General features: G+C 71.9%; 49 protein-coding genes. 18 read left to right on the forward strand and 31 right to left on the reverse strand.

Features of this window, described 5'->3' with window-relative positions:
• Window positions 1-223: 223 nt before the first annotated feature.
• The 3 genes from AB0A90_RS25610 to lysS form a co-directional block, all read right to left on the reverse strand.
• A complete protein-coding gene (locus AB0A90_RS25610) occupies window positions 224-2767 on the reverse strand; it encodes an ATP-dependent Clp protease ATP-binding subunit (protein WP_357252797.1) in 2544 nt (847 codons plus the stop codon).
• A 510-nt stretch (window positions 2768-3277) separates the two neighbouring features.
• Complete coding sequence (locus AB0A90_RS25615) at window positions 3278-3622, reverse strand: Lsr2 family protein (RefSeq protein ID WP_110563841.1); 345 nt, start codon at window positions 3620-3622, stop codon at window positions 3278-3280.
• A gap of 112 nt (window positions 3623-3734) precedes the next feature.
• A complete protein-coding gene (lysS, locus tag AB0A90_RS25620; protein WP_357252800.1) occupies window positions 3735-5243 on the reverse strand; it encodes a lysine--tRNA ligase in 1509 nt (502 codons plus the stop codon).
• Window positions 5244-5331: 88 nt separating this feature from the next.
• Between lysS and AB0A90_RS25625 the strand changes: the two genes are divergently transcribed.
• On the forward strand, window positions 5332-6072 hold the full coding sequence (locus tag AB0A90_RS25625; protein WP_357252803.1) for a class I SAM-dependent methyltransferase: 741 nt from the start codon (window positions 5332-5334) through the stop codon (window positions 6070-6072).
• Window positions 6073-6087: 15 nt separating this feature from the next.
• On the opposite strand, the gene AB0A90_RS25630 is transcribed toward AB0A90_RS25625, so the two are convergent.
• From AB0A90_RS25630 to AB0A90_RS25665, 8 genes are all read right to left on the reverse strand, one after another.
• Complete coding sequence (locus AB0A90_RS25630; protein ID WP_357067967.1) at window positions 6088-6846, reverse strand: type III pantothenate kinase; 759 nt, start codon at window positions 6844-6846, stop codon at window positions 6088-6090.
• A gap of 17 nt (window positions 6847-6863) precedes the next feature.
• Window positions 6864-7760, reverse strand: a complete 897-nt coding sequence (gene nadC / locus AB0A90_RS25635) for a carboxylating nicotinate-nucleotide diphosphorylase (protein ID WP_357252806.1) — start codon at window positions 7758-7760, stop codon at window positions 6864-6866.
• Window positions 7757-9451, reverse strand: a complete 1695-nt coding sequence (locus tag AB0A90_RS25640; protein WP_357252809.1) for an L-aspartate oxidase — start codon at window positions 9449-9451, stop codon at window positions 7757-7759. The genes nadC and AB0A90_RS25640 overlap by 4 nt, the downstream gene beginning before the upstream one ends.
• Before the next feature lie 99 nt (window positions 9452-9550).
• Window positions 9551-10447, reverse strand: a complete 897-nt coding sequence (locus AB0A90_RS25645) for a septum formation family protein (protein ID WP_357252812.1) — start codon at window positions 10445-10447, stop codon at window positions 9551-9553.
• A gap of 96 nt (window positions 10448-10543) precedes the next feature.
• Complete coding sequence (gene panD, locus AB0A90_RS25650; protein ID WP_357252815.1) at window positions 10544-10972, reverse strand: aspartate 1-decarboxylase; 429 nt, start codon at window positions 10970-10972, stop codon at window positions 10544-10546.
• 43 nt (window positions 10973-11015) lie between these two features.
• Window positions 11016-11864 carry a pantoate--beta-alanine ligase gene (gene panC / locus AB0A90_RS25655; protein ID WP_357252818.1) on the reverse strand — a complete coding sequence of 283 codons (849 nt, stop codon included), beginning with the start codon at window positions 11862-11864 and terminating at the stop codon, window positions 11016-11018.
• Window positions 11861-12844: a Rossmann-like and DUF2520 domain-containing protein gene (locus AB0A90_RS25660; protein ID WP_357252821.1), complete on the reverse strand. Its 984-nt coding sequence runs from the start codon at window positions 12842-12844 to the stop codon at window positions 11861-11863. Before AB0A90_RS25660 ends, panC begins: the two co-directional genes overlap by 4 nt.
• 112 nt (window positions 12845-12956) lie before the next feature.
• A complete protein-coding gene (locus AB0A90_RS25665) occupies window positions 12957-13529 on the reverse strand; it encodes a TetR family transcriptional regulator (protein WP_357252824.1) in 573 nt (190 codons plus the stop codon).
• Window positions 13530-13648: 119 nt separating this feature from the next.
• On the opposite strand from AB0A90_RS25665, the gene AB0A90_RS25670 reads away from it, so the two are divergent.
• The 3 genes from AB0A90_RS25670 (at window position 13649) to AB0A90_RS25680 (ending at window position 17036) form a co-directional block, all read left to right on the forward strand.
• Window positions 13649-14560, forward strand: coding sequence for an SDR family oxidoreductase (locus AB0A90_RS25670; RefSeq protein ID WP_357252827.1), 912 nt, complete (start codon window positions 13649-13651; stop codon window positions 14558-14560).
• Between the two features lie 65 nt (window positions 14561-14625).
• Window positions 14626-15852: an SAM-dependent methyltransferase gene (locus tag AB0A90_RS25675; RefSeq protein WP_357252831.1), complete on the forward strand. Its 1227-nt coding sequence runs from the start codon at window positions 14626-14628 to the stop codon at window positions 15850-15852.
• Window positions 15849-17036, forward strand: coding sequence for an NADH-quinone oxidoreductase subunit D (locus AB0A90_RS25680; RefSeq protein ID WP_357252834.1), 1188 nt, complete (start codon window positions 15849-15851; stop codon window positions 17034-17036). Before AB0A90_RS25675 ends, AB0A90_RS25680 begins: the two co-directional genes overlap by 4 nt.
• A gap of 18 nt (window positions 17037-17054) precedes the next feature.
• On the opposite strand, the gene AB0A90_RS25685 is transcribed toward AB0A90_RS25680, so the two are convergent.
• The 4 genes from AB0A90_RS25685 to AB0A90_RS25700 all read right to left on the reverse strand — a co-directional run bounded on the left by AB0A90_RS25685 (window position 17055) and on the right by AB0A90_RS25700 (window position 21682).
• The gene (locus tag AB0A90_RS25685; protein ID WP_357252837.1) at window positions 17055-18944 is read right to left on the reverse strand and encodes a hypothetical protein; all 1890 of its coding nucleotides are present in this window, start codon (window positions 18942-18944) and stop codon (window positions 17055-17057) included.
• A 108-nt stretch (window positions 18945-19052) separates the two neighbouring features.
• On the reverse strand, window positions 19053-20057 hold the full coding sequence (locus AB0A90_RS25690; RefSeq protein WP_357252840.1) for a glycine betaine ABC transporter substrate-binding protein: 1005 nt from the start codon (window positions 20055-20057) through the stop codon (window positions 19053-19055).
• Between the two features lie 201 nt (window positions 20058-20258).
• Window positions 20259-20999, reverse strand: a complete 741-nt coding sequence (locus tag AB0A90_RS25695; RefSeq protein WP_357252843.1) for an ABC transporter permease — start codon at window positions 20997-20999, stop codon at window positions 20259-20261.
• Complete coding sequence (locus AB0A90_RS25700) at window positions 20996-21682, reverse strand: ABC transporter permease (RefSeq protein ID WP_357252846.1); 687 nt, start codon at window positions 21680-21682, stop codon at window positions 20996-20998. The genes AB0A90_RS25695 and AB0A90_RS25700 overlap by 4 nt, the downstream gene beginning before the upstream one ends.
• A gap of 2 nt (window positions 21683-21684) precedes the next feature.
• On the opposite strand from AB0A90_RS25700, the gene AB0A90_RS25705 reads away from it, so the two are divergent.
• A complete protein-coding gene (locus tag AB0A90_RS25705; RefSeq protein ID WP_357252848.1) occupies window positions 21685-22689 on the forward strand; it encodes an ATP-binding cassette domain-containing protein in 1005 nt (334 codons plus the stop codon).
• Window positions 22690-22783: 94 nt separating this feature from the next.
• On the opposite strand, the gene AB0A90_RS25710 is transcribed toward AB0A90_RS25705, so the two are convergent.
• The 7 genes from AB0A90_RS25710 to folP form a co-directional block, all read right to left on the reverse strand.
• Window positions 22784-23287: a hypothetical protein gene (locus AB0A90_RS25710; RefSeq protein WP_357252851.1), complete on the reverse strand. Its 504-nt coding sequence runs from the start codon at window positions 23285-23287 to the stop codon at window positions 22784-22786.
• Window positions 23288-23340: 53 nt separating this feature from the next.
• The gene (locus tag AB0A90_RS25715; protein WP_357252855.1) at window positions 23341-23649 is read right to left on the reverse strand and encodes a hypothetical protein; all 309 of its coding nucleotides are present in this window, start codon (window positions 23647-23649) and stop codon (window positions 23341-23343) included.
• 53 nt (window positions 23650-23702) lie between these two features.
• Window positions 23703-24935 carry an ABC transporter permease gene (locus AB0A90_RS25720; RefSeq protein ID WP_357252858.1) on the reverse strand — a complete coding sequence of 411 codons (1233 nt, stop codon included), beginning with the start codon at window positions 24933-24935 and terminating at the stop codon, window positions 23703-23705.
• A 119-nt stretch (window positions 24936-25054) separates the two neighbouring features.
• Entirely contained in the window at window positions 25055-25594 is a 540-nt protein-coding gene (locus tag AB0A90_RS25725) for a DUF3180 domain-containing protein (RefSeq protein ID WP_357252861.1), read from the reverse strand.
• Between the two features lie 19 nt (window positions 25595-25613).
• The gene (gene folK / locus AB0A90_RS25730; RefSeq protein WP_357252863.1) at window positions 25614-26141 is read right to left on the reverse strand and encodes a 2-amino-4-hydroxy-6-hydroxymethyldihydropteridine diphosphokinase; all 528 of its coding nucleotides are present in this window, start codon (window positions 26139-26141) and stop codon (window positions 25614-25616) included.
• Window positions 26138-26506, reverse strand: a complete 369-nt coding sequence (folB, locus tag AB0A90_RS25735; RefSeq protein WP_357252866.1) for a dihydroneopterin aldolase — start codon at window positions 26504-26506, stop codon at window positions 26138-26140. The genes folK and folB overlap by 4 nt, the downstream gene beginning before the upstream one ends.
• A complete protein-coding gene (folP, locus tag AB0A90_RS25740; RefSeq protein ID WP_357252869.1) occupies window positions 26503-27378 on the reverse strand; it encodes a dihydropteroate synthase in 876 nt (291 codons plus the stop codon). Before folP ends, folB begins: the two co-directional genes overlap by 4 nt.
• Window positions 27379-27733: 355 nt before the next feature.
• Here folP and AB0A90_RS25745 point away from each other — a divergent pair, with 355 nt between their 5' ends.
• From AB0A90_RS25745 to AB0A90_RS25775, 7 genes are all read left to right on the forward strand, one after another.
• Window positions 27734-28048, forward strand: coding sequence for a hypothetical protein (locus tag AB0A90_RS25745; RefSeq protein WP_074315118.1), 315 nt, complete (start codon window positions 27734-27736; stop codon window positions 28046-28048).
• Window positions 28049-28060: 12 nt separating this feature from the next.
• Window positions 28061-28423, forward strand: a complete 363-nt coding sequence (locus AB0A90_RS25750) for a hypothetical protein (RefSeq protein WP_357252872.1) — start codon at window positions 28061-28063, stop codon at window positions 28421-28423.
• A gap of 70 nt (window positions 28424-28493) precedes the next feature.
• Window positions 28494-31925: an ATP-binding protein gene (locus AB0A90_RS25755; RefSeq protein ID WP_357252874.1), complete on the forward strand. Its 3432-nt coding sequence runs from the start codon at window positions 28494-28496 to the stop codon at window positions 31923-31925.
• A gap of 1 nt (window position 31926) precedes the next feature.
• Entirely contained in the window at window positions 31927-33879 is a 1953-nt protein-coding gene (locus AB0A90_RS25760) for an MFS transporter (RefSeq protein WP_357252877.1), read from the forward strand.
• Complete coding sequence (locus AB0A90_RS25765) at window positions 33876-34433, forward strand: hypothetical protein (RefSeq protein WP_357252880.1); 558 nt, start codon at window positions 33876-33878, stop codon at window positions 34431-34433. Before AB0A90_RS25760 ends, AB0A90_RS25765 begins: the two co-directional genes overlap by 4 nt.
• Window positions 34430-35608: a M23 family metallopeptidase gene (locus AB0A90_RS25770; protein ID WP_357252883.1), complete on the forward strand. Its 1179-nt coding sequence runs from the start codon at window positions 34430-34432 to the stop codon at window positions 35606-35608. The genes AB0A90_RS25765 and AB0A90_RS25770 overlap by 4 nt, the downstream gene beginning before the upstream one ends.
• A gap of 13 nt (window positions 35609-35621) precedes the next feature.
• Window positions 35622-36221, forward strand: a complete 600-nt coding sequence (locus tag AB0A90_RS25775) for a hypothetical protein (RefSeq protein ID WP_357252886.1) — start codon at window positions 35622-35624, stop codon at window positions 36219-36221.
• A gap of 2 nt (window positions 36222-36223) precedes the next feature.
• On the opposite strand, the gene AB0A90_RS25780 is transcribed toward AB0A90_RS25775, so the two are convergent.
• Entirely contained in the window at window positions 36224-36787 is a 564-nt protein-coding gene (locus tag AB0A90_RS25780) for a hypothetical protein (RefSeq protein WP_357253053.1), read from the reverse strand.
• A gap of 194 nt (window positions 36788-36981) precedes the next feature.
• Here AB0A90_RS25780 and AB0A90_RS25785 point away from each other — a divergent pair, with 194 nt between their 5' ends.
• Both AB0A90_RS25785 and AB0A90_RS25790 read left to right on the forward strand, forming a co-directional pair.
• Window positions 36982-39579 carry an FtsK/SpoIIIE domain-containing protein gene (locus AB0A90_RS25785; protein ID WP_357252889.1) on the forward strand — a complete coding sequence of 866 codons (2598 nt, stop codon included), beginning with the start codon at window positions 36982-36984 and terminating at the stop codon, window positions 39577-39579.
• A 28-nt stretch (window positions 39580-39607) separates the two neighbouring features.
• Window positions 39608-40327, forward strand: coding sequence for a hypothetical protein (locus AB0A90_RS25790; RefSeq protein ID WP_357252892.1), 720 nt, complete (start codon window positions 39608-39610; stop codon window positions 40325-40327).
• A gap of 99 nt (window positions 40328-40426) precedes the next feature.
• Here AB0A90_RS25790 and folE read toward each other — a convergent pair whose 3' ends face one another.
• The 4 genes from folE to AB0A90_RS25810 form a co-directional block, all read right to left on the reverse strand.
• Window positions 40427-41092 (reverse strand): GTP cyclohydrolase I FolE, encoded by a 666-nt coding sequence (folE, locus tag AB0A90_RS25795; protein ID WP_357253056.1) that lies wholly within the window; start codon window positions 41090-41092, stop codon window positions 40427-40429.
• A gap of 35 nt (window positions 41093-41127) precedes the next feature.
• Complete coding sequence (gene ftsH, locus AB0A90_RS25800) at window positions 41128-43146, reverse strand: ATP-dependent zinc metalloprotease FtsH (protein ID WP_357252895.1); 2019 nt, start codon at window positions 43144-43146, stop codon at window positions 41128-41130.
• 475 nt (window positions 43147-43621) lie between these two features.
• Entirely contained in the window at window positions 43622-44197 is a 576-nt protein-coding gene (hpt, locus tag AB0A90_RS25805; RefSeq protein ID WP_357252898.1) for a hypoxanthine phosphoribosyltransferase, read from the reverse strand.
• Between the two features lie 100 nt (window positions 44198-44297).
• Complete coding sequence (locus AB0A90_RS25810; RefSeq protein WP_357253067.1) at window positions 44298-44486, reverse strand: hypothetical protein; 189 nt, start codon at window positions 44484-44486, stop codon at window positions 44298-44300.
• Window positions 44487-44585: 99 nt separating this feature from the next.
• On the opposite strand from AB0A90_RS25810, the gene AB0A90_RS25815 reads away from it, so the two are divergent.
• Window positions 44586-45548 (forward strand): helix-turn-helix domain-containing protein, encoded by a 963-nt coding sequence (locus AB0A90_RS25815; protein WP_357252900.1) that lies wholly within the window; start codon window positions 44586-44588, stop codon window positions 45546-45548.
• Between the two features lie 94 nt (window positions 45549-45642).
• On the opposite strand, the gene tilS is transcribed toward AB0A90_RS25815, so the two are convergent.
• From tilS to dacB, 3 genes are all read right to left on the reverse strand, one after another.
• Entirely contained in the window at window positions 45643-46635 is a 993-nt protein-coding gene (tilS, locus tag AB0A90_RS25820) for a tRNA lysidine(34) synthetase TilS (protein ID WP_357252903.1), read from the reverse strand.
• A 10-nt stretch (window positions 46636-46645) separates the two neighbouring features.
• The gene (locus AB0A90_RS25825; RefSeq protein ID WP_357252906.1) at window positions 46646-47716 is read right to left on the reverse strand and encodes a zinc-dependent metalloprotease; all 1071 of its coding nucleotides are present in this window, start codon (window positions 47714-47716) and stop codon (window positions 46646-46648) included.
• Window positions 47717-47807: 91 nt separating this feature from the next.
• Entirely contained in the window at window positions 47808-49286 is a 1479-nt protein-coding gene (gene dacB / locus AB0A90_RS25830) for a D-alanyl-D-alanine carboxypeptidase/D-alanyl-D-alanine-endopeptidase (RefSeq protein ID WP_357253059.1), read from the reverse strand.
• A 627-nt stretch (window positions 49287-49913) separates the two neighbouring features.
• Between dacB and AB0A90_RS25835 the strand changes: the two genes are divergently transcribed.
• Entirely contained in the window at window positions 49914-50420 is a 507-nt protein-coding gene (locus AB0A90_RS25835) for an inorganic diphosphatase (RefSeq protein ID WP_091403280.1), read from the forward strand.
• Window positions 50421-50452: 32 nt separating this feature from the next.
• Here the strand turns inward: AB0A90_RS25835 and eccD are convergent, their stop codons facing one another.
• Window positions 50453-51856 (reverse strand): type VII secretion integral membrane protein EccD, encoded by a 1404-nt coding sequence (gene eccD / locus AB0A90_RS25840; RefSeq protein WP_357252910.1) that lies wholly within the window; start codon window positions 51854-51856, stop codon window positions 50453-50455.
• A 101-nt stretch (window positions 51857-51957) separates the two neighbouring features.
• Here eccD and eccCa point away from each other — a divergent pair, with 101 nt between their 5' ends.
• Together eccCa and mycP are read left to right on the forward strand one after the other, a co-directional pair.
• On the forward strand, window positions 51958-55938 hold the full coding sequence (gene eccCa, locus AB0A90_RS25845) for a type VII secretion protein EccCa (protein WP_357252913.1): 3981 nt from the start codon (window positions 51958-51960) through the stop codon (window positions 55936-55938).
• Between the two features lie 86 nt (window positions 55939-56024).
• The gene (gene mycP / locus AB0A90_RS25850) at window positions 56025-57347 is read left to right on the forward strand and encodes a type VII secretion-associated serine protease mycosin (protein WP_357253061.1); all 1323 of its coding nucleotides are present in this window, start codon (window positions 56025-56027) and stop codon (window positions 57345-57347) included.
• The last annotated feature ends 53 nt before the right edge of the window (window positions 57348-57400 follow it).

The following is a 57400-nucleotide window of genomic DNA, read 5'->3' on the forward strand; positions in this document are numbered from 1 at the left end:
CACGCACGGGCGCGACACAGGCACGGGCGCGACACAGGCACGGGCGCGACACAGGCACGGGCGCGACACAGGCACGGGCGCGACACAGGCACGGGCGCGACACAGGCACGGGCGCTGGCGCGGCACCGGCGGTGCGGTGTGGGTGACCTTCGGGGTAGCGCAACGAGGGGCGGGGCCCCGATGGCTCACGCCATCGAGACCCCGCCCCGTACTGCTGGTTGTGCTACTCGTCCGTGGCCGCTGCGGCGGTGCCAGCGGCAGTGCCACCGAGGTCGGCCGGCACGGCGTCCGGAACTTCGACCGGCTTGTCCGCGCCCCGGAAGACGAGCTTGGACTTGTCGATGTCGTTCGGGTCGCCCTCGCAGTCCACCACGACGATCTGACCCGGGGTCAGCTCGTTGAACAGGATCCGCTCGGAGAGGTTGTCCTCGATGTCGCGCTGGATCGTGCGACGAAGCGGACGGGCACCGAGCACCGGGTCGAAGCCCTTCGCCGCCAGGTACTTCTTGGCGTTGTCGGTCAGCTCCAGACCCATGTCCTTGTTGCGCAGCTGGCCCTCGATCCGCTGGATCATGATGTCCACGATCGAGAGGATCTCGGTCTGACGCAGCTGGTGGAAGACGATGGTGTCGTCGATCCGGTTGAGGAACTCAGGCCGGAAGTGCTGCTTGAGCTCGTCGTTGACCTTCTGCTTCATCCGGTCGTAGTTGGACTCGGAGTCCTCCGACGCCTGGAAGCCCAGCGACACCGCCTTGGCGACGTCACGGGTGCCCAGGTTGGTGGTCAGGATGATGACCGTGTTCTTGAAGTCCACGATCCGACCCTGACCGTCGGTGAGCCGACCGTCCTCGAGGATCTGGAGCAGCGTGTTGAACACGTCCGGGTGGGCCTTCTCGATCTCGTCGAAGAGGACCACCGAGAACGGCCGACGCCGCACCTTCTCGGTCAGCTGCCCGCCCTCGTCGTAGCCGACGTAGCCGGGAGGGGCACCCACGAGCCGGGAGACCGTGTAACGGTCGTGGAACTCGGACATGTCCAGCTGGATGAGGGCATCCTCGCTGCCGAAGAGGAACTCGGCGAGCGCCTTGGACAGCTCGGTCTTACCGACACCGGACGGGCCGGCGAAGATGAACGAGCCCGACGGGCGCTTCGGGTCCTTCAGGCCGGCCCGGGTACGCCGGATCGCCTTCGAGACCGCCTTGACCGCATCCTCCTGGCCGATGACGCGCTTGTGCAGCTCGTCCTCCATGCGCAGCAGGCGAGAGGTCTCCTCCTCGGTCAGCTTGTAGACCGGGATGCCGGTCCAGTTGCCGAGCACCTCGGCGATCTGCTCGTCGTCAACCTCGCTGACGACGTCCAGGTCACCGGCCTTCCACTCCTTCTCCCGCTGGGCCTTCTGGCCGAGCAGCTGCTTCTCCTTGTCGCGCAGCTGGGCGGCACGCTCGAAGTCCTGCGCGTCGATCGCGGACTCCTTGTCGCGACGCACCTGGGCGATGCGCTCGTCGAAGTCACGCAGGTCTGGCGGCGCGGTCATCCGACGGATCCGCATCCGGGCACCGGCCTCGTCGATCAGGTCGATCGCCTTGTCCGGCAGGAAGCGGTCGGAGATGTACCGGTCGGCCAGCGTCGCGGCGGCCACCAGGGCGGCATCGGTGATCGAGACCCGGTGGTGCGCCTCGTACCGGTCGCGCAGGCCCTTGAGGATCTCGATGGTGTGCGCCAGCGACGGCTCACCCACCTGGATCGGCTGGAACCGGCGCTCGAGAGCGGCGTCCTTCTCCAGGTGCTTGCGGTATTCGTCGAGCGTGGTGGCGCCGATGGTCTGCAGCTCACCACGGGCCAGCATCGGCTTGAGGATGCTCGCGGCGTCGATCGCGCCCTCGGCGGCACCCGCACCCACCAGGGTGTGGATCTCGTCGATGAACAGGATGATGTCGCCGCGGGTGCGGATCTCCTTGAGCACCTTCTTGAGGCGCTCCTCGAAGTCACCGCGGTAACGGGAACCGGCGACGAGCGCACCCAGGTCGAGCGTGTAGAGCTGCTTGTCCTTGAGAGTCTCGGGCACCTCGCCCTTGATGATCTTCTGGGAAAGCCCCTCCACCACGGCGGTCTTACCGACGCCGGGCTCACCGATCAGGACCGGGTTGTTCTTGGTACGGCGGGAGAGCACCTGCATGACCCGCTCGATTTCCTTCTCGCGCCCGATGACCGGGTCGAGCTTGCCCTCGCGGGCGGCCTGGGTCAGGTTGCGGCCGAACTGGTCCAGCACCAGGCTGGTCGACGGCGCGGCCTCACCCGGCGCGGCGCCCGCCGCGGCAGGCTCCTTGCCCTGGTAGCCGGAGAGCAGCTGGATCACCTGCTGGCGGACCCGGTTGAGGTCGGCGCCGAGCTTGACCAGCACCTGGGCGGCGACGCCCTCGCCCTCGCGGATCAGCCCGAGCAGGATGTGCTCGGTGCCGATGTAGTTGTGGCCGAGCTGCAGCGCCTCGCGCAGCGACAGCTCCAGCACCTTCTTGGCCCGCGGCGTGAACGGGATGTGCCCGCTCGGCGCCTGCTGGCCCTGGCCGATGATCTCCTCGACCTGCTGGCGGACGCCCTCCAGGGAGATGCCGAGGCTCTCCAGGGCCTTTGCCGCGACGCCTTCACCTTCGTGGATCAGGCCCAGCAGGATGTGTTCCGTACCGATGTAGTTGTGGTTGAGCATCCGGGCCTCTTCTTGGGCCAGGACGACAACCCGTCGCGCTCGGTCGGTGAACCGCTCGAACATGCCCTCGTGCTCCTCACGTGCCGTGCGCCTTGATGGTCAAGATCTTGGCGGGGCCGGTGCACGAACGTCCGGGACGGGCGTCCGTGCCTCCTTACTCTATCGTCGCTGACCGACTCAGCTGAGGTCGTGTGTCTCCGGTCTGGGTCGGTTGCACGTCGTTTTGGACAACCGTCCGCGCTCAGGAGGTGTTCCGGTAGTCCTGTCGCTACGCGCAGAGCGAAATCCGACTGGCACGACCGGAGCCCGATCCGGGCCTCGGAAGCGCTCCGGAAGCCCCCGGAGGGGGTAAACCGGGCTTGCGACGACCGCTGCGCCCAACCCTGGGGAGGGTTGTCCACAGGCTGTGGATAGTTGCTCCACTGGTTGTGGACAACGTCGGTGGAGGCGGAATGCTTCCCGCACCGCGGACCCCTTACCGCGGACCCGGAGACGGCGACGCCGGCCCGGAGAACCACTCCGGCCCGGCGTCGGTGTCGCCTGTGGGGGCGACTGGCACCCACCGCTGATGGATCAGCGCTTCGCGTGGTACTCGTCAACGATCTCCTGCGGGATACGACCCCGGTCCGAGATGTCCTTGCCGGCCTTCTTGGCCCACTCCCGGATCGCCTTGTTCTGTTCCCGATCGGCGGTCGCGCCGCCCCGACCGCGAGCAGCACGCCCACCGATCACCACGCCGCCCCGGCCGACCTTGGTGCCGGCGCCCACGTACGAGGCAAAAGCGTCGCGCAATTTAGCAGCGTTGGCACTCGACAGGTCGATCTCGTACTGAACGCCGTCGAGGGCGAACTTGACGGTCTCGTCCGCGTCCCCGCCGTCCAGGTCATCGACCAGCTTGTGAATGATCTGCTTGGCCACGTCCCACATTCCTTTCGAGCAGGGCACTCCTGCTAACGAGAGCACAATAACCCCCGCAGTACTTGCCACGTCAATAGGATGCCGTTACGGCGTGGGGTGAGCCGGGCGCGCCCTACTCGGGGCGGACCAACGGGAAGAGGATCGTTTCCCGAATTCCGAGGCCGGTCAGGGCCATCAACATCCGGTCGATTCCCATTCCCATACCGCCGGACGGTGGCATTCCGTACTCCATCGCCCGCAGAAAGTCCTCGTCGAGGCGCATCGCCTCGTCGTCGCCACGGGCCGCGAGCTGCGCCTGGGCCACCAGCCGCTCCCGCTGGACGACCGGGTCGACCAGCTCGGAGTATCCGGTGCCCAGCTCGAATCCGAGCACGTAGAGGTCCCACTTCTCGGCCAGCCCCGGCTCACTGCGGTGGCCCCGGGTGAGCGGGCTGGTCTCCTCCGGGTAGTCCCGCACGAAGGTGGGAGCCACCAGGCTGGGGACGACCAACTCCTCGAACAGTTCCTCGGCCAGCTTGCCCGGCCCCCACTTCGGGTCGACCGCCAATCCCACCTTGTCCGCGTACTCCACCAGGCGGGATCGGTCGGTGCGGACCGTGACCTCCTCGCCGAGCGCTTCGGAAAGCACGCCGAAGAGTGTCACCGACCGCCACTCGCCGCCCAGGTCGAACTCGCGTCCGTCGGCGTGGGTCACCACCATCGAACCGCTGACCGCGATCGCCGCCTGTTGCACAAGATTACGGGTCAGCTCGCCGATCGTGTCGTAGTCGCCGTACGCCTGGTACGTCTCCAGCATCGCGAACTCCGGCGAGTGCGAAGAGTCGACACCCTCATTACGGAAGTTGCGGTTGATCTCGAAGACGCGGTCGACGCCGCCAACCACAGCGCGCTTGAGAAACAGTTCCGGAGCGATTCGCAGATACAGATCGGTGCTCAACGCATTGCTGTGGGTCACGAACGGTCGGGCCGTCGCACCACCATGCAGCAGTTGCAGCATCGGCGTTTCCACCTCGATGAAGCCCTGCCCGTGCAGTGAATCGCGCAGACTGCGCACGGCGGCGGCTCGGGTACGGACCATGTCCCGTGCCTGCGGCCGGACGATCAGGTCGACATAACGCTGCCGGACTCGGGCTTCCTCGGAGAGCGGCTTGTGCGCCACCGGCAACGGTCGCAGCGCCTTGGCGGTCATGTCCCACTGCTGCGCCAGCACCGACAACTCACCCCGACGACTGGTGATCACCTCACCGGTGACGCCGACCTGGTCGCCGAGGTCGACCAGGCGCTTCCACGCCTCCAACCGCTCCGGGCCGACCCGGTCCAGCGAGAGCATCGCCTGCAACTCGGTGCCGTCGCCGTCGCGCAGGGTCGCGAAGCACAGCTTCCCGGTGTTGCGTACGAAGATCACCCGGCCGGTGACCGCGACCTGGTCGCCGGTCGCGGTGTCGGTCGGCAGGTCGGCGTAGCGGGTCCGGATCTGCGCCAGGGTGGTCGTCCGGGCAAAGCCGACCGGGTAGGGCTCGATGCCCTCGGCGAGCATCCGGTCCCGCTTCTCCCGGCGGACCTTCATCTGCTCGGGAAGGTCGTCGGCGGGGTCCACTGGCACGGCGTTCTGCTCGCTCACGGCACGCTTCCTCAGGGAGTTTTCGGCGGGGTCAGCCCCTGAGCGTACTCATGCCGCCAGGGGGTCGTTACCGGATAACCTGCCCGTCATGGCGAATCACACTCAGGCCCTGTCGTTCGGTGCGGCGGCAGCGGAGTACGACCGGCTTCGACCCCGTTACCCGCAGGCCGCGGTCCGCTGGGCGCTGGAGGGACTGGGCGACGCCGCCCGGGTCGTCGACCTGGGCGCGGGCACCGGCATCCTCACCCGCGAGGTGCTCGCGCTCGGGCACGAGGTGACGCCGGTGGAACCCGATCCGGGCATGCGCGCCCAACTGGCGGTGGCCACCCCGGGCGTCGACTCCCTGGCTGGTGGAGCGGAGTCCGTTCCCCTGCCGGACGGGGCGGCGGACGCGGTGTTGGTCGGACAGGCCTACCACTGGTTCGACCGGGAGCGGGCACATGCGGAGATCGCCCGCGTGCTCCGGACCGACGGCACGTTCGCCCCGATCTGGAACATCCGGGACGATCGGGTCGAGTGGGTGGCCGAGCTGGGTCGAATCGCCCACATGGGCAGCAACGCCGACAACCTCATCGAGTCGGTGACCACGTTCGGCCCGGCGTTCGGCGACGTGGAGCTCGGTGAGTTCAGCCAGCGCACCGCCCTCACCGTGGACGAGGTCGTCGGCATGATGCGCACCCGCTCGTACTACCTCACCGCCGACCAATCGAGCCAGGAGGCCGTGGAGCGGGAGTTGCGCGACCTCCTCGCCACCCATCCGGACCTGGCCGGACGGGACCGCGTGGAGCTGCCGTACCGGACGCTTGTCTTCCGAGCCCGCCGGCGCTGACGGTCCACTGCGGCGTCAGAGGTTGCGCTCGTAGACCATCCGGAGGCCGATCAGCGTGATCATCGGCTCGTGGTGGGTGATGGTGCGACACTCGTTGATCACCAGGGAGGCCAGCCCGCCGGTGGCGATCACGGCCTTCACCTCGCCCAGCTCCTCGGTCATCCGCTCCACGATGCGGTCCACCTGCCCGGCGAAGCCGAAGTACAGGCCGGCCTGGAGGCACTCCACGGTGTTCTTGCCGATCACCGAGCGGGGCTTGGTGGCCTCGACCTTGCGCAGCTGGGCCGCCCGGGCGGCCAGCGCGTCGAAGGAGATCTCGATGCCCGGGGCGAACGCCCCGCCGAGGAACTCGCCGCGACCGCTGATCACATCGAAGTTGGTGGTGGTACCGAAGTCCACCACGATCGACGGCCCGCCGTAGAGGGAGTACGCGGCCAGCGTGTTCACCACCCGGTCGGCGCCCACCTCCTTCGGATTGTCGATCGCCAACTGCACCCCGGTCCGCACGCCCGGCTCGACGATCACGCTCGGCAGGTCGGCGTAGTAGCGGCCGAGCATGGTGCGCAGCGAGCGCAGCGCGGCCGGCACGGTCGAGCAGGCGGCCACGCCGGTGATCTCGACGTTGTCCCCGGCGAGCAGCCCGCGGAACATGAGGCCCAACTCGTCCGCCGTCGAGCGGGCATCGGTCTTGATCCGCCAGGAGTGCACCAGCTTGTCGCCGTCGAAGGTCGCCAGCACGGTGTTGGTGTTTCCGATGTCGATGCAGAGCAGCACGCACGCAGCCTAGACAACTAGTCGGTGCGCAGGTCCAGCGCGATGTCCAGGATCGGCGACGAGTGGGTCAACGCGCCCACCGAGAGGAAGTCGACGCCGGTCGCCGCGTACCGGCCCGCCACCTCCAGGGTCAACCCGCCGGTCGCCTCCAACTCCGCCCGGTCGCCCACCGCGGCCACCGCCTCGGCCAGCACCTCGGGCGTCATGTTGTCGCAGAGCAGGAAATCCGCCCCGGCCTCCACCGCCTCGACCGCCTCGTCGACAGTGGTCACCTCGACCTGCACCGGCACCTCCGGGAACGCCTCCCGGACCCGCCGGTACGCCGGCGTGATGCCCCCGGCTGCCAGCTTGTGGTTGTCCTTGATCATGGCCACGTCGTAGAGGCCCATCCGCTTGTTGGTGCCCCCACCGGCCCGCACCGCGTACTTCTCCAGCGCCCGCAGGCCCGGCGTCGTCTTGCGGGTGTCCAGCACCATCGCCTTCGTGCCGGCCAGGGCGTCGGCCCAGGCACGGGTGTGGGTGGCCACCCCGGACATCCGGCAGAGCAGGTTCAGCGCCGTCCGCTCGGCTGTCAGCAGCAGCCGGGTCGGGCCGGTCACCGTCGCCAGCACCGCGCCGCGGGCCACCCGCTCACCGTCGTGGGCCAACACCGACACCTCGACGGTACGACCGAAGCCGGTCACCTCGCCCACCAGCTCGAACACGGCGGCGGCCACCGCCATCCCGGCCAGCACCCCATCCGCGCGAGCCACCAGGTCGGCGGTGTCGGTCTGTTCCGCCGGAATGGTGGCCACGCTCGTGACGTCCAGGAAATCGGGACCCAGATCCTCGACCAGCGCGGTCTCGATCACCTGCCGCACCTGCGCCGGATCCAGCCCGCCCGCCCGCAACGCCGCCTCTGTCGATCCCGTCATGAGTTCGCCTCCCACTGTTGGCCCACCCGGCCCTCCGCCCCGACCGACCCGACCAGGTGACCCAGCCACCGTTCGTCGGCCGTCGGGAAGTCCTCCCGCCAGTGGCAGCCCCGGGTCTCGCCACGCGCGTACGCGGCGGCCACCAGCGTCGACGCCACCGTGAGCAGGTTGGTCGCCTCCCAGTCGGCGGTCCGGGGCCGGCCCCGGGCAACGCCCAACTCCCGCAGCGTTCCGGCGGTCCCCGCCAGCGTCGCCGCGGATCGGAGCACCCCGGCGCCCCGGGTCATCGCCCGTTGCAGGGTCGGCGTCGCCGCCGCGGGCAGCACCCAGCCCTCGCCTCCGCGCCAGGCGCCGGTGTCGGCCGGCTGAACCTGCTCGGGCAGGCCCGCCGCGATGTCCTCGGCGATCCGTCGGGAGAAGACCAGACCCTCCAGCAGCGAGTTGCTGGCCAACCGGTTCGCGCCGTGCACACCCGTGCAGGCCACCTCGCCGCAGGCGTACAGGCCCGGGATGGAGGTGCGGCCGCGCAGGTCGGTGCGGACACCGCCGGAGGCGTAGTGGGCGGCCGGCGCCACCGGGATCAGGTCGGTCGCCGGGTCCACGCCGATCGCCAGGCAGGACGCCACGATGGTGGGGAACCTGCCGGCCAGGAAGTCGCCGCCCAGGTGCCGTGCGTCGAGGAAGACGTGGTCATCGCCGGTGGCCAGCAACACCCGGTGGATGCCCTTGGCCACCACGTCCCGGGGTGCCAGCTCGGCCAACTCGTGCTGGCCCACCATGAACCGCTTGCCGTCGGCGTCCACCAGGTACGCGCCCTCACCGCGCAGCGCCTCGGAGACCAGCGGCTGCTGCGCGTGCCCGGCACCGGGCACTCCCGCGCCGGGCGGGGTGATCAGGGCGGTCGGGTGGAACTGGACGAACTCCACGTCGGTCACCGCCGCGCCGGCCCGCATCGCGAGCGCGACCCCGTCGCCGGTGGAGACCGCCGGGTTGGTGGTGGCCGCGAAGATCTGCCCCATCCCGCCGGTGGCGAGCACCACCGCGCGGGCCAGCAGCGCGCCGACGCCGTCCTCGCTGCCCTCACCGAGCACGTGCAGGGTGATCCCGCAGGCCGGGCCGAGCCCGTCCGGGCCGCCGCCCGGCGCTCGCAGCAGATCCAGGACCAGGGCGTGTTCGACAAGTCGGATCCACGGGTCGCGCTGCACCGCCGCGTGCAGCGCCCGCTGCACCTCCGCGCCGGTGGCGTCACCGCCGGCGTGCACGATCCGGTCCGCCCGGTGGCCGCCCTCGCGGGTCAACATCAACGATCCGTCCGGATGGCGATCGAACTCGGCGCCGATGCGCATCAGCTCCCGCAGCCGGGCCGGACCCTCCTCGACCAGCACCCGCACCGCCGCCGGGTCGCAGAGCCCGACCCCGGCGATCTGGGTGTCACGGGCGTGCGCCGCGGGGGTGTCCGTCGGGTCGAGCACGGCGGCGATGCCGCCCTGTGCCCACCGCGTCGAACCGTCGTCGATGTTGACCTTGGTGACCACCGTGACGTGCAGGCCCGCCTCCCGCAGGTGCAGCGCCGCGGTCAACCCGGCCACCCCGGAACCCACCACGATCACGTCGGTGGTCTCCACCCAGCCGGGCGCGGGCGCGGCCAGCAACGCGGGCAGGGCCGGCAGTTCGACGGTCGGAAGGTCCATCCCCCCAGTCAACCCGAACCATCCTCGCTCGGGGCGGCGGGGGCGGGACGAGTGTTTTGGACTACCCCGTCCGCCGCCGCGCCGGCCGTCAGCCGGTGGTCACTTCGTCCGGACCGGAAGGCCGGCCGGGCCGGTGCCCTTCAGCGAGGCGGTCACCGTACGGTCGCTGAGCCACAGGTAGCAGCGGACACCTCGGTCACCGACCCGCCAGCGCCCCGCACCCGGCGGACGGACCACCAACCCGCTGCGAAAGCGCAGGTCGACGTCGTCCGGCACACCCACGTACCGGCCGAGGACGCTGCGGCAGCCGGTGTAGAGCGGTTCCCAGTCGGCGTCGCGGGTCGGGTACGCCATCTCCGGTGCGCGCCACACCCCGACGAACTCGGCGTCGTGCCGTTGCGCGCACTCCACCGGAATCAGCGTGCGCACCCCCGCACCGGCCGCGGTGCGGGTCTGCTGGCAACCGAGGCGCAGCCCGGCAGGCCCCTTCAACGCGTCCCGCAGGCTGCCCGACCGGACCACAACGGTGGCCGCGGCCTCGACCGTGGTCAGCTCGGTCAGGTCACACCGGAACCACCGGGAACCGGCCGCCCAGCCCGGTCCCGAGGGCAACGCCACCGACAACCGCAGCCGGCCGGCCCGCCAGTCGTCGCCCACGTACCCGGTCGCCCGGGTGTCGCACTCGGTGAAGGCACCCCGCAACTCCGCCGAGCCACCCGCCGGCGCACTCGCCCGCTCGACCGGAAACGCCCCCACATGCACCGTTTCCAGCCGGTGCGGGCCCGCGCAGTCCACCGGCTCGTAGGCGGCCAGGGGGACCACATCGGTGAAGTCGGCGACCTGGCAGACACCGGCGGCCGGGGTGAACGCCGTCGCCGGCGGCAGCGCCGCCCAGTCGTCGGTCAGGTCACCGTCCAGGTCACCCGACCCGGCACACCCAGCGAGCAGCACCGCCGTCACGGCAGCGGCGAACACGGTCGTCCTGGCACTGCGCATAGCGGCCTCCCCCAGCCACCGACCGGCTTCCGCCAGCGCGCCAAGGGTAACCGGAAATGACCTTCCGGTAACAGACCGGAATCGCCTCGCGCGGGATCAGACTCCGGACACGGCCAACGGGCTGGGCACCGGGTGGCCGGCCGTGCCGGGCGCCACCGCGGCCGGGTCGGCACCCAACTCGAGAACCCGGTTGTCGGCGTCCACGTGCACCACCCGTGGGCGGTACGAGCGGGCCTCGGCGTTGTCCATCTGGGCGTACGAGATCAGGATGACCAGGTCACCGGGGTGCACCAGGTGCGCGGCGGCACCGTTGATGCCGATCACGCCGCTGCCCCGCACGCCGGGAATCACGTACGTCTCCAGCCGTGCGCCGTTGGTGATGTCCACGATCGCCACCTGCTCTCCGGGGAGCAGGTCGGCGGCGTCGAGCAGGTCCTCGTCCACCGTCACCGAACCGACGTAGTGCAGGTCGGCCTGGGTCACCGTGGCCCGGTGGATCTTCGACTTGAGCATGGTCCGCAGCATCGGGGTGGCCTTTCACGAAGTGGTGGAGGGTGGTGCGGCCCGGTCAGGGGCGGGGGGCGAGGTGGATCGCCGCGTTGTCGATCAAGCGGGTCGCGCCCACCCAGGCGGCGATCACCAGCCGCGCCGGCCCGGTGACCGGCCCCGGCTCCAACTCGGGGTCGGTGAGCACCAGGTAGTCGAGGCGGGCACCCGGCGTACCGGCACCGAACGCGGCGTGCGCGGCGGTCAGCACCGCACCCGCGTCCAGGCCGTCCTCGGCGGCCCGCGCACCGGCCCGCAACCCGGCGGACAGGCTCAGCGCCGCGGCCCGCTCCGACTCGCTCAGGTAGCGGTTGCGGCTGGACAGCGCCAACCCGTCCGGCTCCCGGACGGTCGGCACGCCGACCACCTCGACCGGCACGTCCAGGTCCCGGGTCATCCGCCGGACCAGGGTGAGCTGCTGGTAGTCCTTCTCGCCGAAGAACGTCAGGTCGGGTCGGGTGAGCTGGAGCAGCTTCAGCACCACAGTGAGCACCCCGTGGAAGAACCCGGGGCGGCTCGCGCCCTCCAACTCCGCGCCGAGCGGACCCGGGTCGAGGCGGACTTGGGGCTGGCCGTCCGGGTACATGTCCGCCACCGACGGGGCGAAGACGAGGTCAGCGCCCGCCCGCCGGCACACCTCCAGATCGGCGTCCAGGGTCCGTGGGTAGCGGTCGAAGTCCTCGTTCGGCCCGAACTGCAACGGGTTCACGAAGATCGTCACCAGCACGTGGTCGGCCTGTTCCCGGGCCGCGCGCAGCAACGTCTCGTGCCCCGAGTGCAGGGCACCCATCGTCATCACGACTCCGACCGTGCCCTTCAGAGCGGCCCGAGCCTCGGCCAGCTCCGCGCGCGAATGCACGAGCTGTGTCATAGTGCCCCCTCGGTTCGCGGGATCGGCTCACTCCTCGCGAGCACGCCGAGCAGCGACTGCGCGTCCACCGGCCGCAGTCGGCCGGCGGCGATCGCCCGGTCGGCGGTACGGCGGGCCAACGCGAGATAGGCGGGGACGGACTCCGGTGCGGTGGCGGCCAACCGGGCCAGGTGCCGCTGGACGGTGCCCGCGTCGCCCCGGGAGACCGGACCGGTCAACGCGTCGTCACCGAGGCGCAGCGCATTTTCCAGGGCGGCTCGTAGCAGCGGGGCCAGTACCTTCTCCGGTCGGGCCACCCCGGCGTCGCGCAGCCGGTCGGTTGCCTCGTTCACCAGGGTCACCAGGTGGTTCGCGCCGTGGGCCAACGCGGCGTGGTACAGCGGGCGGTCCGACTCGGCCACCCACTCGGGCACGCCGCCCAGGTCGGCGACCAGCCGGGCGGCGAGGGGGCGCAGCTCCGCCGGGGCGGTCACCCCGTACGAGATGCCCTCCAGCCGGGCCAGGTCGTCCGGCGTACCGGTGAAGGTCATCGCGGGGTGCAGAGCGAGTGGCCGGGCGCCGACCGCGGCGGCCGGCGACAGCACGGTCAGGCCGTGCGCGCCGGAGGTGTGCGCGACGATCTGACCCGGACGCAGCGCGCCCCGTTCGGCGAGGTCGGCCACCACACCGGCCAACGCGTCGTCCGGCACCGCGATCAGCAGCAGGTCGGCGGCGGCGTGGGCGACGGCGGCGGCCGGGCGGCGGGGCACCTCGGGCAGCAGCAGGGCGAGGCGGGCCTGGCTGGCCCCGGAGTCGCCGGTGACGGCGACCACGCGGTGCCCGGCGGCGACGAGTGCGGCGCCCAGGACGGCTCCGACCCGACCGGCGCCAACGACGCCGACGGTGAGCAGGCGGGAGGAGGGGGCGCCGATGACGGCGCGATCCCGCGATGCGGCGGACCCGTGCGGGGCTGCCGGACGCGGGCGCAACGGTGCGCTCATGACGACGATCCAGTCCACGAGGAGGGGTACCGGTCGATCGCAAGTATGCGCCCGGCCTGCCGAACCAGGACAAGCATGTGTGAAAACGTTCACCACTGACGGAAGGCCTCCGTCAACGCCGCCCTGGGGCGGACGTGACGGCACGCAGTTCGGTGGCCACCTCGGTGATCAGGTCGGCGAGCGAGGCGTCGCTGTCGGGCGCGACCCAGCGCGCGTACGCGACGCGGAAGACCGTGACACCGGACTCGGTGGCCAGGGTGGCCGTGCTCTCGTCGAGGCCCTTGGCGCGCAGGGCGACGGTGACCGCAGCTACCAGTGCGCCTGTCTTGCGCAGCTCGCGCTCCTGCAGCTCGGGGCTGCTCTGAATGATGGATTGACGCATCCGGACCCGTTCAAGGCGGTCGGCGAAGATTTCTTCCGCTGCCCGGCGGAAGGCGGCGACGACCGCCTCGAAGGGGGCAGCGTCCGTCTCGACCACCGCTTTGACCAGGATCTCCTCCAGCTGCCCGCTGCCGCTGAAGAGCGCCTCGCGCTTGTCGCCGAAGAGCCGGTAGAAGGTCCGCTTGTCGACGCCGGCTCGGGTGGCGATGTCGGCGACGGTGGTCTCCTCGAAGCCGCGCTCACGGAACAGCTCGAAGGCGGCCGCCTCCAGGCGGCCGCGCGCGTCCGGTTGCCAGCGGGCCATCCGGCCATGGTATCTGATGTCACACTGCGACATTCTTTCGTCTGAGCCATGTCATCTTGCGACATCACGAGATACGGTCATGTCGCAAGGTGACATCACCCTCCCACGAAGGAACTGCCATGCGCGTATTCGTCACAGGTGCCTCCGGCCATCTCGGCTCCGCGGTCGTACCGGCACTGCTCTCCGCCCGACACGACGTTGTCGGCCTGGCCCGCTCCGACACGTCCGCCGCCGCGATCGAGAAGCTCGGCGCCGAGGCGCGCCGCGGCGACCTCTCCGACCTCGACCTGCTCCGTGCGGAAGCGGCCGCCTCCGACGGGGTGATCCACCTGGCGTTCCGCCACGACCTGATGCTGACCGGCGACATGGCCGGCGCGGCCGAGGTCGACCTGGACGCGCTCAGGGCGCTCGCCGACGGTTTGGACGGCTCCGGCAAACCGCTGATCGGCACCAGCGGGACGGCCATGCTCGCGCTGGGCGGCGTCGTCGGCCGCCCCGGCACCGAACGCGACGCCTTCCCGAGCGGCGGCTACCGGATCGACGCGGAGAACTTCGTCGCCGGCCTCGCCTCCCGCGGTGTGCGCGGTGCCGTCGTCCGGCTCGCGCCCACCGTGCACAGCCCGCTCGACCAGTACGGCTTCATCACCGTTCTCATCGCTGCCGCACGCCGGAACGGGTACGCCGCCTACGTCGGCGACGGCGCCAACCGGTGGCCGGCCGTGCACACGCTCGACGCGGCCGAGCTCTACCGGCTCGCCCTCGTCAGGGCCCCGGCCGGTACGCGCCTGCACGCAGCAGCCGACGAAGGTGTTCCCTTCCAGCAGATCGCCGCTGCCATCGGCCGAAACCTCGACATCCCGGTCCGGAGCATCAGCGCCGACGAGGCGAACGACTACTTCGGCTTCCTCGGGTCGTTCGCGCAGATGGACAACCCGACGTCATCCGCGATCACGCGCGAACTGCTGGGCTGGGTCCCCACCCACCCCGGCCTGATCGCCGACCTGGACGAGGGGCACTACTTCCAGGCCTGAACCACGGACGGCGGCCCGGACCGTAGGGTCGGCACGGTGACCCACGCTCAACTCGGAGTGAACTGATGTCGACCCTCTGGCGGGACGCCATGAGCCGGGCCCTCTACGGGCCGGGCGGCTTCTTCGTCACCGGCACCGGGCCGGCCGACCACTTCCGTACCAGCGTGCACGCCTCCCCAGCCTTCGCCACCGCCGTGCTGCGCCTGATCTCGGAGGTGGACACCGCACTCGACCATCCGCCACGGCTCGACGTGGTCGATGTCGGGGCTGGGCGTGGGGAGCTTCTGCACAGCCTGCTCAGGCTCGTCGCAGCGGAACCGGCCGTCGGGGTTGCGGTGGGGGTTTCCGCCCGTCCGCTGGGAGAGGAGCCGTCGTCCGGCACGGTCCGTCCGTCGCTCGCGGAGCGGGTGCGCTTCAGAGCAGTCGAGTACGCCGACCGCCCGAAGAACCTGCCCGAAGAGATCAACTGGACAGCCGAGATCCCGACCAAGATCACCGGAGTGCTACTGGCCACCGAGTGGCTGGACAACGTCCCCCTGGACGTGGCAGTGAACACCGAAGACGGCTGGCGGTACGTGCTGGTCGACCCCGAGAACGGCACCGAAACGGTTGGTGACCCACTCAGCCCCGCTGATCTTGACTGGTTGACGAGGTGGTGGCCCAGCCCCACGAGCCCGCCCAGCACGGACAGCGAACCGGATCGGGGGGTGACCTCAACGGGCGCGACAAGCGAGAGCGAGTCGGGTTTCGGGGCAGCCCGGCCGGCGCAGGGATCAAGCCTGACCGCCCGGAGCCGGCCGGGCTGCCCCGAAACCCCCCACAGCAACCACCCACGAGCCGAAATCGGCCGAAGCAGAGATGAGGCGTGGGCCAACGCGGTGCAGAAGATCGAGCGGGGAATAGCAGTCGCCGTCGACTACGGGCACGTGAGCGAGGCACGGCCGGTGCACGGGACCCTGACGGGTTACCGGGCTGGACGGCAGGTGCCTCCGGTGCCGGACGGGTCGAGTGACGTCACCGCCCACGTCGCCATGGACTCGGTCGCCTCCGCCGGTGCGGCGGTCGCCCGGTGTGCGTACTCCCTGGTTTCGCAGCGGGAGGCGCTGCGGGCGCTCGGGGCGGACGGCGGCCGACCGCCGATCGGCCTGGCCGGCACCGACCCGGCGGGGTACGTGCGGGCGTTGGCCGCCGCGTCGGCGGTGGCCGAGCTGACCGACCCGGCCGGGCTCGGCGGGCACCTGTGGCTGCGCCAACCGGTCGGCATCCCGCTCGGCCCGGCCGTGGCACGATGACGGGCATGACCACCGACGCCGGGGACCTCCGTGAACTGACCGTCGGCACCGGGGCCGGCCTGATCGCCGGCACCGGTGATCAGCAGCTCGGCACCGACATGGTGCTGAACATCGGCCCGCAGCACCCCAGCACACACGGCGTGCTGCGACTCAAGCTGGTGCTCGACGGTGAGCGGGTGGTCTCCTGCGAACCGATCATCGGCTACATGCACCGGGGCGCGGAGAAGCTCTTCGAGGTACGCGACTACCGGCAGATCATCGTGCTGGCGAACAGGCACGACTGGCTCTCGGCGTTCTCCAACGAGCTGGGTGTGGTGCTCGCGGTGGAACGCCTGATGGGCATGGAGGTGCCGGAGCGGGCCACCTGGCTGCGGATGGCCCTCGCGGAGTTGAACCGGGTGCTCAACCACCTGATGTTCCTCGGTTCGTACCCGTTGGAGATCGGGGCGATCACGCCGATCTTCTACGCCTTCCGGGAACGGGAGACCATCCAGGCGGTGATGGAGGAGGTCTCCGGCGGCCGGATCCACTACATGTTCAACCGGGTGGGCGGCCTCAAGGAGGAGGTGCCGTACGGGTGGACCGGGCGGGCCCGCGCGGCGATCGGCGAGGTACGTCGGCGGCTGCCCGACCTGGACCACCTGATCCGGCGCAACGAGATCTTCCTGGCCCGCACCGTGGGCGTGGGCGTGCTCTCTGCCGCCGACGCCGCCGCGTTCGGGGCGTCCGGGCCGGTGGCCCGAGCCTCCGGGCTCGACCTGGACCTGCGCCGCGACGACCCGTACCTGGCCTACGACGAGCTGGACGTGCCGGTGGTCACCAAGACCGCCGGGGACTGCCACGCCCGCTTCGAGGTGCTGCTGGACCAGGTGTACGCGTCGCTGGACCTCGCCGAGCAGTGCCTGGACCGGGTGGACCAGTTGACCGGGCCGATCAACACCCGGCTGCCGAAGGTGCTCAAGGCGCCGGAGGGGCACACGTACGCCTGGACGGAGAACCCGCTCGGCATCAACGGCTACTACCTGGTGTCGCGGGGTGAGAAGACGCCGTGGCGGTTGAAGTTGCGCACCGCCTCGTACGCGAACGTGCAGGCGCTGGCCACCCTGCTGCCCGGCTGCCTGGTACCGGACCTGATCGCGATCCTCGGCTCGATGTTCTTCGTGGTCGGCGACATCGACAAGTGAGCCGGGTCGCCTGAGCGTTCAGCGCCAGCGGTCGCCGGGTGGCGCGCCACCGGCACGCGGCGCGTCGTCCTGCGGCGGGTAGCCGTAGCGCTCGTCGACTCGCCGCCGGCCGGTCCGCTCCGGCGCGGGTTCGGCCTGGTGACCGCGCTGGCGCGGCGGGCGCCACTCGTCCGGCACGGGAACGCCGCCCACCGGCAGCGCCGGCCGGTCCGCCGGCTCGGCCCGGTGGTACGACTCGCGCTCCTCGCTCCGACGCGGCGCCCCGTAGCGGCGCGGCTCGTCCTGCTGACGCGGCTGCTCCGGGCGGCGCGGCTCGTCGTAGCGACGCGGCTGCTCCGGGCGGCGCGACTCCTCCGGGTGGCGCGGCTGCTCGGGGCGGCGCGGCTGCTCGTGCTGGCGGGGTTCCTCGTGGCGGACCTCGGCCCAGCGGTCGGCCACCCGGTACTCGGTGCCGGTGGCGTCGGCGCGTACCTCGGCCCGGCGTTCGCCGACCCGCAGCTCGCGGCCGTTCTCGTCGTCGCGGACGGCGGCCCACCGGTCACCGGCCCGCAGCTGTGACCAGTACTCGCCCGTGTCGTCGGCCCGCAGCGGCGGCCCGGGCTCAGGTGCGGCCGCAGCCGCCCGATCGCGCTGGTCCGACCAGCCGCGATCGTCCGGGTTGTCCCAGGAGTCCGAGGTCGGCCCCTCCGGCGCGTGGTGCGCCCTGGCGGCCGGGCCGGGCTCGTCGGGCTGGGCGTACCTGTCGCGCGGATCGGTCCACTCCGGCTCGTCGCGGTGACCCGCCCAGCCCGGCTCGTTGCCGTCGGGACCGTGTCGGTCGGCGCGTCGACCCGACGCCTCCCGCGCGCCACTCCACTCGGGCTCCCCACCGGTCGGGCGCTGCGGCCCCCACGCGCGGTCGTCGCCGGGGCGGGCACGGTCGTCGTCGGGGCGTCGGTCGTCGTCGTACCGGCCTCGGGGGCGCTCCGCCGCCTCGCCCCTCGGTCGGCCGGCCGCGCGGGCCTGCTCGTCCGCTCCACCGCCCCGGGTCCACGCCTGCGCCGGTGGGGTCCACCGGCCCGGGTACTCGCCGTCGTAGCGCCCGGCCGGCTCGGCCGGCCCGCCGTCCACCACCGTGTGCCTTGTGGTGACGTGCACGGTTTCGGTGTGCCGGACCACGCCGACCGGCCGGTGCGCCGGCTCGGGGCGGTCGTGCTCCCGGGGACGGGCCGACCCGTGCCCGGGGTCGGCTGGGCGCGCTGCGCCGTACGTCCTCGCGGCTGCGCGTGGCTCCGCGGCCTCCCGTGGGTAGGCGGGCTCGTCGTCGTCCGGGCGCCCGGGACGGCTCCACCGGGACGCGTCGTCCGCTCCGGACACCCGGGCCCGGCCCGGCGGTGCGTCACCCGGTGCCTGGACGCGGCTACGGGCCACCGCCGCGTTGTCCACCGGCGGCTCGACACTCGGCACCCGCGCCCGGCCGGGGCCTGGCGGCTCCGCGACGGGGGCGGCGGCGGCACCGACGGGGGCAGCGGCACCGACGGGGGCGGCGCCGGCGAGAGCGGCACCGCTGGCGTCCAGCCGGCGACGGATCGTGGCGATCCCCTCCTGCGCCCGGTGCGCCTGGTCGAGCGCCTGGCTACCGCGCTGCGTGGCGGCGGCGATCTCGGTCCGCAGCTCCCGGCGAAGCTCCTCGATCTCATCCAGCAGTTCGTCGGCTCGCGCGCCCTCACCGTCGGGCCGCAGCGCGATGGAGAGGCCGATCAGCACCACCGCGACGATGGCGAGCACGGCGGCGAAGCGCAGCGGGCCGTTACCGTCGGCGACCAGCAGGATCAGCGCCGCCACCGGCGCGAGAGCGACGCCCGCCCAGAAGAGCACGGTCAGCAGCGATGGTCGACGCCGGGCGTCGGAGGTGGCCGGGGCTGGCATGGATGTGCAGCCTACCGACGAGCCTCATCGGAGGGAACGGGGTCCCGGTACGCGCGGACGCCCCCGCCCGGTCAAGGCGGGGGCGTCCTCAGCACGCCCGGCGAGGGCTCAGCTGGTGGCGAAGGCGCCGTCCGAGGAGAAGATCAGGCCCACGCTGATCGTGCCGTCCCGCAGACCGCTCTTGGTGAGCGGTCCACCCTGGTCCAGCGAGGAGAACGAGCCGACCTTCAGCCCGTACGTCTTCTCCAGACCCGGCTTGCAGAAGGCCCGCTGTTCGCACTCCGGCGGGCCACCCAGCACGGTCGCACTGCCGGAGCACTTGGCGGCGAACTCGGACAGGGTCCGCACGCCGTACTTGTCGGCGAACTCCTGGGTGACGGCGAAGGCGTTCTGGTCCTGGGCGGCGGCCGGGGTGCCGAAGGTGATGCCCACCTTGTCGCCCTCGGCCTTGAGCGCGGTCACCGTGGTGTTGATGTCGGGCGAGGAGATCGGCGGCGGAGTGCCGCCCTTGGCCTTGGTGTTGAGGAACTCGGCCATGGTCGCCGCGTACTCCGGGACGACCTGGATCTCACCCTTTTCCAGTGCCGGCTCGTACAGCTCGCGGTTGCCGATCTGCTGCACCTTGACCTGGTATCCGGCGGCCGTGAGCGCGATCCGGTACAGCTCACCCAGGATCTGACTCTCGGCGAAGTTGGCGGCCCCCACCACGATGTCGCCGCCCGGCCCCTTGGCGATGCCCGCGGTGACGTTGTTGGCGCTGGCGAACTCCTCGGCCGCCACCTTGGCGGTCTTGCGGTCCTCGTTGACCGCCTTGTTGAGCTGGACCAGCTTCGGGGTGTCGAGTACGGCGGAGACCTTGTCCAGTGCGGCGATCAGCTGCGGATTGGCCGCCTTGCTGTTGACCGCCGGGATGACGTTGTCGGAGTTCTGGAGCTTCTTGTCATCCTGCAGAGCGATGAGCTGCTTGCCGGCGACCGGAGCGCATCCGGCGCCGGAGGCGCTCGACTGGGGTGCGTCGGTGCCGGACGAGCCGGCGTCACCGCAGCCGGTGAGAAGAGCTGCCCCGGCGACGGCGCCGATCGCGCCGATCGCCAGACGTGTACGTGCGCGCATGTGCCCGCCTTCCGTGTCCCGGCGCGGCCCGTCCCGGGCCGGCCGCGTGTCCGACGGGCGATCCTGACTGTCGGTCGCCCGCGAATGTCCACCCAACATGCTCCGCAACCGACCGACAACCTGGGATGGACTTCGTCACCTCATCGTCACCGATCCGACCAGCTTCGGTGGCCGACCTGACGCGGGGCTCACCCGGACGGGTCAGGCGCGCCCGGTGGCGTCCGCGGCTCGGGGCCGACCCAGTCGCTGTCGTCCGCGGCGCAGCGGACGGGGGGTTACCAGGCGTTCGACACCGCCGAGGACCACCTCGGCCAGCAGCGCGAGCCCGGCCACCAGCACACCACCGGCGACGATCTGGCCGCCGCCGGCGGCGATACCGATGCCGAAGCCGGTCCGGATGATCTGGCCCAGGCCGCCGCCGTTGACGAATGACGCAAGCGCGGCGGTCGCGATCACCTGGACCGCGGCGGTCCGGAAGCCGGCGGCCAGGTAGGGCACCGCGAGCGGCAACTCGACGCGGCGCAGCAACTGCCCGCCGGACAGGCCCATCCCCCGGGCCGCGTCGCGGGCCTCCGCATCCACCTGCCGGACCCCGGTGTACGCGTTGGCCAGCAGCGGCGGCACGGCGAAGACGGCGAGCGCCACCACGACCGGCGTCCGCCCGAAGCCGCTGGCGAAGGCCACCGGCAGGATGGTGAGCAGCGCCAGGGTGGGGATGGCCAGGGTGGCGTTGGACACCAGCACCACCAGGCCACCGCCCCGGCCGAGGTGCCCCAGCCAGAGCCCCAGCGGCCAGGCCACCAGGCAGCCGAGGGCCACCGCCAGGGCCGAGATCGTCAGGTGCTCACCGAGCCGGTCCAGCATCCCGCCGGGGTTGGTCCAGTTGAGTGGGTCGTTGATCCAGGTGATCGCCTGGCCGATCGGGTTTGCCGCGACGGTCACCGTGCCCTCCGGGCGGACCAGGGGGTCACCAGCCGGGCGACCAGGACGAGCAGGAGGTCGAGCACGAGCGCGAGGGCCACGCAGAGCAGCGCGGCGGTCATGATCTCGGCCTTGTAGAGGTTGTTCTGGAAGCCCGCGAAGATCAACTGACCGAGGCCGCCATGCCCGACGAGTACGCCGACTGTGACCAACGCCACCGTCGAGACGGTAGCCAGCCTTACCCCGGTCACGATGCCCGGGAGCGCCAGCGGCAGGTCGATCCGGAACAGTCGGCCCCAGCGGCCGTACCCCATCCCCTCGGCGGCCTCACCGACCTCCGGGGGCACCTGGTTGAGGCCGGCCACCACGTTGCGCACGATCAGCAGCAGCGCGTAGAGCACCAGCCCGACCAGTACGGTGGTGGTCCCGGTGCCCAGGTAGGGCGCGACGAACGCGAAGAGCGCCAATGACGGGATGGTGTAGACGATCCCACTGACGGCCAGGATCGGACCGGCGAGCGGCCGGAACCAGTACGCCAACACGGACAACGGCAGCGCGATCAACACCGCGAGCAGCACCGCCCGCCCGGTGAGGGAGGCGTGTTCGCGCACGGCGGCGAGGATCGTGTCAGAGTTGTCCCGCACGTACTGCCAGGAGAACCAGGGGTTACCCGGGTCGGCCCGGTAGCTCAGGCGGAAGGACATACGTGGACGTTACCCCGAAGGCTGCCGACGCGGCCCGATCCCCTCGCGCGGCGTCGATCTCCCTACAGGGCATCCAGAAGCGCTACCCGAACGGCACCGAGGCCGTCCGGGAGCTCAGCCTGGACGTCCGGGCCGGCGAGCTGGTGGTGCTGATCGGCCCGTCCGGCTGCGGCAAGTCGACGGTACTGCGCATGATCAACCGCCTGATCGAGCCGACCGCCGGCCGGATCACGCTCGGCGACGAGGACGTCACCGACGTCGACCCGGTCCGGCTGCGCCGCCGCATCGGTTACGTGATCCAGAACGTCGGCCTCTTTCCACACCAGACGGTCCGCGCCAACGTGGCCACCGTGCCGGGCCTGCTCCGGTGGCCCAAGCGCCAGACCCGGGACCGGGTCGACGAGTTGCTCGACCTGGTCGGCCTGGACCCGGCCCAGTTCGGTGGCCGCTACCCGCACGAGCTCTCCGGTGGCCAGCGGCAACGGGTCGGGGTGGCCCGCGCGCTCGCCGCCGACCCGGTGGTGCTGCTGATGGACGAACCGTTCTCGGCCGTCGACCCGATCGTCCGTACCCGCCTGCAGGAGGAGTTCCTGCGCCTTCAGGCCGAGGTCCGCAAGACGACGGTCCTCGTCACCCACGACCTCGACGAGGCGGTCCGGCTCGGCGACCGGATCGCGGTGCTCTCCGAGGGCGGGCACCTGGAGCAGTACGACACACCGGCCGCCCTGCTCGGCGCACCCGCCACGCCGTTCGTCCGCGAGTTCGTCGGAGCCGACCGGGGCATCCGCCGGCTGGCGGTGACCCCGCTCGACCGGGAGTCGCTGGAGCCCGTACCCGGTGACGCCGCCGCGGACCTGCCCACGGTGGCACTGGACGGCACCGCCTACGACGCGCTGGCGGTGCTGCTCACCTCGGGACGGGACCAGCTCGTGGTGACCGACGCCGGCCGCCCGGTGGGTGCGCTCAGCCGACACCGCCTGCTCGACCTGGGCCGACCGGCGAAGTGACCGGACGGCGACCGGGCTGCCGCCGTCGGCGGCCCGGTCCCGGCCGCCCCAAACGACCGCGTCGGGCCAGGTCAGGCGCGACCGCGGGGCCAGGTCAGGCGCGACCGCCGAGGCTGGCGGTGCCGATGATCCATCCGGTGAGGAAGCCGTAGCCGGCGCCGGTGCTGGCGTCCTGTAGGGCACCCAGCAGCGACGGATCCGGGCTGAGCAGGGCCGCCAGCACGGCGGCGAGCCCACCGGCGAGCACGTAGGCGGCCCAGCCGGAGAGGAACTGGCTGACCGAGCCGGGCACCCGGGCCACCTGAGCGGCGGGCAACAGGTAGAGCAGGGCGACCGCGAGGACCACCAGCAGCACGGCCCGCAGGTCGGCGGCGAAAAGGCCCCCGGCCTGCCCGTCCGCGTCGAGCCGCCAGGCCGGCCACGCGAGCAGGCGCAGATAGAAGGCGCCGGCCGACTCCGGGTCGGTCTGGGTTGCGGCCCAACGGGTGTACGCCGGACTGCCACAGATCCCGACCAGCAACAACACGGCGAGCGCGCCGGTGCCGGCGGCCGTGCCGTAGCGGCTGACCGGACCGGAGCGGTGGAAGATCGACGCCATCCGCCCAGGTCCCGAACCGGTCGTTCGAGCGGACCTGGGCTGCCCCGAGCGGTTCAGTGCTTCATCAGGTAGTCGATGAACGCGGCCCGCAGCAGCGGCGCGGACTCCTCGTAACCGTGACCGGTCAGCTCCCGCCACAGCGCGTTGGCCTCGTCGATGGTCGGGCCGATCGAGTTCGGTGCACCGTCCAGCACCGTGGCCTCGTCCGCGTTCGGCAGGCGCCGCAGCACCGACCAGTAGAACTTGACGTCGCGACGCTCCCGGGCCAGGGCGAACGCCCGCTCCCGCAACTCCTCGGTGGACAGCGCGTCAAGCTCGGCGAACGAGGTTCCGCCGGGGGTGGCGGCAGGTGTGTCGGTCATGTCGCCGAGCCTAACGGTCGAGATCAGCTCCGGCTCGGCGGACGCCACAGTGATCACCGCTCGTCGGCGTCCCACCGAGGCGGGCTGTCCTCCCAGCGCGGATCCCGCCACGGGTCGACCGGTTGCGGCGCGGCCGGCGTCGGCAGCGTCGGCGGCCAGTTGTCCACCGACTGTGACTGCGGCATGGTCCAACCGGTGCTGATCGTGCCGTCGGTGACCGGTTCGGGTGGTTCGGTGTTGCCCGGTCGGGGCCGACCGAACGTCTCGACCAGCCGGGTGACCAGCAACCCGACGCCGAGAGCGGCGCCACCCACCGCCCAGGTGCTCAGCGTCCAACCACGCTCCGGCGCGTACGCCTGGAAGACGGTGACCAGGCTGACCGCCAGCAGGGTGCCGAACACACCGCCGCGCCGCCCGTACGCGCTGGTGCCGGCGAGCAGGGCCACCCCGATCGCCAGGACCGTCCAGTCCAGCCCCGAGGTGGGTGCGACCGACCTGGGCTCCGCGACCGGCCCGGAATGGTTGGCGGCGACCAGGACACCGGCGAGGGCGGCCAGCACGGTGGAGCAGACCAGCGCGACCGCGGTGACCACGGCAGCCACCGCGCCCCGCCGTCGAGCCGGGTCGGCGATCGGCCGGTACCTGCCGACCAGCCGGCGGATCGCCCGGATCGCGCCGAACAACCCGCCGAGGGCGGCCACCGCCGCGAAGCCGGCGAACAGGTATCCGGCGCTGCGCCCCGGGTCGTAGTCGCCCTGCACCAGCACGGGCGCGGAACGGCGTTCGATGAACACCACCACCCCGGCGGCGCCGGCCAGGCTGGCAGCCCAGCCCGGCACGTGCAGCACCACCACGGCCAGCGCCAGCGCGAGCCCGCCCAGCGCGGCGACCGCCACGGCCGGGCCGACCGACGCGGGCAGGCCCCGATCACCCTGCTCGGCGTAGTGCAGGGCGGTGGCGACCGCGACCGGCCCGATGGCCAGGTTCGGTGCCGCCGTCCGCAGGCTCAGCCCGGCGGCCAGGACGAGCAGCCCCAACCCGACGGCATCGACAAGCAGCGTGCGCAGGTTGTCGGCGCGCAGGGCGGTCTGGTCCTCCTGCCAGAGCAGCCAGCCCACCGCCGCCACCGCGGCCAGCAGCACAAGCTCCCAGCCCACCTGAACGCCGATCCGATCCCGGCCGGGCTCACCGTGGGTGGGGTCGTCGAAGACGTTCTCCAGAACGGCGGCCGGCACCCCGGACGAGGGCTCGGCCGAGCGGTCCCGGCCCGCTTCTTCGTAACCCATCACGCCGCCTCCCAGTGGCCGGCCGTCCCCGGTCCGGCGCGCGGACGGGACCCTGGGCGGCCCTTGCTCTCCGATCGCAGGCACCGTACCCGCGCTCGGAGCCGGGCGTAACCCCCTGCTCAGCGCTGGCCGGGGCGACTCTCCCGTGGGTCCTGCTCGTGTTCGTCGTCCGGGCGTTCCGGCACCCGGCAGGAGCGCTCGAGCCACAGCGCGGCGCCGACCAGGGCCAGCGAGGCGAGCAGACCCCCGCCCGCGGCCGGTCGGTCGTCCAGGGCCGCGCGGGTGGTCTCCAGGAACAGCCAACCGGTGAGCCCCGCGTAGAAGCCGGCGAAGATGGCCCCGGCCAGCGCCGACGCCTTGGCCAGCACGACGAGGCGGGCGACCAGCAGTGGATCGACCGCGTCCCGGCCGGGCTTGCGTTCGATCCGGCCCCGGGTGTTGATCGCGGCGTACCCCTCGAGCACGGCGAGCCCGGCCAGCGTCACCACCGGCAGCCAGGGCAACCGGGGAACGCCGCTGTAGTAGAGGCTGCTGATCAGCAGCCAGGCCACCGCCGCCGCGGCCAGCGCGGCCACGACCAGTGTCGAAATCCGGGTGGGACCCATTCGGGAGCGGTCCGGGTCGGACCCGCCCGGTGGTGGGGACTTCGCCTGGGTCATGCCGGCCGGCTCCGCTCGGTCATGCCGTCGACTCTAACGCCAACTCCGGCCGGGGACGCAGTTCCAGCGCGTCGTCCGCCGCGGGCCCGGTGGTGAGCAGGTCGGTCAACCAGCCGTGGCCGGGCAGCCGACCGTACGGCTGGATGTCGATCCACGGCCGCAACACGAAGGCCCGCAGGTGCGCCCGGGGGTGCGGCAGGGTCAGCTCCTCCTCGTCGCTGAACACCGGCTCGTCGTCGTCGCCCCAGACCGCGATCACGTCCACGTCGAGGGTGCGCGGCCCGAACCGCCGCCGCGGGTCACGGACCCGGCCGGCCGCCCGCTCCGCGTCGTGAGCCCGCTCCAGCCAGTCGCGGGGGGTCGCGCTCGCGTCCTGGGCGAGCAACACCGCATTGAGGTACGCGGGCTGGTCGGTGTCGCCCCACGGTGGAGTCTCGTACACCCCGGAGAGCACGAGGACGGCGTCGCCGAACGTGGCGACGGCGGTGCGCAGGTGCTCCAGGCGGTCGCCCAGGTTGCTGCCGAGCGACAGTACGGCCCTGGTCATCGGTCCCGCGTCCGGGTCATGGTGACGGCCACGTCGGTGAAGGTGTGCGGCACCGGAGCCTCCGGTTTGTGAACGGTGATGGTGGCGGTGCGCACCCGCTCGTCGGTCAGGCAGACCGTGAGGAGTCGATCGGCGAGGGTCTCGATCAGGTTCACGGGCTCGCCGGTCACCACCGCGACCAGGCGTTCGGCCAACTCGCCGTAGTGGACGGTGTCGGTGACGTCGTCGCTGGCGGCGGCGGGGCCGAGGTCCAGCTCCAGGACGGCGTCGACAACGAAGTCCTGCCCCTGTTCACGTTCGAAGTCGTACACCCCGTGCCGGCCGTGTGCCCGCAGGCCGGTCAGGTGGATCCGGTCCGTCGTCATCGCCGTACCTCCTGCCTGTTGTCGTGGTGCGCGCCGGCCAGGCGCGGTCTGCCGGTCGCGACCCAGACGGCCAGGGCGTCGACCGTGGCCCGCACGTCGTGCACGCGAACGCCCCAGGCGCCCGCGGCGACCGCCAGCAGGCTGGTCGCCACCGTGGCCGCTTCCCGCTCGGCGGTCGGTCGTGGGGTGCCGTCCGAGGCGGCGAGCAACCTGCCGAGGTACGACTTGCGGCTGGCACCGAAGAGCAGCGGACAGCCGAGATCCAGCAGCTCCGGCAGACGGGCGCTGAGTTCCCAGTTGTGCGCGGCCGTCTTGGCGAAGCCGAGCCCGGGATCGACGATGAGGCGGTCGGCGGCCACCCCGGCGGCCAGCGCCGCGTCGATCCGTTGGGCCAGCTCGGCCCGGACGTCGGCCACGACGTCGCCGTAGCTGGCCAGTTCGCGCATCGCGCGGGAGTGGCCACGCCAGTGCATCAACACCCAGGGGCAGCGCGCGTCGCGAACCACGCGGGCCATGTCCGGGTCGGCCAGCCCGCCGGAGACGTCGTTGACCACCGCCGCCCCGGCCGACAGGGCGGCCTCCGCCACCCGGGCGCGACTGGTGTCGATGCTGACGGCCACGCCCGCGGCCGTCAGTTCGCGGATGACCGGCAACACCCGGGCGGCCTCGGTGGCGGCATCGATCCGTTCAGCGCCCGGCCGGGTCGACTCGCCGCCGATGTCGATCAGGTCCGCACCGGCGTCGCGCAGACGGACGCCGTGTCCGACGGCCGAGTCGAGGTCGGCGTACCGTCCGCCGTCGGAGAAGGAGTCCGGCGTGACGTTGAGGACGCCCATCACCACGGGGCCCGAGGCCCGCACCAGATCGGTCACGACTAGACGGTACCGGGCGCGGTAGCGGCGCCAACCGACCCGGGTCAGCTCAACCGACCACCCCTGACGTGCTCGTTAGAACAGGTGTACGATCGGTCATCCGGGCAGTATCAGGCCGTCCCTTCGCGGCTTGTCGCAATCCGGGGCGGGCCGTACGCTTTGGAATTGGCCAGCATCGAGATGGCGAAGCTTGGAGGGAGGGCCGAAGCGGGGAAAATCCGCCCAAACCTCGCCACCCTCCGTGGTGAGTAACGAACGCAGGGTCAAGAACGCCATGCCCTGCGAGGCAGATTTCCCGTCCGGCTTGCCTATCGCACCGCCGCGGCACCGCCGGCCGCGCTATGGGGAGGTTCCAGTGATCGCCTTCGAGCTCATGGAGACGGCGTCGTCCGGCGTCGCCCACGCGCTCTCCACCCTGGCGTCGACTCCGCTCGCGGAGCCGGCACCGAAGGGGATCGACACGAACAGTGTGGTCACCTTCTTCGCCAGCAAGATCGCGCCGATCCTGCTCGCCGTCCTGGGCGTCATCTTCATCGGCCGAGCCAGCCGAGGCGAGATCTCCAAGGTGCTGACCAGCTCCGCGATCGCAATCGTCGGGCTCGCCTTCATCGCGGGCGCGGCAACACTCTTCTTCGTCGGCGATTACCTGATCGACCTGATCTTCGAATAGGCGCGTTACCAGATGCGGCTGCGCACCGACGACGACATCTACCGGGCCCGCCTGGTCTACCTCGGGCCGCCCGGTTACACCCTTCCGGTCCACCTGCCCTACGCCCAGTACGGGCTCTTCATGCTGCTGGTCCCCCTCTACATGTTCATCCACTGGCTGTTCACGTTCACGGTCGAGCTCTTTCCGGCCTGGGAGATCGCGCTCGCCATCGTGACCACGTCGTTCATCTTCCGGCACGTCGACCCCGATCGGCCGGCGCGGGTGGTCATCCGCACCGCGCTGACCGACTGGCGACGCACCCGGGAGCCGGCGATCGAGCAGCGCGACCCGCGCCTGGTCGGCAGCCGGATCAGGATCCGGGAGGAGCTGGCATGACCGGGCGTACGTCGATCGGTTCGTTCCACGACGCGGGTGGGAGCCTGCTGCCCTTCCCGAAGGCGGTCGCATGAGTCGCTCGTCCACGCCGGGCTCTCCGGCCGGCCACCCGGCCGTGCCGGCCGGTCACCGTGCGCAATCATTCGACTACGCCGAAGACGAGGACGAGGTAGCGCTCGATCCTGCGCTGGTGACGTCGCCCGGTCACGGTGCGGTGGGCGTGTTCCAGGCGCCCCGGCCGATCCCCCGCCGGACGCCACCCGCCGAGCCGAGCGCGGTGTCGGCGGGCGAGAACGCCGACATCGACTCCCCCTTCCTGGACCTCTTCGGTGGGGCACGGCCCGGTGCCGCGCGAGCCGTTTCGGCCGGTCCGAGCACCCAGGAGCAGCAGGCGATCCCACCGAAGGCGCCGCCGCAGGTCGGCGCGGCGCCGGCCCGTCCGGTTCCCGAGCTGGAACCACCATGGACGCCCGACGACCAGGCCCACGGCGGCCCCCGGCCCATCGAGCCACGCCACGGCGGTGGCCACCCGGCCAGCGAGTCCCGGGTGCCGCACCAGGCCGGCGATCGGCTGCCGATGCTCCGCCCATCGGGTGAGCCCAACCGGACTCCCACCACACCACCGGCAGGCACCGGTCCCGTCAGCGGACCCACAGGCACCACGCCGGGACGCCGTCCGACGGCCACCCCGCAGCGTCGCCCAGCGACGCCGGCAGGCCGACCGGCAGCTCCGACGGCCCCGGTCGAACAGCCGGCCAACAGCGGCCCCACGGAACGGCCGGCGCTGGAGCGCGCGCCGCATCGCGCCGCCGACCCTGATCATCGGCCCGAGGACACGGGCACCGAGCCGACCGGCCGGGAGATCGCCCCGTCCCGACAGCGTGCCGCGAGCCGACCGGACCGACCGACCAAACCGACCCGGGTCCGCGCCCCGAAGATCAAATTCGGCGATCGGGACCCGTCGGTCGAGCTGGCCATCACCGAGATCGCCGGTCACCTGACCTTCACCCCCAACACCGTGACCGCCTGGTACTGGCTGCCCGAGGTCCGCTGGGCATTCCGGCCGGACGCCGAACGCGAAGCGCTGTTGTCAGCCATCTCCGAGCAGTACGCCGGCCTGGCGGGCTTCCGGCTGCACCTGCGCCGCACCACCCGGCCGTTCCCCGCCGACGAGTGGGCGCGCACCATCGACGCACACACCCCCGCGCCGCTCGCCGACGTGGCCGGCACCACCGGTTGGGCCGATCACCTGGTCGCCGCCCAGCGGCACCTGATGGCCGTCAACCACGCCGAGGGGCAGACCTATCTGGGCGTCACCTTCGCCCGCCGCTCCCTCGGCGACTCGCTCACCGAGCGGGTGCTGCGCACCTTCGGCCGGGGCACCGCGGAGGGCGAACGCCGCAAGCTGGGCCGCACCGTGGAGCAGTTCGACGAGGTGCTCGGCGCGTTCGGCATGCGCGGCCGGCGGGTCACCGCCCAGGAGTTGGAGTGGCTGCTCTACCGCTCGGTGGCGCTGTGCATGTCCCCGCCCGGCACCCTCTCCCCGGTCACCGACGGGCGCTGGGAACGCGGAGACCTGCTCGCCCTCACCGAACAGGTGGAGCGCTACCGCACCCCGTACGGCTCGACGGTGAAACTCGTCAACCGGATGACCGGCGAGGAACGACACGTCGCCGTACTCGCCGTCGGCCGGATGGAGCCACTGGAGATCCCCGAGCGGCACGAGCCCTGGCTGCACTTCCACGAGCGGCTGCCGTGGCCGATGGAGATCTCCACCCGCGTCGACATCCTCGGCTCCGGTGACTCCTTCCGCAATCTCGAACACCGGCTGCGGATGATCCGCTCGCAGCAGCTCGACTACGCCGAGCACGGCATCGACGCACCCCCGGAGCTGGAGCGACTGGCCAAGCGCGCGCTGGTGATCGGCGACGAGATGACCACCGGCCTGCCGGTCGACTCGGCCCGCGCGCACGGCTGGCACCGGATCGCCGTCGGCGGCCGGACCAGGGAGGAATGCCTGGAACGCGCCCGCCGGCTCATCCAGCTCTACTCCCGCGAGCTGCGCATCTCCCTGCAACACCCGAAGAACCAGGACTGGCTGGCCCGCGAGTTCATCCCCGGCGAGCCGATCGCCAACACCGGCTACGTCCGCCGCATGCCGGTGCCGCTGCTCGCCGCCGCGCTCCCCCAGGCCGCCTCGAACGTGGGCGACCGGCGGGGCGACCTGATCGGGCGGACCGCCGGCACCTGCCGCCGGCCGGTCTTCCTCGACCTGCACTTCCCCATGGAGGTCCGGGAACGCTCCGGGCTGGCGGTCTTCGTCGCCGAACCGGGCGGTGGCAAGTCGACACTGCTCGGCGCGCTGGGCTACCTGGCCGCGCGCCGAGGTGTCCAGGTGACCCTGCTCGACCCGTCCGGGCCGCTGGCCCGCCTCTGCGCGATGCCCGAGCTGCGCCCGTACTCCCGGGTGTTGAACCTGACCGGCTCGGAGCACGGCACCCTGGCGCCCTACTCACTCATTCCCACCCCACTGCGCAGCGAGTTCGCTGCCGGCGCGGCTGGCGACCGGGAGTTCGAGATCGCGGTCTCCAACGCCCGGGCCGAGCGACGGATGCTCGTCCAGGACATCTGCATGATGCTCGTTCCGCCGCAGGTGGCCCGGGAGGCGTCGACCGCCACCCTGTTCCGGCACGCGGTCCGGCAGGTCCCCGCCGAGGAGACGTCCACCCTGGACGACGTGGTGAGCTGCCTCGGCCGTCTGGACGACGACGCCGGCAAGGAGCTGGCCAACCTCCTGCTGGACACCGCCGAGATGCCGCTGGCGATGCTCTTCTTCGGCCGGCCACCGGAAGGGCTGCTCGGTGCCGACGCCGCACTCACCGTGATCACCATGGCCGGGCTGCGGTTGCCCGACCTCAAGATCGAACGGGAGTACTGGTCCGCCGAGGAGGCGCTGGCCCTGCCGATGCTGCACACCGCGCACCGGCTCGCCGTCCGCCGCTGCTACGGCGGATCGATGTCGTCCCGCAAGCTCGTCGGCCTCGACGAGGCGCACTTCATGGAGGGTTGGCGGTCCGGGCGTTCGTTCCTGGTCCGGCTCGCCCGGGACTCCCGCAAGTGGAACCTCGCAGCCCTGGTCGCCTCGCAGAACCCGCGCGACATCCTCGGCCTCGACGTGCAGAACCTGGTCTCCACCGTCTTCGTCGGCCGGATCGCCGAAGACGCCGAGATCGCCTCCGAAGCGCTGCGCCTACTACGGGTGCCGGTCAACGACGGGTACGAAGCCACCCTCGCCTCGCTCTCCGCCGCCGACACCAGCTCGTCCACCCGGCTCGGCTTCCGCGAGTTCGTGATGCGCGACGTCGACGGCCGCGTGCAGAAGGTCCGCGTCGACGTCTCCTACGTCGAAGGGCTGCTGGACCACCTCGACACGACGCCCGCCGCGATCGCCGCGGCGGCCGGCGTGCTACCGAGCATCTCCCTGCCGGATCTGGAGGCGTGACATGGCGAGGGCCTGGGCAAGGATCGCGTCGTTCCTGCTCGCCCTCGGCGTACTGGCCGGGGCCACCGTCACCTGGCCGCTGATCGGCGCGGAGGCCGCGGCCGCACCACCCGCCGCTCAGGCCCGCGCCGACCTCTGCACGACCAAGGAGTGGCAGGCCGACTTCCGCGCCTGCGTGGGGAAGTTGCAGGCGGTCAGCGAGGACGAGGTCAAGTGCCGTAACGCGCCGACCCCGGGCACGCCGGATTCCGGGCTTGCCGGCTGGTTCGCCGGCCGCCCAGAATCCGCTAAGGAGCTTGGGCCGAAAGGGCTCTACAGCGACTACGGCTACGCCGGCTACAGCTATCCGACGTATGACATCCCGGGCGGCTGCGCGTCGTCTGTCCTGCACCCGGACTACAAGTTCACCACGACCGTGGCGAACGGGGAGTTCATGATGGCCACCGCGATCGTGGGGGCCTCCAATGCGCTACGTGAGCGGGCCTGGGATCCGCGATCGATGTGGGGTTGGGCCGACCCGCTGGTGGAACAGGCGACCAAGGCCGTGTACCAGAAGGTGTTCAGCGTCTTCGGCATCGTCACCCTGTGCGTTGTAGGGCTGTACCTCCTCTGGCGGTCCCGCCAGTCAGACATGAGTAACGCGATGACCACCGCAGGCTGGGCACTGCTGGTGATGGTCGCGGTCACGGCGCTGGCCGCCTGGCCAGTAAAGTCAGCAAATATCGCGGACGGCACCCTGGTCACCAGCCTGGGCGTGGTGCACGATGCCGTGGGTCCCGCAGCCCGGGACACCCCACCTGACGAATGCGACGACTCAACTCCTGGGGCTTGCAAGGACAACCGACCACCCGCCGTACGAGCCAGTGACACGGCGACCGAGGCGATGCTCTATCGGAACTGGTTGCGGGGAGTCCTCGGCTCAGCCGACAGCGAAACCGCCCGTAAGTACGGCCCCGCGCTCTACGACGCCAAGGCGCTGTCCTGGGACGAAGCCGAGAAACTACGCGCCAACCCAGCTACTCGGGAAGCGACGATCACGGCGAAGCAGCAGCAGTGGGCGCGGGTGGCTCAGCAGATCCAGACCGAGGACCCGGAGGCCTATGAATACCTCCAGGGAGTGCGGGACATGGACCGGGTCGGTGCCGGATTCATTGCCGTGCTGGCCTCGGTGCTCTTCGCCATGTTCGACCTGACTGCATCGCTGCTGGTTCTGCTGGGCTTCTTGATCTTCCGGTGGGCGGTGATCGCGGCACCGATCCTGGGCACGGTCGGCCTGCTACGGCCGGCCAGTGCCGGGCTGCGACGCTTGGCGAACGCTGTTGTCGCCGCGGTCTTCAACATCGCGATCTTCGGCACCGGAGCCGCGGTCTACCTGTTTGCTGTCGATCTGATCATGAGCACGCCCACCCTGCCCGGTTGGCTTCAGGTGGTGCTGGTCTGGCTCTGCGGGGTGGTCGGCTGGCTGTTGCTGCGCCCGTACCGGCGGATCACCCAACTCGGCGGCAAGGACAGCAGCGAGGCGGTCAGCTCGGCTGGGTCCTGGCACCGCCGGTTCTTCCGGGACATGCGAGTCGCGGCGCGCCTCGATGTGGTGGAGCCCGGCGGCACGGCGGAGCCGGTGGGTGGACGTCGCCGGTCGCCGGTCGCCGAGCAGACCCGGTTGCGCCCGGAGGCGCGCAGGGAGGACCCGGTACCGACGCCGACCGCTCCGGTCGGGCCCCAACGCACTGACGTCACGAGACCGGACGGTCAGGAACGCGCCGATGAGGCCACGAGGGAGGAGACCGTTGGCCAGGGCCGTAAGGTCCCGCCCCAGCCTCGGCGGCGGCAGCCGGCGACCTGGACCGAACCCGACGTGCCAGCCGAGAACCCGTCGTTCGTGGTCTACCGACCGGGCTCCTCTGAGCGCGCGCCGGACCGTACCGGACCTCGGGTGCGCTCCGAGGCACGGTGACGGCGATGCGACGGGCCCTGGAGTTCCTCTTCAGCCGGGCGCTGCGGTCCCGACTGGGGGTGGCGCTGGTGATCGCGGTGCTCGTCTTCGGCGTGATCGGGGCCGCCCGCCTGGTCTCCGGTCCGCCCGGCCCGGCGGACGGACTGAGCAACCGGCCGGACCGGCCGATTACCACCGTGGACCCGACGGCCGGTGACGATGGCGTGATGTCCACCGAGGCTCCGCCGTCACCGGTCACTCCGGCGGGTGCCCGCACACCGGAGCAGACCGCCGACCGGTTCGCCAAGGCCTGGCTCGGCGGGCCTGGGATTGCCGCCGATCAGTGGCAGGCCGGGCTTCGTCCGTTGTCGACGGCGGCGTTGACCGAGAAGCTGTCCGGCGCCGACCCCGGCGGGGTTCCAGCCGAGCAGATCACCGGGCCACCGGAGGTGCGGGCGCGTACTCAGACGTTCGTCGAGGTGCTGCTGCCCCTGGACACTGGTCGACTCCGGCTGGAGTTGGTCATCGCCGACGACGGCTGGCTGGTCGACGTGCTGGATTGGGAACGGCAATGACCGTCGGCGGTGACGCGCCGCCCCCTCTGCGCCGGCGCCTGAGGGTCGGGGTGATCACCGCGATCGTGACCGGAATGCTGCTTCTGCTCTGTTGCACCGGCGGCACTGCCGCGTTCTTCCTCAGCGGGCTCGGTGGCGACGCGGAGAACGGGGACACTTTGGCCGGTTGGGGCTGCGGCCCGATCCGTCCGGTGAACATCACCGGCGAGTTGCCGAGGTTCACCGAGTACGGCGACGCAGAGGTGCGCAACGCCGCGATCATCATCAAGGTCGGCCAGGATCTGGGCGTGCCCTCGCGGGGCTGGGTGATCGCCCTGGCCACCGCGATGCAGGAATCCGCCCTGCGTAATCTGGCGAACAGTGGCGTCCCCGAGTCTCTGGCGCTGCCACACGAGGGAGTCGGGGCCGACCACGACTCGCTTGGCCTTTTTCAGCAACGGCCTGGCTGGGGGTCGGTCGCCGAGCGGATGACACCCGCGTACACCGCTCGGAAGTTCTACGAGAAGCTCGTCAAGGTACGGAGTTGGCAACGCCGGCCACTGACCGTGGTGGCGCAGCAGGTGCAGATCAGCGCCTATCCGGACGCGTACGCCAAGCACGAGGAGATGGCCAGCAAACTCGTTGATGCCCTTGCCGGCGGGGCGGCCCGCACCGTCCAGATCAACGGCAAGGCCGTGTGCAACGCCGCCGAGCATGGCGAGATTGCCGCTTCCGGCTGGACCGCCCCGATCCCCGGCGATGTCGGTTCCGGATTTCGGACCGCCGACCGTCCCAGCCACAACGGGGTCGACATTGGGGCGGCCAAGGGCACCGAGATCCGAGCCGCGGCCGCCGGGCGGGTTCTGGTGGCCCGTTGCGACCCGGACAACCAGGGACGACGTAGCTGCGACGTGGACGGGTACCCCGGCAAGGGTGGCTGCGGGTGGTTCGTCGACCTGCTGCACGCTGGCGGCAACATCACCCGGTACTGCCACATGGTGGTCCGCCCCCTGGTCACACCGGACCAAATCGTGCCAGCTGGCGAGGTCATCGGGCAGGTCGGCAGCAGTGGAAACTCGTCGGGGCCACACCTGCATTTCGAGGTGCACCTGCGCGGCGACCGGTCCAGCCGCGGTGCGATCGATCCGATCCCGTTCATGCGCGAGCGGGGTGCCCCGCTACGCGCTGCCGAGTGAGGCCACCGCGGGCATGACCGGACCTATGCCGGACCCCTTCGCCGACCAGCCCGACTGGGCGCCCCGGCCACCCCGCCCGCTGGCCATGGTTCCCGCCACTGATCGGGTGGAGCTACGCGGGCGGCGGGTGCTCGTCGGTCTACCGGGGTTGGGTTGGCGAGGAGATCTGCGCGCGGACGACCGGGTGGTGCAGAGCGCCCGAACCTATGTGCCGGTGATTCCCGAGCACGAGTGGTACCGAGCCGAGGCCGACCAGGTCGAGGTGTTCGCACCGCTGGTGCCGGTGGAACGGGTCTGGGTGGAGACCGTTGGCAGCCGGCCGGAGTCGGAGAGTCCCCGCGAAACTGGCATTCGGTTGGTCTCGTTGGACGGCCCGGCACACCGGGCTCCCACGCCAGTCTTCGAAGCCGACGCCGTCACCGGCCGCCGGGTGGTGCACGTCGAGGGCGGTCTGGAGCGCCGTGATCTACGCGCGGTCACCGAGACCTACTCGGGTGCCGAGGGGGACATCTGCGTCCGGATCGCTCCGGAAGTGGAGTGGTACCGCTGGGCCTGGCGTGGCCAGTCGCCCACCACCTTGGAGGTTCCGGTTCATCTGCTTTGGATCGAATGACGTCAGCTTGCCTGCGCACCGCCGCATACTCGCCAGCCATCTTCGTCCTCGACGACGCTGAACGTCCAGTCCTCTCGACGACCGCTCCGGGGAACGCCATTCGCAGACCCAGCGATGGTCAGCGTCGTGCCGACGGATTCACCGTCAGGAGACGGCGTCCGAGTCAATGGGCCCCAACTGACCCGGACGGTCACGCCAAACTTTGATTCACGCTGCTCAATCTCAACTCGGAGATCTCGAACGGCCTGAAGGTCGGCGCCGTCTCCGCAGGTGAAGAGGTCTGCTCTCGCGTCATTACGATCGACGAGAAACGCGCGCAGATAGTTGTCGACCACCACGTCGGGAGCGCTGCGGTCTGGGGCGGACGCGCGGTGGTACAGCACAAGGCCGGTAGCGAGCCCGCCGAGGCAGAGCAACGTGAGCACCCCGGCAACGACCGTGAGCATCGTCCGCATTCGGCGGGGCGGCGGCTGCGTCTGTGGCGGCACCGGGGCAGGTGGTAGCTGCTCGGATGATGCCCGTTGGGCCGGTACGTGGGAGACCTGGGAACCGGCGGGGGGCTGCACTGATTCCACCTCCTGACGTTATCGGCTGGAGGCCCCTGAGCCAATGCCCCAGATCCAGCGGATCGTGACGGACCCCTACCCATCGGTGAGATCCACGACATCACCGGCGCAGCACCGTGGCACCTCCCGGAGGAGCAGCCTCGGCTGGGATACCGTCTCTGCTCGGGGGGGGTTGCCAACCTCGGGCAGAGGGGGTGGACGCGGTGGCCGGTCCAAAGGCACGCACGAACCGCGCCGCTGCCCTGCATCGTCGGGCAGCGGCAGTCGCCACCGCTGCCGCCGGAATCTTGGATGAGACGCGACCAGCTCCTGCCGACCAGCGCCGCCAGTACGAGCTGGCCGATCGACTCCGGGTGGCCGCCGCGCGGTTGGCCCCTGGTTGGGCGGGCGCTGCATTGGACTCGCTCACCGTGGACTTCCCGGCGGGTGACGGCCCGCCGCCGTTCGTCCGGGTCGGCACGGCGGCGCCGTTGGACGATGCGCGTTTTCCCGCGTTGGTGCCGCTGGTTGGCACCGGTCATCTGAGCGTGGACGCCGACGCTCGGGAGCCACGGGTGGCGGGGCTGCTCCGGGCCGTACTCCTGCGGTTGTTGGCGGCGACACCGGCGGGTGCGCTGTTGATTCGCGCGGTGGATGCCACGGGTTCGGCGTTGACCCCGTTCGGGGCGCTCGCTGATGCTGGCCTGCTGCCCCCGCCGGCGGTGGATCTGGCGGGGTTGCGCGCGGTGCTGACGGAGGCGGAGCAGTGGGTCACTCCGGGGGCGAGTGGGCGACGTCGGCACGATCGCACGCTGCTGCTCGTGTTCGCCGCTCTGCCGGAGTCGACGGGTCCGACGGATCTGGCGCGGATCGAGGCGCTCGCCGAGCAGGGGCCTGCCGCCGGCCTGCATCTGGTGGTGGCGGGTTGGCCTCCGGCCGGCCCGTATGCGACGCGGGCCGCGCCGCAGCACAGCACCGCGCTGCCGCACAGCACTGCGCTGCCGCACAGCACCGCACTGGCGCTGCGCAACTCGTACGCGTTGCTCGGTGATCCGCCGGGGGCGTCCTTCGCGAGTCCGGGAACGGATCCGCCGGGTGGACTGAACTCGCCGGTCTTCGTCGAGGTGGACCCACCGGTCGAGCTGGTCGACGGGGTGTGTCGACGGCTTGCGGAGCAGGTGGAGGCCGGTTCACGGTTGGGGTTGGCGGCTCTGCTGCCGCCGACGGGTGAGCGTCTCTGGGAGGCGGATTCCGCGGACGGGCTGACCACGACGGTCGGTGATGCCGGGGGCCGGTCGGTGCCGCTGGGTTTCACCGAGCTGACCCCGCACTGGCTGGTCAGTGGACGGTCCGCAGCGGGTCGCGCGGCGTTCCTGACCACCGCGTTGCTGGGATTGGCCGCCCGGTACGGTCCGGACGAGTTGGTGCTCTACCTGGTGGATCTCGCCGATGGTGAGTCGTTCGTGGAGTTTCTGCAGACCGAGCGGGACCGGTCGTGGATTCCGCAGGTGCGCGCTGCCGCGATGGCCGCCGATCGGGAGTACGTCCGGGACCTGCTCGACGAGTTGACGGCCGAGGTGCAGCGCAGGGCGGAGGCTGGGGCGCGGGCCGGCGGTCAACGTTTCGCGGAGTTGCGTCAGCACCAGCCGCTGCCCCGGATCGTCTGCGTGTTGGACAACGTGCCGTTGCTCTTCGTCGAGCGGGACCGGTTGGCCGCTGAGGTGGCCGCACAGTTGGACGGGTTGGCTCGGGCCGGTCGGGCGTACGGCGTGCACCTGGTGTTGGCCGGTGCGGGCGAGTTGGGGTTGAGTGCCCGCGCCGATGCGGGTCACCGGGATTCGGTGCTCGGGCAGTTTCCGGTGCGGGTGGCGCTGCCGGGTGGCAGTCCGGTGTTGGAGCCGACGAACGACTCGGCAGCCGGGCTGCCGGTGGGCAGCGCGGTGGTGAACACCGCAGGCGGGCTCGGCGGCCCCCGGGGCGCGATCCGGGGTCATGAACGGCTGATCCGGCACCCCGATCCGCAGGACCACCCGGCGGTGGTGGAGGGGCTTCGGCACGAGTTGTGGGAGGCCCGACCGGCCGGGTCGGTGCCGCCTGTCGTCTTCGCCGGGTACGCGCGCCCGCTGCTCGGCAACGATCCGCGGTACCGGGCGGCGTTGGCGGGGCAGTCGCACGGGCCGGCCGCCCTGCTGGGCCGTGCGGTGGACGTGGCCCGTTCGACGGTCGCCGTACCGTTGGGGCCGGCGGCGGGTCGCAACCTCGCGGTGCTCGGGTCGGGTGCCGCGGCGGGCGGGTTGCTGGCGACGGCGGCCCGGAGCACCGCGGATCATCACGCGCCGGGCACCGCCCGTTTCCTGGTGGCGGTGCCGGATCCGGGAGCTCGGGCGCTGGCGGAGGCGTTGACTGCGGAGTTGGCCACCCGGCATCCGGCCGAGCTGGTGGATTTGCCGACGCTGCTCGCGGCCCCGGCCGACGACGTGCCGACGTATCTGGTGGCCTTCGGGCTGGACCGGCCGGGCCCCCGGGAGCTGCCGGTGGAGCGGTTGCGTGCGTTGTTACGCAACGGACCGCCGACGGGGAGACACCTGTTGGGTTGGTGGCGCGCGGTGCCCCCGTTCGCCGCGCTGTTCGAGCCGGCGGGCGAGGTCGACAAGTTGGCCGCCGTGGCCGTGCTGGACGTGCCGGTCGCGCAGCTCACCGCGGTCTTTGGTCACGCGGTGGAGTGGCAGGCCCGCCCGGACCGGGCGGTGCTCTGGGACGGTCCGGACGAGCGGGGCACGGTCCTGGTGCCGTTCGCCGACGAGGCCGGGTGATCCGGTGGCGCGGGCAGGGGATGTCGAGATGAGTCCGAAGGCCACGGCGACCGGGCCGGGGCGCCAGCGGGTCGCGGCGTCGACCGGGGACTCCGTCCCGGCGGCGGTCGAGCCCAGCACGGCGTGGGCGGAATACCTGGCCGCGGCCCGCCAGCTGGACGGGGTACGCCGCAGCGCGGCTGCCGCCGCCGGTGAGCAGGCCCGGTCGGCGGAGACCGCCCGGGAGGAGCTGACGGTGGTCCGTACCGGCCTGGCGAGTCAGCAGGAACGGCTGCGCGAGTTGGGCGTACCAGCGATTTCCCTGGTGCCGTCACCGCCGGAGGTGAGCGAGGCGTCCCGGTCGATGGCGGGCGGTCCGGCGGCCGTACTGGCCGCGCTGCGGGCCGCGCGGGGCCGGGCCGAGGCGGCGGACGCCGTCCTGGCGGCGCGGCCCCGGTTCCGGCCGGGGTCCTGGCCGGCGCGGGTGCGCAACCTTCTGGTGTACGGGCCGCTGGCGCTGGTGGTGCCGCTGATCCAGGTCGCGGTGTACGCGGCGACGGGGGTGGGACCGGCCAGTGTGGCCGCGCTGATCTGTGGGCTGCCGATGCCGGCGGTCGCGTTCGTCGCCGGCTGGGTGGGCATTGGGCGGTTGTTCCGGGTGAGCCCCGCCGAGCGACTGGACCGGACGGTGCGTCTCGGCGCGCTGGTGTGTCTGGTGCCGGCGGTGCTGGTGACGGCCGGTCTGCTGCTGGTCCTGCTCGCCGGCTGACCTGCCCGGCTGGTCGGCGCCGGGCAGGAGAGCGGACGGACGGGAAGGCGACGGCCGGCCGTCCCCCGCAGGGGTCGGCCGGCCGGCTGCGTCGGACCGTCAGCGGGGGATGATCAGCGACATTGCCTCGGCTCGCGACTTGGAGTCCGACTGCAGGACGCCGCGCACCGCCGACGTGATGGTCTTGGCACCGGATTTCTGGATGCCGCGCATCGCCATGCACATGTGCTCGCACTCCAGCACGACGACGACGCCGCGGGGGGCGAGTTTGCTCATCAAGAGGTCGGCGACCTGCGAGGTGAGCCGCTCCTGCACCTGGGGCCGGCGGGCGAAGACCTCGACGAGTCGGGCCAGCTTGGACAGGCCGGTGATCCGCCCGTCCGGCCCGGGGATGTAGCCGATGTGCGCACTGCCGCGGAACGGCAGCAGGTGATGTTCGCACAGGCTCATCACGTCGATGTCCCGGACGATCACCAGCTCTTCGTGGTTGGCCTCGAAGGTGGTGCTGAGCACCTGCGCCGGGTCGACCCGCAGGCCGGCGAAGAGTTCGGCGTACGCGCGGGCGACCCGGGCCGGGGTCTGTTGGAGCCCGTCGCGGTCGGGGTCCTCCCCGACGGCGATCAGGATCTCGCGGACGGCCTTCTCGATCCGGCCCAGGTCGACGGCGTCCTCGACCGGGCGACCGGTCAGCCTGCCGCTGATCAGCCGCGCGGCGACGTAGTCGAGGTCGTCGTCGCCGTCGGGTTCGGTCGCGGAGACGGCCAGCTCCCGGTGCGGGGAGCTGGCCGTCGGGTCGTTACTCAGTGCGTGCCGTCCGAGTTGTTGGACGGCGCACCGCCACCGACGGACGCCTGCGCGCCGTCAGCCTCGGCCTGCGCCTTGAGCTTGTCCTTCTCCGTCGGGGTGAGCACGGGCGGCTCGGTGGACGGCTGGCGCTTGCCGAAGCCGTTGTACGGCGCCAGCGGCGGGCGCTTGACCACCCGGGAGCAGATCCGCGCCATGTCGGCCGTGGAGAGGGTCTCCTTCTCCATCAGCTCGAGCACGATGTTGTCCAGGACGTCCCGGTATTCCACCAGGATCTCCCAGGCCTCGTCGTGCGCCAGCTCGACAAGTGCCCGCATCTCGCCGTCGATCTCGGCGGCGACCGAGTCGGAGTAGTCCCGCTCGTGGCCCATGTTGCGGCCGAGGAACGGCTCGTCTCCGCTGGTGCCGTACTTGATCGCACCGAGCTTAGAGCTCATGCCGTACTGGGTGATCATCGCGCGGGCCAGTTGGGTGGCCTTCTCGATGTCGTTGCCGGCGCCGGTGGTGGGCTCGTGGAAGACCAGCTCCTCGGCGGCCCGGCCGCCCAGCGCGTACGCCAGGGTGTCGATCATTTCGGCGCGGGTCTGGGTGTACTTGTCCTCGGTGGGGAGTACCAGGGTGTGGCCCAGCGAGCGGCCACGCGACAGGATCGTCACCTTGTGCACCGGCGCGGCGTGCGGCAGCGCCCAGGCGACAAGCGCGTGCCCACCCTCGTGGTACGCGGTGATCTTCTTTTCCTGGTCGCTCATCACCCGGGTCCGACGCTGCGGACCCGCGACCACCCGGTCGATCGACTCTTCGAGCGAGTCGTTGCTGATCGCCCTCTGGTCCTTGCGGGCGGTGAGCAGCGCGGACTCGTTGATCACGTTGGCCAGGTCGGCGCCGCTGAAGCCCGGGGTGCGCCGTGCCACCGCGTCGAGGTCGACGTCGGGCGTGAACGGCTTGCCCTTGGCGTGCACCCGCAGGACGGCCTTGCGGCCCTCCATGTCGGGGGCGTCCACCGGGATCTGCCGGTCGAACCGGCCCGGGCGCAGCAGCGCCGGGTCGAGGATGTCCGGCCGGTTGGTGGCGGCGATCAGGATGACCCCGCCCTTGGTGTCGAAGCCGTCCATCTCGACGAGCAGCTGGTTGAGCGTCTGCTCACGCTCGTCGTGACCACCGCCCATGCCGGCGCCGCGGTGGCGGCCGACGGCGTCGATCTCGTCGACGAAGACGATCGCCGGGGCGTTGGTCTTGGCCTGCTCGAAGAGGTCGCGGACCCGGCTGGCGCCGACACCGACGAACATCTCCACGAAGTCGGAGCCGGAGATGGAGTAGAACGGCACCCCGGCCTCGCCGGCGACGGCGCGGGCCAGCAGCGTCTTGCCCGTTCCGGGCGGGCCGAAGAGCAGCACACCCTTGGGGATCTTGGCACCCAGGGCCTGGTACTTCGCCGGGTTCTGGAGAAAGTCCTTGATCTCGTGCAGCTCCTCGACGGCCTCGTCGGCACCCGCGACGTCCGCGAAGGTCGTCTTCGGAGTGTCCTTGGTGATCATCTTCGCCTTGGACTTGCCGAAGTTGAGCACCCGGGAGCCGCCACCCTGCATCTGCGACATGAAGAACAGCAGCAGCAGGACGAGCAACGCGATCGGCAGGAGGTTGACCAGCAGGCTCACCCAGATGCTGTCCGAGGAGACCTTGGCGTCGGCCGGGCCGGTGACCCGGTTGGCCGCCTTGGCGTCCAGCACCTCGTTCCAGACCTCGTCACCGACCTGGTACGGGAACTGAGCCTCGATCTTGTTGGTCTCGGTCTTGCCGAACTTGGTCTTCTGGGCCAGGTCCAGTTGGAGCGTCTGCTCCTTGTCCTGGAAGATCACCTTGTTGATCTTGGCGGTGTGGAGCTGATCGAGCGCAACGGAAGTGTCCACGCGGTGGTAGCTGGGACCAGCGGTGAACAGTTGACTGAGCACAACTGCGCCGAGGATGACCAGGATGATCCAGACCACCGGTCGGCGGAAGAAACGCGTACGTTCCATACTGTTGTCGAGCGCCGGAGCGCCCGCATCCTCCTGATCGACGTCCTGACCATCTGATTGGTGTCGCCGCGGTTAAGCGGCGGTCGGAGCTGCCATGCGGGGCGGCCTCGACCCCGAGGCGCGAAAACTGCCGCGCCGCGGTCATTCGACGGTACACCGTGTACGCGAGGAGCGAGCTCGCGAGCCCCGCACTGGGCGCACCTTTGATATCGATGGCACGCGCCGTGGGCAGGCCCACCAGCCCTGCGACCCGCGTACGGCGGGTCCGGGTGGAAACCGGCGTGGCGGGGAGTCCGGCCCGGCCACCCGACGGCCCGATCACGCGGCCGAGGGGGTCGGGCGCGGAGAAACCTCCGGGCCACCGGGTCCACGGTAGCCGCAAGAGCTGAGAGCGCGCTGAACGTCGGCTCGATGAATGCCGATACGAGTCGACCTCACGCCACTCCGGGTCACCCCGGCGGGCTCGCGGCCGGCGTCAGGAGCGGGCGTAGACCTCGGGCTTGAGCACCCCGACGTACGGCAGCTCCCGGTAGCGCTCACCGAAGTCCAGGCCGTAGCCGACCACGAACTCGGTGGGGATGTCGAAGCCGACGTACTTGACCGGGACCGGCACCTTGACCGCGTCCGGCTTCCGGAACAGCGCGACGACCTCCACGCTGGCCGCCGAACGGGACTCCAGGTAGCGCAGCAGCCAGGAGAGGGTGAGCCCGGAGTCGACGATGTCCTCGACGACCACCACGTGCCGACCGGCGATGTCCCGGTCCAGGTCCTTGAGGATGCGGACCACCCCGGACGAGGTGGTGCCCTGGCCGTAGGAGGAGATGGCCATGAAGTCGAGTTCGGCCGGGGGGCCGTTGCGGCCGAGTGCCCGCGCGAAGTCCGCCATGAACATCACCGCACCCTTGAGCACGCACACGAGCAGCAGCCCGTCGTTCACGTGGGAGTAGTCGGCGGAGACCTGCTTGGCCAGCTCCGCCGTCTTCTCGCGAATCTGCGCCTCGGAGATGATCACGTGGTCGATGTCGGCGTCGTACCAGGAGCCGTCAGCCATGACTCCTAGCCTGCCGTACGTCGGATGGCCTCCGTCGGCGGGGCCGCACCTTTTGGCGCGGTCCCGCCCGGGATTTTCTGGGCAAAAGATGCTAAAGGCATCAGTTGGTACGTGACCGCCAGCGGCGGCCGTCGTCGCTGGGCTTCCAGTCCGCCGAATCGTGGCTGTCGACGGTCAGGCCGGCCGCCGAGGCGGCGACGAGCAGGACGAGGAAAAGAAGGAAGAGCAGGAACTCCATGGCGGCGCTCGCTTTCGCATGATTGCTGTCGGTTTCGCCGCCGGTGCGCACCGGACTGAGACCAGTCTGCGACCTGTCGCGCCGACCGGACAGTGGCAGGAATGCCATTGGTCATCGATTTACTGCCACCTCTCGGGTTACCCTCGTCACATGCTCCGGTCCATCGCCGTGCTCGCCCTCGACCAGGTCGCCCCCTTCGAGCTCGGCGTGCTCGCCGAGGTGTTCGGCACCGACCGCACCGCCGACGGTTTTCCCGGCTACCGATTCCAGGTGTGCAGCCCCGACGGCGCTCCGGTGCGTACGTCGTCCGGCTTCCACCTCACCCCGCACGCCGACCTCGGCCCGGTCGAGGAGGCCGACCTGGTGGCCGTTCCCGCGCACAGCCAGGGCACCACCGTTCCCGGCTCGGTGCTCGACGCGCTACGACGGGCCGACGCCCGCGGCGCGTACCTGTTCAGCGTCTGCTCGGGCGCCTTCCTGCTCGGCGAGGCCGGCCTGCTCGACGACCGGGAATGCACGACCCACTGGCGGTACGTGGACGAGCTGCAACGCCGGCACCCACGCGCCCGGGTGCGCTGCAACTCGCTCTACGTCCAGGACGGCCGGCTGCTCACCAGCGCCGGCACGGCGGCCGGCATCGACGCCTGCCTGCACCTGATCCGCCAGGAGCACGGCTCGGCCACCGCGACCCGACTGGCGCGACGGATGGTGGTCCCGCCGCACCGCGACGGCGGCCAGTCCCAGTACGTCGAGGCGCCCATCCCGAAGGCACCCGAGGCACCCACCCTGGAACCGGTGCTGGAGTGGCTGATGGGTCACCTGGACCGGACGACCACTGTCGAGGAGTTGGCCGCCCGCGCCGGGATGGCACCACGCACGTTCGCCCGCCGGTTCCGCGCCGAGACCGGCACCACCCCGCACGACTGGCTCACCAACCAACGGGTGCTGCTCGCCCGGCGGCTGCTCGAAGAGACCCCGTTGAGCGTGGAGGCCGTCGCCGACCAGTCCGGCTTCGGCGACGCCGCAGCGCTGCGCCACCACTTCACCCGCCGGGTCGGCGCCACCCCACACAGCTACCGGACCACCTTCCGGGACCGGGCACACAGCGGCTGACATCGCCACCCAGCAAAGGCGCACCCGTTCGGCAACGCAACGCCTACAACGCTGACCGGCGTCGATCGACGGCGCGGCGAGATGGACGTCGGCGTCAGCTGGGGGTGACCGGCGCCAGCCGATCGGCGCGGCGGAGCACCCGGACACCCCCGGGCAGATCGGTGGGACCCTGACCATGCCAAGCGGTGACCAGCGCGTCCAGGGCGTTGACGTGCCGGTGCGACAGCGCTCCCGGCAGGGCGCCCACCTCACGCGCCCAGGAGTGCAGCACCCGGCCACGCACCGCGGGGGCCAGACCGGCCAGCGCGGGCACGGAGAGGCCTCCCTCGGGGTGCCGTGCCCCGGCCAGCGCCGTCGCCGCCACCTCGTCGAGCGCGGCGTTGTCAGCCGCCACCAGACCGGCGGTACGCGCGAGGTTGTCCACCACGCCGGGTCCGAGCGCCCGCACCAGCGCCGGCAGCAGGTCGGCCCGCACCCGGGAGCGGGCGTACGACGGGTCGGTGTTGTGCGGGTCCTGCCACGGGCTCAGCCCGAGCACGGCACAGGCGGCGCGGGTCTGCGCCCGACCGATCTCCAGCAGCGGACGCAGCAGCGGCACCCCGTTCAGGTCTCGCCGGGCGGGCATTCCGGCCAACCCCCGGGGACCGGCGCCCCGGGCGAGCGCCAGCAGCACCGTCTCCGCCTGGTCGTCGCGGGTGTGCCCGGTGAGTACCGCGACCGCGTTCTGCTGCCGGGCCACCTCGGTCAGAGCCTGGTAACGAGCCTCCCGGGCGGCCGCCTCCGGCCCGCCTGGACGCCCCGCCACCTCCACCCGCACGGCGGTCGCCGACGCGTACCCGAACCCACCGGCCCAGGCGGCCACCGCCTCGGCACGCTCCGCGGAGCCGTCCTGCAATCCGTGGTCGACCGAGACCAGCACGGCGGCGCGACCGAGTCGAGGCGCCACGAACGCGGTGGCCGCCGCGAGGGCGAGCGAGTCGGCTCCGCCGGAGCAGGCGACAAGCACCGGCCCACCGGACGGCAGACCGGTCAGGGCGCGCCGGACCGCCACCCGGATCGCGGCCACCGGCGGGGCGAGCGCGGCCACCGCTGGGTGGTCAGCCAGCTGCCCGAATGGTGCCGGCCGGGCCGTGCACCCGGGCCACCCAGGCATCCGGGTCACCCAACTCGGACAGCCGGGGCAGCGTGAGCGGCGAGTTGAAGATCGAGTTGAAGCCGTCCATGCCGACCCGCTCCACCACGCCGTGCACGAACTTGCGCCCCTCGGCGTACTGGCGCATCTTGACGTCCACCCCGAGCAGCCGGCGGATGGCCTTCTCCAGCGGGTTGCCCGCCTCCCGACGTCGGTTGAACGACGCCCGGATCCGCTCCACGCTCGGGATCACCTGCGGACCGACGCCGTCCATCACGAACTCGGCGTGCCCCTCCAGCAGGGTCATCAACGCGGTGAGCCGGTCCAGTACGGCCCGCTGCGCCGGGGTCTGCACGATGTCCAGCACGCTGGTGCGGCTCTCCGGGTCACGGACCGCCTCGGACAGCGTGGCCACCCCGCGCCGCAGGCGCTCGACGACATGCTCACTGCCGCTGGACGAGGCGTCGACGAACGCCTGCACCTCGCCCAGGAAATAGGCCCGCATCCACGGAACGGCGGTGAACTGGGTCCGGTGGGTGACCTCGTGCAGGCACACCCAGAGCCGGAAGTCCCGCGGGTCCGCACCGAGCTTGCGCTCCACCTCGACGATGTTCGGTGCGACAAGCAGCAGTTGGCCCGGGTCGGCCGAGAAGACCTCGTACTGCCCGAGCACCCGACCGGAGAGGTACGCCAGCACGGTGCCGGCCTGCACCCCGGTCAGCCGAGAGCCGACCGCCTCGGTCAACGCACCCGGCTGCTTGTCGCCGGACAGCCGGCTCACCAGCGGAGTGATCACCTCGCGAAGGCCGGCGATGTTCGTCGCCGCCCAGTCGCGCCGGTCGACCACCCGAACCGGCGGATGCGCCACCTGCGCCCGCAGCCCCGTGTAGTCGGCCACGTGTCCGGCCGCCTCATCGGTCAGCCGGCGCAGGTCGCCGACCACGTCGGTGGCCTCGGAGTACGACACCCGGGGGCCCGACTTGCTCAACGCCCCCGCGGTGGCGGCGGCCAGATCCCAGTCCACGAACTGCGCCATGGACCCACCGTACCCGCGCCGCGACACCCCGGCCCGCGCTCGCGATCCCGATCGACGGCGATGGCGTCCCCGGTAGGGGTCGGAGTGACGGTCAGCGGCAGCCGCAGCCGGCCAGCGCTGCGGTGATCCGATCCAGCGCCGGTTGGGCGGTTTCCTTTCCGCCCGGCACCCGATCCGTGAGCACCGCGAAGGTGAGTAGCCGACCATCGGCGGTGGTGACCAGACCCGCAATGGAGTGCACGGCGGTCAGTGTGCCGGTCTTCGCCCGGACGCTGCCCGCCCCGGCGGCGGTGCCGGCGGCGGTGCGGTAGCGCTCGTCCAGGGTCCCCGACCAGCCGCCCACCGGCAGACCGCCGAAGACGCCCGCCAACTCCGGATGATCCGGGCTGGCGGCCAGTCGGATCAGATCGGTCAGCAACGACGGGCTGATCCGGTTGTTGCGGGACAGTCCGCTGCCGTCGGACAGGGTGATCTCGTCGGCGGGCAGGCCCAACTCGGCCACCTCCGCGTCCATCGCGGCGGCGCCACCGTCGAACGAGGCCGGCTGGTTGCGGGCCATCGCGACCTGACGGGCCAACGCCTCGGCCACCAGGTTGTCACTCTCGCTGATCATGATGTCGACCAGCCGGATCATCGGCGGAGACTGCACCACACCCAGCTCGCTGCCCGGCGCCGGGGTGCCACCGGCCGCGGCGGGCGCCGGTGCCGTGCCCCGCTTCACGGCGTCGCCCGGCACACCGAGCAGGCGGGCGAACGCCTTTCCGGCGGCCAGGTCCGGCTCGGCGAACCGCGCCGCGGCCCCGTGCGGGACGCTCGGATCCCGGCGTGCGCCGTCGGTCATCAACGCCGTCACCGCGCCACCGGACCCACCGGTGGGGATGTCGTCGTCCCAGCCTGGGCCGTAGACCGGGCCGGAGTAGACCGAACCGTCGACGGTGACACTGGTCGGGGTGGTGCCGCCGAGCGCCGTACGCACCTGGGCGGCCAACTCGTCGAGCCGCGCCGCGCCCGGGTAGTAGCCCTTCTTGTCGATCGCGAGGGTGGGATCGCCACCACCGATGATCACCACCTCGCCGGCCTTCGTGCCGGCCACGGCGCGAGTGGGGATCCGGTAGCCGGGTCCCCGGGCTGCCAGTGCCGTGACCGCGGTCGCCAGTTTGGTCACCGAGGCGGGCACGGTGCCGTCGTCCGCCCCCTTGTCGAACAGCGTCTGGCCGGAGATGACATCGGCCACCGAGACGTTCACCCGATCGCCCAGGGCGGCGACCCCGACAAGTGGGTCGAGCGCGGCACGAACCCCGTCCGCGGTGGGTACCGGAGCGTTCGGGTCCGGGCCGGACAGCACGTCCGCCGGGTCCGGCTCCGGGGTCGCGCCCACGGCGTTCGGCGCGGACCCGGCGTCGTCGCCCAGCCATCCAGCGACCGGGCCGGGTCGGACGACGACGACGCCGACACCGGCGAGCACCAGCAGCAGCACGACGGCCAGCACCACCGGCAGCCGCCGCCGACGAGCGGGGGCGACCGGTGCGGGGGCCGGCGCGGCGCCGGCGGGCGACGGCAACGCGGAGATCGGCGGACCCAGCGGTGGGGCGCCACCGGGGGTGGCGGTCGGGCCGGGCCACGCACCGGGCGGGGCCGGACTGACCGGGACGGACGCGCTCCCGCGCGACGGACCACCCGAGGTCGGGCCCGGCGGAGCCGGACTGACCGGGACGGACGCGCTGCCGCGCGGCGGGCCACCCGAGGTCGGGCCAGGCGGAGCGGAACTGACCGGCACCGACGCGCTCCCGCGCGGCGGGCCACTCGTCGGCCGGTCACCGCCGGCTACCGGAAAGCGGCCGTTGTTCGGGATGGGCGGGGTCGAGCCGGGGGGGCGCCAGGGCATTGGTGGGGGCGTCCCGGTTGCCGGCGTGCCTGGCTCGGAAGCCCGGGGCAGGTGGGCCTCCGGCACCGGGACCCGGCCCGTGGCGCCGCCGGAGCCGGATCGTCCGGTACCGTGCGCGGAGCCCCCGTCCGGGCGGTAGTGTGAATCTTCCCTCCCCACGACCCCCTCCTCCCCCAGCGAAAATCGGCTTGGGTGACACTACTTCGGTCCGAAGACTATGCGGCGGCCGGAGTCGGCGGGTGGGCATTCACCTGTCCGGAGGGGCCGCCAGTGGTTCCGTTAGCCAGCGTGGGCAGACGAGGGAGCGTGCAGATGGATTTCGACGTGACGGTTGAGATCCCCAAAGGTCACCGGAACAAGTACGAGGTGGACCACAAGACCGGCCGGATCCGGTTGGACCGCACTCTCTTCACCTCCACCCAGTACCCGGCCGACTACGGGTTCATCGAGGGCACTCTGGGCGAGGACGGCGACCCGCTGGACGCGCTGGTGCTGGTCCCCGAGCCGACCTTCCCGGGTTGTCTGATCCGCTGCCGCACCATCGGCATGTTCCGGATGACCGACGAGAAGGGCGGGGACGACAAGGTCCTCTGCGTGCCCTACGAGGATCCTCGCCAGGAGCACCTGCGCGACATCCACCACCTCGGCGAGTTCGACCGGCTGGAGATCCAGCACTTCTTCGAGGTGTACAAGGACCTGGAGCCCGGCAAGTCGGTGGAGGGCGCGACCTGGGTCGGCCGCACCGAGGCCGAGGCCGAGATCCACGCCTCGTACCAGCGGGCCAGGGACGCCGAGGCGCGCGGCGAATCCATGCACTGACGTACCACCGACGCACCGGGCCCGGGGGCCGCTCAACCGAGCAGCCCCCGGGCCCGGTCGTACAGGTCGAGCACCGCGCAGGCGATCGGCACCACGGCGACCGCCAGGGCCGTGTCGGTGAGGTCCGCGATCCTTCCGAGGTACGGCGAGACCGGCCGGCGGGCGTATCCGGTGCCGCTGGCGGCGGCCACCAGGGCCAACGCCGCACCGCCCAGGACCAGCGCCAACCGCCCGACGTCGTCGGCCCGGCCAACGAGCACCACGCCCAGCACGGTGTAGCCGGCCAGCCCGGCCAGCACCGTGGGGACCCGGTGCCGCAACGCCACGAACAGCCGCGACCGCAGCAGCAGCACGGCCGAGGTGACCGCCAGCAGCACCCAGCCGGCCGTCGTGCCGGCAACCCCGAGTACGACCGCGGCGGCCACCGCCAGCAGGGCGTGCCCGATCAACATCCCGGTGAGCACCTCCTCGGTGCGGGTCACCGCCGCGTTCACCCGGCTCCGGTCCGGCAGATCCCGGGATCGCTCCGGCCCTTCGGTGGGGGTCGAGGTCGGCAGGGTGATCGGCGGCAGGGGGAGCTTGCCCAGCCGGATGGCCAGCAGCGGAATGACGCCGACGGCGAAGACCAGGGCGCTGAGCAGCACCGCCGCCGCGCCGGCCGGGCTGAGCAGCAGCCCACCGAGCGCCGACCCGGCACCGATCAGGCCGACCGTCACACCGGCCACGAAGACCCGTAGCCGGCTGGCCACTCCGAGCAGGCCGATCAGCGCCACCAGCGACAGCGCCACCGAGCCGGCCAGCAGCTCGGGCGCGCCCACCCAGCGGACCGGCCCGACCGGCCCGACCGGGTCGCCGGAGCCGACCGCGAGGGCGCCGGCCGTGAACGCGTACGGCAGCGCGTAGCCGCCGAGTGTCGCCCCGGCGGTGCCGTCGCCGTTGGCGCGGGAGGCGACCGCACCGGCCACGGTGAGCAGCAGCGCCACCACGGCGGCGGCCAGCCAGCCGGCCCGGTACGTCGGGCCGCCGACGAGCAGGGCGAGCAGCCCGACGGTGAGCGGGACGGCCGCACCGGCGAGACCGGCGGCCCGGGTGGCGGTGGGCGACCAGGCGCCGCCACGGCGGCGGGCACCGTCGGCGATCGCCTCGACCACGTCGTCGTACTCCAGCTCGGGCCAGTGCGCCCGGGCCGGCACGAGGTGCAGCACCTCACCGTCGCGGACCCCCTGGGGCAGCAGTGCCTGTGCGGTCGTCAGCAGCGCGCCGTCGGTGCGGCGCAGAACCCAGCCGCCGTGCTGTTCGCCGTCGTCGGCCAGCCCGACGCCGGCGTGCCGGAGCACGTCGGGCAGCAGCTCGGCGAGAGGCACCTGCTCCGGCAGGGCGACGTCCACCCGTCGTTGCGGCGCGCTGATGGTGACGCGGGCCAGACCGGTAGTCATCGACTGGTCTCCATCTCGGGAGGGATCGGAGGCTGTGCGGACGACAGGACTTTACCTACCATGAGTCCGGCTCGGGTTACCCAGCGCAGTCAGGAGGCCGAGTGTCGACAGTCGTCATCAAGCGCCCACCACGTCGACCGGCGCCGGAGATCCCCGCCGGCGAACTGCCGGTCGAGGCACCGCCGGAGATCCCCGTGGTGACCGGTGGACGGTGGCAGCAGATGCTCATGCTGCTGCCCATGCTCGGGGGTACGGTCGCGATGGCGATGATGTTCGGCCGGGGCGGCGGCGCCTACTCGTACGTGGTGGGTGGGATGTTCGGGCTCTCCTCGCTGGCGATGCTGGTGACCTCCTGGGGCAGCGCCTCCGGCACACCGAAGAAGTCCGAGATGATGGCCGCCCGCCGGGAGTACCTGCGCCACCTGGCCACGCTGCGGCGGCGGGTGCGACGCACCGCGGGACAGCAGCGGGCCGGGCTCTACTACCGGCACCCGGACCCGGGCGGGCTCTGGTCGACGGTGGACAGTCACCGGGTCTGGGAACGACGTCCCGCCGACCCGGACTTCGCGGTGGTCCGGGTCGCCGTCGGGCCGCAGACCCTGGCCACCCCGCTCGTCCCACCCGTCACCCGGCCGCTGGAGGAGCTGGAGCCGATGACCGCCGGCGCGTTGCGCCGCTTTCTGGACGCGTACTCCGTGGTGCCGGACCTGCCGGTGGCCCTGTCGTTGCGCAGCTTCGCCCGGGTGCACGTGCGTCCCGCCAACCGGAGCGGGGGCGGCACCCCGACCACCGGCGGGCCACCCACCGGCGACCCGGCGGCGCAGGCGCTGGTCCGGGCGGTGCTGACCCAGCTCGCGGTCTTCCACGCCCCCGACGAGCTGCTCGTCGCCGTCTGCGCCGGACCGGAACGCCGCGCCTGCTGGGAGTGGGTGAAATGGCTCCCGCACGCCCACCATCCGAGCCGCACCGACGCGCTCGGCCCGGTACGGCTGGTCACCAGCTCCGCCGCCGAGTTGGAACGGCTGCTCGCCGACGTGCTGGCCAGCCGGTCGCGGTTCAGCCCGGCCGGACCCGCCACCGACGGCCCGCACGTGGTGGTGGTGCTCGACGGCGGCGACCTGACCGGCGCCAGTGACCTGACCGGTGACGGCGGCATCGATGCCCTCACCGTGCTGGACCTGGACACCCCGCCGCCCCGGCTGCTCGACAGGTACGCGCTGCTGCTGGAGTTGCACGACCGACGGCTGCACTCGTGGTCGTCCGACGGGCACGCCGAGGTGGGCACCGCCGATCAGTTGGACCTCGCCGACGCCGAGGCGGTCGCCCGACGGTTGGCGCCGCTGCGGCTCGCCGGCGCGGCCCGCGGACCGGACGCCCCGCTCCAGGCGGACCTGGGCCTTCCCGAACTACTCGGGCTCGGTGACCCGGAAAGCTTCACCGCTGAGCAGGGCTGGCTGCCGCGCTCGGCACGGGACCGGCTGCGGGTGCCGATCGGGGTGGGCGCGGATGGCGGCGCGATCGAGCTTGACCTCAAGGAGTCCGCCCAGGACGGGATGGGACCGCACGGCCTGCTCATCGGGGCGACCGGCTCCGGTAAGTCCGAGCTGCTCCGCACGCTGGTGTTGGGGCTCGCCGCCACGCACAGCTCCGAGCAGCTCAACTTCGTGCTCGTCGACTTCAAGGGTGGCGCCACCTTCGCCTCGTTCGACAGGTTGCCGCACACCGCGGCGGTGATCACGAACCTGGCCGACGCGTTGCCCCTGGTCGACCGGATGGTCGACGCGATCAACGGGGAGTTGGTCCGCCGGCAGGAACTGCTGCGCCGCGCCGGCAACTTCGCCAGCGTGCGCGACTACGAGCGGTCACGGGCGGCCGGCAGCCCACTGGCCCCGCTGCCGTCGCTGCTGCTGATCTGCGACGAGTTCTCCGAGCTGCTCTCCGCCAAGCCCGACTTCATCGACCTGTTCGTGCAGATCGGCCGGCTGGGCCGGTCGCTCGGCGTGCACCTGCTGCTCGCCAGCCAGCGGCTGGAGGAGGGGCGGCTCCGTGGGCTGGACACCCACCTGTCGTACCGGATCGGGTTGCGAACCTTCTCCGCGTTGGAGTCGCGCACGGTGCTCGGGGTGCCGGACGCGCACGAACTGCCCCGCTCGCCGGGGCACGGCTACCTGCGCGCCGGCACCGACCCGCTGGCCCGGTTCAAGGCCGCGTACGTCTCCGGTGCCGTCCGCCGGCGGACCGCGCCGACCGGCGTCGCGGCCGAGGGGGGTGCCCGGCTGCTCACCTTCACCACCCACGTGGTGCCGGTGCCCGAGCCGGCGACCCCGGTCGTGCCCGCCGCCCCGGAGGAGGAGGACCGGGAGACACTGCTCGACCTGCTGGTGGACCGGCTCGTCGGGCAGGGGCCACCCGCGCACCAGGTCTGGCTCCCGCCGCTCGGTCCGCCACCGGCCCTGGACGAGCTGCTCGGCCCGGTCGAGGTGGACCCGGAGCGCGGGCTCAGCGTGGGCAACCCGGAGCTGCACGGCTCGCTGGGAGTGCCACTGGCCGTCGTGGACAAGCCGTTGGAGCAGAGCCGGGACCTGCTCTGGCTGACGCTGGACGGGGCCGCCGGGCACGTCGCGCTGGTCGGTGCGCCACAGAGCGGCAAGTCCACCGCGCTGCGTACGCTGATCTGCGCGTTGGCGCTCACCCACACCCCGGTCGAGGTGCAGGTCTACTGCCTGGACTTCGGTGGCGGCGGGCTGGCCGCGCTGCGCGAACTTCCGCACGTGGGTGGGGTAACCGGTCGGGCCGACCCGACCGCCGTCCGACGCACCGTCGGCGAGATGAGCACCGTGCTGGCCGATCGGGAACGCCGCTTCGCGGAGTTGGGCGTGGAGTCGATGGCCGCGTACCGGCAGCGGCGGGCCGCAGCTCCAACGACCAGCCAGCTCGGGGCCGATCCGTTCGGCGACGTGTTCCTGGTGATCGACGGTTGGAGCACGGTCCGGGGCGAGTACGACGATCTGGAACCGCTGATCACCGACCTGGCCACCCGGGGACTGTCGTACGGGCTGCACGTGGTCGCCACGGCGCTGCGCTGGCTGGACTTCCGGCCGGCGATCCGGGACCTGTTCGGCTCCCGGCTGGAACTGCGCCTTGGTGATCCGTCCGACTCGCTGGTGGCCCGGCGTGCCGCCGCCAACGTGCCGGAGCGCTCCGGTCGGGGGGTGACCGCGGAGGGCCTGCACTTCCTCACCGCGCTGCCCCAGCTCGCCGATCACGGAGAGACCGCCGATCTGGTCAAACGGGTCGCCGGCAGTTGGGGTGGCCCGTCGGCGCCCCGGGTGCGGCTGCTCCCGCCGGTGCTGCCGTACGCCGAAATGGACCTGACCGCGACGACCGGGCTGCGGTTGCCGATCGGGATCGCGGAGGCGGACCTGCGGCCGGTGTGGCTCGACTTCGCCACCGAGCCTCACTTCGTGGTCTTCGGGGACTCGGAGTGCGGCAAGTCGTCGTTCCTGCGCGCGTTGGCCTCGTCGATCACCACCCGGTTCACCCCCGAGCAGGCCCGGGTGATCCTGGTCGACTACCGGCGCAGTCTGCTCGGCGCCATCGAGACGCCGCACCTGATCGGGTACGGCACCGCCGCGGCGCACACCGCCGAGCTTGTCGAGTCGGCCGCCGGTTACCTGGAGCGGCGTGCCCCCGGGCCGGAGGTCACCCCGCCACAACTGCGGGATCGATCCTGGTGGTCCGGGCCGGAGCTGTTCGTGCTCGTCGACGACTACGACCTGGTGGCGGCCGGGCCGGCCAACCCGCTGCGGGCGCTGGAGGAGCACCTGCCGCACGCCCGTGACGTCGGGCTGCACCTGGTGCTGGCCCGCCGGTCCGGTGGCGCGGGCCGGGCCCAGTACGAGCCGATCGTGCAACGGCTGCGGGAGCTGTCCACCGCCGGCCTGGTGATGGCGGGCAGCCCGGAGGAGGGTGCGCTCGTCGGACCGGTGCGGCCGGGGCCGCTGCCGCCGGGGCGTGGTCGGTTGGTCACCCGGCGGGAGGGCGTACGCCTCGTTCAGCTCGCACAACTGCCGCCACAATGACCCGACTCGCCGGTTCTTCCCGTGACGGGTGGGGAAACCGGTAATCTCCGATCGTCATGGTTCCGTCGGGATGAATGGCTGGGGATGTGACAGGGGTGCGGCACAGCGGTCCGTCGGCCGCCCGACGGGCGACCGTCCGGGCGCTGCTCGGTGCGGCCGCGGCGCTCGCCGTCGTCGCGCCGACCGCGGCGGCCGTACCCGTGACCGCGCCCAGCCACGGCGGCCAGTTGGCCGGCGGGCCGACGGTGTTCGCCCCCGGCGACACGATCGCTCGCACCGATCAGGTCCGCGACGAGCAGTGGCAGCTCGACGAGTTGCAGGCCGAGACGGCCTGGCGCAGCTCGACCGGCCGGGGCGTGACCGTCGCGGTGGTCGACTCCGGGGTGGACGGCAGCCATCCGGACCTGGTCGGCCAGGTGCTGCCCGGTCAGGATCTGGTCGGCTCCGGCGGCGGCGCGGGACCGGATCCGGTGGGGCACGGCACGACAGTCGCCGGCCTGATCGCCGGCCGCAAGGACGACAAGCGGGGCGTGGTCGGCCTCGCGCCGGACGCGCGGATCCTGCCGGTCCGGGTGCTCGACGAGGACAACCGCTACGACGACGCGCTGATCGTGGCCCAGGGGGTCCGCTGGGCGGTCGATCACGGCGCCCGCGTGATCAACCTGTCGCTGGGCGGCAGCGGCGACAGCCCCGCCCTGGCGGCGGCCTTGGACTACGCGTTCGTCCGGGACGTGGTCGTGGTCGCCTGCACCGGCAACCTGGCCACCTCCAGCAGCACCAAGGTGTGGTATCCGGCGCGTGAGCCGGGGGTGATCGCGGTCGCCGGCCTGGAGCGCAACAGCGAGGACCTGTGGTCCGGGTCGATCACCGGCCGGGCGACGGTGCTCAGCGCTCCCGCCACCGGGCTGGTCGGCGCCAAACCCCCGAGCGGGTACTGGCGGGTGCAGGGCACCAGCTTCGCCGCGCCACTGGTGGCGGCCACCGCCGCGCTGGTCCGGTCCCGCTATCCCCAGATGTCCGCGGGTGAGGTGGTCAACCGCTTGCTGACCACCGCCCGGGACCTCGGGCCGACCGGCCGGGACGACCGCTTCGGGTACGGGATGGTCGACCCGGTGGCCGCGTTGAGCGCCGACGTGCCATCGGTGACCGCGAACCCGCTCGATGATCAGACGTCGCCGGGGGTGACCGGCTTCGGTCCGGCTCCCGGCTCCGCTGACGACTCGGTGGCCGGCGCCGGCAGCAATCCGCTCGGTCTCGCCGCTCCTCGTCAGCAGAGCCGGTGGACGGCCCGGGCCGCTGGTGGCGAGGACACGTCGGCACCGGAGCAACTGTGGACCGGGTTCATGCTTCTCGTCGCCCTGACCGGCGGCGCCACCCTGCTGGTGCGCCGGCTCCGCCAGCGGTCCTGATGATCGAGGCCCACCGGCAGGCCTGACCGGCCGAATGGTGGGGTAGAACGGTT

The organism is Micromonospora sp. NPDC049204, assembly GCF_040647935.1.
Lineage (GTDB): Bacteria > Actinomycetota > Actinomycetes > Mycobacteriales > Micromonosporaceae > Micromonospora.

Bases quoted from the DNA above. Each gene is read 5' to 3' on its own strand.
- AB0A90_RS25700 (WP_357252846.1), bottom strand. From the start codon at position 21,682: ATGTCCTTCCGCCTGAGCTACCGGGCCGACCCGGGTAACCCCTGGTTC.
- AB0A90_RS25685 (WP_357252837.1), bottom strand. From the start codon at position 18,944: ATGCCAGCCCCGGCCACCTCCGACGCCCGGCGTCGACCATCGCTGCTG.
- AB0A90_RS25755 (WP_357252874.1), top strand. From the start codon at position 28,494: ATGAGTCGCTCGTCCACGCCGGGCTCTCCGGCCGGCCACCCGGCCGTG.
- AB0A90_RS25680 (WP_357252834.1), top strand. From the start codon at position 15,849: ATGACGGGCATGACCACCGACGCCGGGGACCTCCGTGAACTGACCGTC.
- AB0A90_RS25660 (WP_357252821.1), bottom strand. From the start codon at position 12,844: ATGAGCGCACCGTTGCGCCCGCGTCCGGCAGCCCCGCACGGGTCCGCC.
- folB (WP_357252866.1), bottom strand. From the start codon at position 26,506: ATGACGACGGACCGGATCCACCTGACCGGCCTGCGGGCACACGGCCGG.
- folK (WP_357252863.1), bottom strand. From the start codon at position 26,141: ATGACCAGGGCCGTACTGTCGCTCGGCAGCAACCTGGGCGACCGCCTG.
- AB0A90_RS25790 (WP_357252892.1), top strand. From the start codon at position 39,608: ATGAGTCCGAAGGCCACGGCGACCGGGCCGGGGCGCCAGCGGGTCGCG.
- AB0A90_RS25815 (WP_357252900.1), top strand. From the start codon at position 44,586: ATGCTCCGGTCCATCGCCGTGCTCGCCCTCGACCAGGTCGCCCCCTTC.
- AB0A90_RS25675 (WP_357252831.1), top strand. From the start codon at position 14,626: ATGTCGACCCTCTGGCGGGACGCCATGAGCCGGGCCCTCTACGGGCCG.
- AB0A90_RS25720 (WP_357252858.1), bottom strand. From the start codon at position 24,935: ATGGGTTACGAAGAAGCGGGCCGGGACCGCTCGGCCGAGCCCTCGTCC.
- AB0A90_RS25665 (WP_357252824.1), bottom strand. From the start codon at position 13,529: ATGGCCCGCTGGCAACCGGACGCGCGCGGCCGCCTGGAGGCGGCCGCC.
- AB0A90_RS25750 (WP_357252872.1), top strand. From the start codon at position 28,061: ATGCGGCTGCGCACCGACGACGACATCTACCGGGCCCGCCTGGTCTAC.
- nadC (WP_357252806.1), bottom strand. From the start codon at position 7,760: ATGACGGGATCGACAGAGGCGGCGTTGCGGGCGGGCGGGCTGGATCCG.
- AB0A90_RS25770 (WP_357252883.1), top strand. From the start codon at position 34,430: ATGACCGTCGGCGGTGACGCGCCGCCCCCTCTGCGCCGGCGCCTGAGG.
- AB0A90_RS25725 (WP_357252861.1), bottom strand. From the start codon at position 25,594: ATGACCCAGGCGAAGTCCCCACCACCGGGCGGGTCCGACCCGGACCGC.
- AB0A90_RS25825 (WP_357252906.1), bottom strand. From the start codon at position 47,716: ATGGCGCAGTTCGTGGACTGGGATCTGGCCGCCGCCACCGCGGGGGCG.
- panD (WP_357252815.1), bottom strand. From the start codon at position 10,972: ATGCTGCGGACCATGCTCAAGTCGAAGATCCACCGGGCCACGGTGACC.
- AB0A90_RS25645 (WP_357252812.1), bottom strand. From the start codon at position 10,447: ATGCGCAGTGCCAGGACGACCGTGTTCGCCGCTGCCGTGACGGCGGTG.
- AB0A90_RS25835 (WP_091403280.1), top strand. From the start codon at position 49,914: ATGGATTTCGACGTGACGGTTGAGATCCCCAAAGGTCACCGGAACAAG.
- eccD (WP_357252910.1), bottom strand. From the start codon at position 51,856: ATGACTACCGGTCTGGCCCGCGTCACCATCAGCGCGCCGCAACGACGG.
- AB0A90_RS25760 (WP_357252877.1), top strand. From the start codon at position 31,927: ATGGCGAGGGCCTGGGCAAGGATCGCGTCGTTCCTGCTCGCCCTCGGC.
- panC (WP_357252818.1), bottom strand. From the start codon at position 11,864: ATGACACAGCTCGTGCATTCGCGCGCGGAGCTGGCCGAGGCTCGGGCC.
- AB0A90_RS25690 (WP_357252840.1), bottom strand. From the start codon at position 20,057: ATGCGCGCACGTACACGTCTGGCGATCGGCGCGATCGGCGCCGTCGCC.
- AB0A90_RS25625 (WP_357252803.1), top strand. From the start codon at position 5,332: ATGGCGAATCACACTCAGGCCCTGTCGTTCGGTGCGGCGGCAGCGGAG.
- AB0A90_RS25775 (WP_357252886.1), top strand. From the start codon at position 35,622: ATGACCGGACCTATGCCGGACCCCTTCGCCGACCAGCCCGACTGGGCG.
- AB0A90_RS25670 (WP_357252827.1), top strand. From the start codon at position 13,649: ATGCGCGTATTCGTCACAGGTGCCTCCGGCCATCTCGGCTCCGCGGTC.
- AB0A90_RS25715 (WP_357252855.1), bottom strand. From the start codon at position 23,649: ATGACCGACACACCTGCCGCCACCCCCGGCGGAACCTCGTTCGCCGAG.
- AB0A90_RS25640 (WP_357252809.1), bottom strand. From the start codon at position 9,451: ATGGACCTTCCGACCGTCGAACTGCCGGCCCTGCCCGCGTTGCTGGCC.
- AB0A90_RS25610 (WP_357252797.1), bottom strand. From the start codon at position 2,767: ATGTTCGAGCGGTTCACCGACCGAGCGCGACGGGTTGTCGTCCTGGCC.
- ftsH (WP_357252895.1), bottom strand. From the start codon at position 43,146: ATGGAACGTACGCGTTTCTTCCGCCGACCGGTGGTCTGGATCATCCTG.
- hpt (WP_357252898.1), bottom strand. From the start codon at position 44,197: ATGGCTGACGGCTCCTGGTACGACGCCGACATCGACCACGTGATCATC.
- AB0A90_RS25710 (WP_357252851.1), bottom strand. From the start codon at position 23,287: ATGGCGTCGATCTTCCACCGCTCCGGTCCGGTCAGCCGCTACGGCACG.